Genomic DNA, 57671 nt, shown 5'->3' with positions numbered 1-57671 from the left:
GATTCCGACCCCGCCTCCGTTCGCGCGCAGGCTTTCGACTTCGTTCTCAACGGCGTTGAGCTGTCCTCCGGCTCTATGCGTATTACCGACTTTGAGCTTCAGCAGAAGATGTTTGAGGCGCTGGGCCTTACCGACGAAGAGATAGCCGCGAAATTCGGCTTCTTGGTAGACGCTTACCGCTACGCCGCGCCCCCTCACGGCGGCATGGGCTTCGGTCTTGACAGACTCGCTATGATGCTCTGCGGCGCAGATTCGCTGAGAGATGTAGTAGCTTTCCCGAAGGTTCAGAACGCCAGCGAGCTTATGAGCGCCTGCCCCGCGCAGGTAGACCCCGAGCAGCTCGCCGAGCTGGGCATAGAGGTTTCGCAGACCGCGCAGGCTGATGATGAATAATTGAACTTTGGTTTAAACTATTGAACAAAAATAAGACCGTCCCTTTGTGCAAAGGGGCGGTTTTTTGTACAAATTGTTAGCAAAGCGTTGACGAAACCGTCATAATTATGCTATAATAAAATATGGTATTGTGTAACTTTTGGAGAGAAGAACTAAATCCCAAATATGATTAGAATTACAGAGATATAGATAAAAGCCTAACACAGAACTAAAAACGGAGGTCACCGATGAGTCAGACAGAAAAAACAATCGACTATTCTACCTATTCTTCGTACAAAGATACGGTAGCTTCGCTAACTGAGAGCTTGAAAGAGCTGCTTTCGCTGAGCGAGGAGATCTCGCTGAGCCATACGGCGGATTCTATCCGCGAAACCATCGAAAAATCAGCCGACGAGCATTTTGAAGTTGCCATAGTCGGCGAATTCAAGCGCGGAAAATCTACGCTTATAAACGCTATGCTCGGCGAGGACGTACTGCCCGCAGACGTGCTGCCCGCTACCGCTACGCTCAACCGCGTAACTTACAGCGAAGAGCCTTTCGTGCAGGTGGAGTATAAAGACGGCAGAAGCGAGCGCATAGATATAGACCAGCTGGAAAACTATGTTACAAAGCTTACGCTGGAATCAGAAGAAGTGGCTGAGACCGTAAAGGAAGCTACCGTTTATTACGATACCAATTTCTGCAAGAATAACGTTGACATCATCGACACTCCCGGTCTGAACGACGACGAGCAGATGACCAACGTTACCCTTTCCATACTGCCGAAGATCGACGCGGCGGTCTTCGTTATCAGCGCGAACTCGCCTTTCTCGCAGTTTGAAAAAGATTTCCTTGAAAAGAAAATGCTTACTTCCGACGTGGGCAAGATAATTTTCGTAGTAAACTGCTTCGGCACATTCTCGCCTGAGGACGAAAACAAGATAGTAGAAACAGTACGCACCAGAATAACAAAGTATGTAATGGACAAGGCGAAGATGGTAATGGGCGAGGACTCCCGCGAATTTGCCGTTTACAAGCGCAAGATAGGCACGCCCAGAGTAATAGGCCTGTACGCAAAGCGCGCGCTGACCGCTAAGAAAATAGAAGATCAGGGCTTGCTCGAGGAATCGAACTTCCCCGAATTTGAGCGTGCGCTGGAAACTATGCTGACCAAAGACCGCGGTACTATCACCCTCCAAATACTGGCTAACAAGATAACCAACTCGGGTACTGAGATACTGCGCTCGGTAGTAATGCAGGAAAACGCCCTCATGATGGCGAACGACGAATTTATGGAGCGCTACGAAGCCGCCATAGGCGAGATCGACGATATACGCAACAAAAAGCGCGCCGAGTTTGTAAAGATAAACAAGGCAGCTAATCAGGTGTTCTCCGACCTGCAGCCCGTGCTCGACAGCTATTGGGAAAACATCGAGGAAGCCGCTATGCATGTCATCGACAGCTACAGCATGACCTCCGACGACTTCAAGCGCGACAAGCTGAAGATAGTTACCAGCAAGATGACCGAAAAGATAAAAGAGAGCATAGAGGACAGAGCGCAGCTTATCTGCGAGCAGATACAGAACAACATCAACGTTGCCGTAAGCTGCGAGGCGGAAAGACTGCAAAGCTTTGAGGACGAATTCTTCGAGTCCGTCACCAAAATACAGGAAATGTTCGTTATGCCCGATAAGATCTCGAAAAACGGCACGGCTGCCGATAAGGGCATAGGCGCGGCGCTCGGCTCGTTCGGTGTAGGCGCGGCGTTCTTAGGCTTCCGCGAAGCGGGCGTAAAGGGCGCGCTGCTGGGCGGAGTTACGGGCTTAGTAAGCTTTTCTTCGATATTCTTCACCACCGTGCTGGCGCTCTCGCCCGCATGGCCCATCGCCCTCTGCCTTATGGCGGTAGCGGGTCTGGCAGGCACGTTCACAGCGGGCTTCGCGATAGATAAGCTGCTGGTGAACGAGAGAATAGATAAATACAAGAACAACTTCAAGACGCAGGTGAAAAAACAGTTTCACGAAATGCGCCTGAACAACGACTTTACCGAAACCGTCCGCCGTCAGGTATTCTCTGCATTTGAAGGACTGAAAGGCAAGATAGAGACCGAGACCGAGATCATACTGCGCGACACGCAGGAAACACTCGACAACCTCAATTCGCTCAAGACTGAGAAGAACAATATATCCGAGCGCGAGATGGACAGACTGCACAGCATAGCCGAAAAGGCGAGCGCGATAGTTTCCGACGCATACGCTGTAAGAAAGGTAATATCCGACTCGCTGGATAACGCGGCTGAAAATAACGAAGCCGTATAAGCGATACTGACCAAGAAATTACAGGAGGAAAGCAAACATGAGTGATACCGTTTCATCGGTAAACCCGCTTTTGTCGATAGATACAGATTTCCGCAGCTATCTGAACGCTTATACACGCTCTTTTCAGAACCACGTTATAGACGGTCAGCTCGATTACGCCATCGACTCAGACTTCGCCGTAAGGCAGAAGCTGATAGGTCTTTCGGGCTGGGGAAAACTTTCTAAGGCAATAAACGGCACGGATATTTCCGCCGAGGCCAAGCACCTTTTCTTGAAGTGCGAGCAGGCGGGCGCGCTGAAATATCCCGAGATATACGACGTACTAAAGCAGTGCAGCGAGCGCTTAGAGCTCAACCTGCCGATAGTGCTGCTGCGCAAGGACTACGAAAAGCCGCTGATATACTCGATAGCCAGCGACCTTATCGAGCCGAGCATAGTGATTACAAAAACGCTTTTTGATATGTGCAGCAAGGAGGAGCTTGAGCTGCTTATAGGCAGCGAATGCGGCAGGATACAGAATAACCACTGCGTCTACAACTGGGCTTTCACATATCTAAATTACAATAAGGACGCCTACAAGCCCTCTGAACGCTCGTATAAGGGCGCGGTAAACAGCCAGATAGTCGGCGCGCTGATAGACTGGATACGCTTTGCCGACGTAACGGCGAACCGCGCGGCTATGATCTGCATGACTAATCCCGGCAGATATATAGACGTATCATGCGGGCTGCTGAAAAAGGGCTACACTGATTTTTACGGCAGAAAGCAGGAAAATACCGACGCCGAAAAACTTATGCAGCTCTCGGCGGCGAACCACACTACCGCGGCGCGCAGCCTAAGACCCGCGGCTTCTCTTACCGACTTAGAGCGCAAGATAGTCGCTTCGGCTGAGTACCTCACCTGCGATTCGCTGTTTACATGGCGCACCGACCTCGAGGCTGCCGATTCGCACACCTGCACGGGACAGATATGCGATGTGCGAAGCAATATAATTTTGGCGGGAGGGCAGTGATATGAGCGAGATAAACGAATACTCAAACGTAAACGCCCACGCCGATATAGAAAAGATCCGCGCGATAACCGACAGCATTGCCGAGGACAAAGAGCTTGCCTCAATACTGGGACATGATTTTACCGAGAGCCTGAGCGACTGGAAAACGCTTATCGGCAAGCGCAGCTCCGAGCCTTTCACGCTGGTGATACTCGGCGACTTCAAGCGCGGCAAGAGCACTATAATCAACGCGCTGCTGGGCAGAGAGATAGCCCCCTCGAACGTTTCGCCCGAAACGTACACGATAAACGAGATCTCTTACGGCGAAGAGCGGGAAGTTACCGCCGTACTGGAAAACGGTCAGCGCGTGCCGCTGCAAATGGGCGATATTACGCGCGACAGACTTGAAATTTTGATGAAAATGTTCCCCGCTAAGGTGGAATATTTGGATATACGCGACAACGCGCCGATACTCAAAGAGATACGCATAGTCGACACGCCGGGTCTTTCAGACCTCGACGACCTCGACAGGCAGGTAACGGAATATCTGGTGAATGCCGACGCTATAATGTACGCGGCTTCAAGCCTGCTGCCGTTCTCTGAGTCGGAGCAGATGTATCTGGCTTCGCACGTTCAGCCCCGCCGCTTCGGTATGCTGTATGTGCTGGTAAATATGATCGACGCGCTCAATTCGCAGAGCGACGTGGACAAGATAATGCGCAGATTTAAAATGCTCTGCGAAAAGATAGTGCCGAACGCTTTCGTTTACGGCATAAGCGGCGCGGACGAGCTTCGCCGCAAGACCGGCGCTGCGCGGCTTCCCGATAAGGGCACTAAGGAATTTTACGAAACGCAGTTCATGCAGTTTGAAATGTCGCTGCAGCGCGATATTATCCTCAAAAAGGATATTATCCGCACCGAGCGCGTGCTCACCATGCTTGACGATATGGTGAGCGAAACCAGCGCGAAGCTGCATATGTTCTCGGAAATGGCTGAGATGGACTATAAAAAGCTGGAGGATAAAGAGCGCGGCTTCGACGAGCAGTGCAGCCAACTTTCGGCGGCGCTGGAAGAGTGCAAGCCGGTATTGCATCTCAGCATGACGGAAATGCAGCAGGAAGCGGAAAGCTGGATGTACGAATTTTTCGCCAAGCTGCGCAAGAGCATACTCGAATGCCGCAACAAGGACGCGGCGGGCAACGACATTTATTCATCAGAGGACATCGAGAAATACTTCTACTCCTACCTGATGGAAAAGGTGGGCGAGGCTTACCGCACCTGTATAGAGTATCACCGCGACAAGATGAAGGAAACGGTGGACAAGCTGAGCCGCCAGCTCGCGAAAAAGCTGGGTCTGGAAGACCTCTCGCAGGTAACGCAGGTCACCTCGGTAGACCGCATAATGCGCTCGCTGGGCAAAAACGTTATGCGGCAGGTAATGGGCGTGAAGCTCTTCGGTACGTCTGAAACGTTCCCGCCCGCTACCATGACGGCTTTCAGCAAGATACTCGGTAAGAAGAAGCAGACCGACATCATAGATATAGCGCTGGAGAATTACGACGATATACGCCTTAACATCGTAAACGACATTAAGAACGTATATCAGGATCTGGAAGTGAAGGCGCTTCAGCAGCTCGATGGTATCTACCAGTATCAGGCAGAGCTGGGCAAGGAAGCGCTGGGTCACGCAAAGCAGATAATGGAAAGCTACGACAGCGCGCAGATAGGCGGCACGCTCAAAGCGGCTATCGACAAGCTTTCAAAAGCTTCGGAAATTCTGAAAAAATACAAGCAGGCGTAAAGCCCTGCGCAAGTGCGAATATAGAAAGAGCCGAGCTGTCGGGAAATGGCAGATAGGCTCTTTTGCGTGCATTGTGCATATGTGCATAAAAATAAGGCGAGCAGTTTTTAGCTGTTCGCCTTTTGCATTTAAAAATATCAGTCGGCAGCGCTTTCGGTCATGTCAGCTGCGGGGGTGTTTGCTGCGAGAGCCGCGGTAGCCTGATCGTGCCATGAGGGCTCCTGCTCAGGTATCTCGGCAAGCTCGTAATTTCCGGTAAGTTCATTGAGAATGTAAATATCAGCCGACTTTAAGTCCTTAGCTATGGTAGCTACTTTGTTGTAAAGCTTTGACTTATATGTATAGAACTCGAAGATGTAGCATTTCTTTTTGCCATCGGCAGTCTTTATTCTTTCAAGACCGGTGTAGCCGTACATTTTCTTTCCGCTGGTATCGGGGAAAAGCTCGGAAGAAGCCTCGGTAACGTAATCGAAATCAGCCTCAGCCTCATCGGGAAGCTCGGTAAACTCGGTATCGGGCAGCGACTCAGTACCCTGCGTAGTGGTCTCGGCAACGGTTTCAGCAACTTTCTGCGGAGCTGCTGCCTTTTTGGAAGATGTATCAGAGCAGGAACAAAGCGCCATCGCTGCGGAAAGCGAAACGGCTGCTGCGACTATTAAAGCTTTCAGTTTCATTTTATATACTCCTTGTTAATTAAGTACCTATGTGGTACAACGTCATAACATAACTACAATTTTTCAACGTATAAGAGTATATCACAAAACTTTTTCATTGTAAAGGTGGGTAAAAGTTTTTTTACAAAAAAATTCCGATTACAACAAAAACGCTATAATCGGAATTGTGTTTTTATGCAATTTCACAAGCAATTGTTACATTCTGTAACATATCGCCAGCCGTTCCCGCATTAGACCGGCAGGCAATGAAAAGCTGCTTTTTAGTCGTACTCTACAACGTCGAGCCAGCGCATGAGGAACTCCTTCTCGCTTTCGATGCCCCTGTCAAGCTGGGCGGCAGCTACGATAGGAAGCCACTGCTGAACGTATTTCTTTGAGGTTCCGGTCTTCTGGCAATATTTCTGGAGGTACATATCAGCGTACTGCGGGCGTTTCAGCGAGAGCAGCAGGTAAGTCTTGGCTACGTCGGCGGAAGCGTTGCCCTGACGAGCCGAACCCCAGTTGAGAACGTAAGTGCCTTCGTCGTTAAGGATAACGCAGTCGGGGCTGAAATTGTTGTGACAGAGCTTTATGTGCTTCGGCATAGAGTCGAGTCTGGTGAGCAGCTCGTACTTCTTTATCTCGTCGATCTGGCCGAGCGACTTTATCTGGCGAGCCAGCTTGTCTTTCAGCTTCGAGAGCAGCGGCATATACTGCGCGTGGATCTCGCACTGTATGTCTACCAGTTTGTCGATGTACATTTCAGCCTTGTCGGGGTTCTCGTCGATGAGCTGACCCAGCGTTTTGCCGTTTATCCAGTCCATAGAGATAGCCCATTTGCCGTCTATCAGCGAAACCTCGTGCAGTACAGGCATCTTTATACTTGAAAGACCTAGGGTAGTTTCTACTCTGGCGTGGGTAAGCGCTGCGTACAGGCACTTTTCCTTGTATTTTTCATCTTTGTAAACTCTTATAGCAAGTCCGTCTGATTCGTAAACGTCGTAAATATCTCCTGAGGCTACAAAATTTTTCAGTTCCATAAGTCATATCTCCTTTTCATGACGAATTAAATTTATCAGGCAAAGCGTAAATGTTAGATTTAGTTGTGTAATCTGACGATTTATGTTCGCTTGATTTATCATGTCTATATTATACTACACTTTTTCCGATTTGTCTAGTCTTTTTTGTGCAAAATGATATTGTTTACATAATGTTAAGCAGGTATATAATGAAAATACATATTTAGAGTAAGAGTGAAAACTGCGTGAAAAGAGCAAGTGATAAATTTGTAAAGATTCATTGTGCATAATGACGAATGATTTTTGTCTAAGTTTTATAATTCCTGCGAGCTTATTTGTGAATAATAGATATAATTCGGGGCAAAATGACTTAAAAAGCTGTGAGTTTGACAGATTGACAAAAAAATAACAATCTGCTATAATAGTATCATGGGATATGAAAATATCCGACACCGTAAAAGAATAAAACGGTTATTTGGAAGCAGACTTCATTAGAAAGTCACGCCGCGCGCTGAGAAGCGGCAAATGGCGCTTTGAAAACGCCAAGAAAGGAATGGTTAGATTTATGGCTAAGGAAATTAAGCTCGTAGACAGCGTTGAAACGCTCGAAGCCAAGATTGCGGAAGTTAGAGCCGCACAGGCTGTTTTCTCGACCTACACTCAGGAACAGGTCGACAAGATCTTCAAGGCTGCTGCTATCGCTGCAAACAAGGCAAGAATACCCCTCGCAAAGATGGCTGTTGAAGAAACAGGCATGGGCATCGTAGAAGATAAGGTAATCAAGAACAACTACGCTGCTGAGCATATTTACAACGCTTACAAGAACACCCAGACCTGCGGTGTATTTGAGGAAAACAAGGCATACGGCACCACCAGAATCTATGAGCCTATCGGACTCATCGGCGCTGTTATCCCTACCACCAACCCGACTTCTACCGCTATCTTCAAGACCCTTATTTGTCTGAAGACCAGAAACGGTATCATCATCTCCCCGCACCCCCGTGCAAAGAAGTGCACCATCGAGGCTGCTAAGATCGTTTACGAAGCAGCAGTTGCGGCAGGCGCACCTAAGGGCATCATCGGCTGGATCGACGTTCCTTCGCTCGACCTCACCAACATGATCATGAGAGAGTCTGACACCATCCTCGCTACCGGCGGCCCCGGAATGGTAAAGGCTGCTTACTCCTCGGGTACTCCCGCTCTCGGCGTAGGCGCAGGCAACGCTTCCGCTATCATCGACTCTTCGGCTGACATCGTAAACGCTGTAAACTCGATCATCCACTCCAAGACTTTCGACAACGGTATGATCTGCGCTACTGAGCAGACCGTTATCGCTGACAAGACTATATACAACGACGTTAAGAAAGAGTTCATCAAGAGAGGCTGCTACTTCCTTAATAACGAAGAAGCTGACAAGATCAGAAGCACCATGCTTATCAACGGCGCTCTGAATGCTAAGATTGTTGGTCAGCGCCCTGTTACCATCGCTAAGATGGCAGGATTTGAAGTTCCCGAAGATACTAAGGTACTCATCGGCGAAGCTACCAGCACTGATCCTGATGAAGCTTTCGGCCACGAAAAGCTCACCACCATCCTCGGTATGTACAAGTCGAAGAATTTCGACGATTCGCTCAATATCGCTGAAACTCTGCTTGAGAATAACGGCGGTCTGGGTCATACCTCGGTACTGTGGATCGACAACGTAAACGAGAGAGAGAAGCTCAATAAGTTCGCTGCAAGAATGAAGACCTGCCGTCTTATCGTAAATACTCCTTCCTCGCTCGGCGGTATCGGCGACCTCTACAACTTCGATTTCGCTCCTTCTCTTACACTTGGCTGCGGCTCTTGGGGCGGCAACTCCGTATCTGAGAACGTAGGCATCAAGCATCTTTTGAACATCAAGACCGTTGCTGAGAGGAGAGAGAACATGCTTTGGTTCAGAACACCTGAAAAGGTTTATTTCAAGAAGGGCTGCCTGCCCGTAGCTCTCGACGAGCTGAAAAACGTAATGGGCAAGAAGAAGGCCTTCATCGTTACCGACCAGTTCCTTTACAAGAACGGTTATACTAAGGCTATCACCGATAAGCTCGACGCTATGGGCATTATCCACGAAACATTCTTCGACGTAGCTCCCGACCCGACACTTGCTTGCGCACTCGAAGGCGTAAAGGCTATCAGAGCTTTTGAGCCTGACACCATCATCGCTATCGGCGGCGGTTCTGCAATGGACGCCGGCAAGATCATGTGGGTTCTTTACGAGCATCCCGACGCTGACTTCTTCGACATGGCTATGCGCTTCATTGATATTCGTAAGCGTGTATACACCTTCCCGAAGATGGGCGAAAAGGCTTACTTCATCGCTATCCCGACTTCTTCCGGTACCGGTTCTGAGGTTACTCCTTTCGCAGTTATCACTGACGAAAAGACCGGAACCAAGTATCCTCTTGCCGACTATCAGCTGATGCCTAACATGGCTATCGTTGATACCGACATGATGATGAGCGCACCCCGCGGCCTGACTTCCGCTTCCGGTATCGACGCTCTGACTCACGCTCTCGAAGCTTACGCTTCCATCATGGCTACCGACTACACTGACGGTCTTGCACTGAGAGCTATCAAGCTGATATTCACCTACCTGCCCGACTGCTACGACAACGGCCAGACCGCTGTTAAGGCTCGTGAGGAAATGGCTAACGCTTCCACTATGGCAGGTATGGCATTCGCTAACGCATTCCTGGGTGTTTGCCACTCTATGGCTCACAAGCTCGGCGCTTATCACCACCTGCCTCACGGTATTGCTAACGCTCTGCTCATCACCCTCGTTATGAGATTCAACGCTAACGCTTGCCCCAGAAAGATGGGTACCTTCTCGCAGTACCAGTATCCTCATACTCTTGAGAGATACGCTGACTGCGCTGCTGCGATCGGCATCAAGGGCAAGGACGACGCTGATACTCTGAACAAGTTCATCGACGCTATCGAGCAGCTCAAGGCTAGAGTCGGCATCAAGAAGACCATTGCTGAGTACGGCATCGACGAGCAGGACTTCCTCGACAGACTTGATAACATGGTTGAGGACGCATTCGACGACCAGTGCACCGGCGCTAACCCGAGATACCCGCTGATGAGCGAGATCAAGGAAATGTACCTGGCTGCATACTATGGCACCGAGTACAAGGGCTGATCTTACAACTAGATTTCAAGCATCGCCGCGCCGCATAGCGTGACGAAAGCTTCCAAATAACAAAAGAGGCTGTCGCAGTACAAAAGCTGCGGCAGCCTTTTTATATGCAAAAAAACAGCATGGCGCGAAAACCATGCCGTTTTTCTTAGTTGTTGTAATACGCTTCCAGCTCGTCAACGTTCTTTTTCCTGCCCGCGTTCCCGCCCACGATGAGCATTATCACGCCGATAAGTGCGAAAAGCCCGCCGACTCCGCCGAATATGTAGTAGATCAAGTTGAAAGATCTCAACCCCTCGCCGATGTAATAATTCTTTCGCGGCGAATCAGGGTCGTAGTGGATCTCCACCTCGTCACCCTCAAAAAGGTCGGCAAACTCGCTGCTGTAAATGTTATTCTGCGCAGTGACCTGCCTGCCGTCATCGGTCGTAAATTCCACGACAGGGGAGTATGAGCCGCCCTCGTCGCTCTCTTTCACCCGCACCACAGTCGCCTGCGTTTCGGCGGTGCATCTGTTCTCCATGCCTCTGATGTGGCTTCGCGAGATCATGCAGATGCCGAGAAAGATAATGCCGATGAAAAGAAATATCCCGCCCATCACGACGAACACCATCCGCGCGGCTTTAGCCCCGTCGGCAGAAGAGATGTGGCGGCTGTAAAGAGTTTTTGAAGTGCCGAAATTATCCATAAAATTTGCTCCTTAGATTGTATTATATTAAAGTATATCACAAAATTCGGCGCGGTGCAAGTTTGATTTTGAAATCACGCCGACTTAACAGAATTTTTACAATCGAAAAGCGTTTTCAACCGTATTTTTCGCCAATAATGCTTTCTGAAAGTACGTTTCAACGTACAGTGTTGAAAATAAATTGTTGCAAATCAAGGGAAAATGAGCAGAGTTATTAACACTATCAACAGGGTTTTCAACAAAAATGCTCACGAAAACCGCTTTTCAACATAGTTTTAAACACATTGTTGAAAAAGCAGCTGATATTTGCACTATATTTCCTACACTGCAAGAAAACCTGTAAAGAAAGGCAAGGCAGAAAAAATGATCAAAGGTATCAATAAACAAATAATCGAGATTAAATGCACAAATGATGAATATTTTGATAAAGTTTTGTTATTTGTTCGCGCTGATAAAGCTGACACCCCGCAGGGGCTGCTAAAGAAAAACGCCGAAAATTTCTGCGGACGAATAATGCCCTCCTACTTTTCCCGAGCCCTCAGCCGCCGCCGCACGGCGATAAAGCTTGCGCTGCTTTCGATAACTCTCGCGGGCAGCATGGCGGCGCTGATATGGCTCGCGGGACGCGTTTTTATGTAAAATATCGCAGGGCGCAAAAGGCTGATATTTGTGCAAAATGTTAAAAGAACCCGAAAAATCTTCAAAGGCTATTGGCTTTTGAAGATTTTTGTGTTATAATAAAAAGTGTGTAAAATGCTGCCGAAAGTCGGCAGAAATTCGCATATCCATAACATAACAGGAAAGGAAAACATTTTCCTATGGCATATTCAAAAGATAACGAGAGAAAAAGACCTCCCCGCCGCGGCGGACGTTCCGAACGCTATGAGCGTGCAGAGCGTGCTGACCGTTACGAGCGTACAGACCGCAGCGACCGCGCGGACGAAAGCGCCGAGCAGCAGCTTATTTTCGGCAGAAACGCCGTTACCGAAGCGCTGAAAGCGGGTAGGCTGATAGACGTGCTTTTCGTCAACAAAAACGCGGGCGGCTCGATAAACCGCATATGCGCGCTGGCGAACGAAAAGGGCATAATGATAAAGCAGGTGGACGACCGCAAGCTCGATTCGCTCTGCGAAGGGGCGGCTCACCAGGGCTGCGCCGCGATGATGGGCTGCGCCGAGTACTGCTCTATAGAGGACATTCTGCAAAGCGCGCGCGATAAGGGCGAAGACCCATTTATCATGATCTGCGACGAGATAGAAGATCCGCATAACTTGGGCGCGATAATCAGAACGGCTGAGGCTGCCGGCGTGCACGGCGTTATAATCCCGAAAAGGCGCAGCGCTTCGCTAAACCACACGGTCTTTAAGACCTCTGCGGGCGCGGCGAGCTGGGTGAAAACGGCGCGCGTGGCGAACCTTGCGGCGGCGGTGAAAGAGTTGAAAGACGCGGGCGTTTGGATATACGGCACCGACGCGGCGGGCGAGAGCATATACAAATGCGACCTAAAAGGCGGCATAGCTTTCGTGATAGGCTCTGAGGGCTTCGGCATGGGCAGACTGATGCGCGAAAACTGCGACTTTCTCGTAAGCCTGCCGATGTACGGCGAGGTAAATTCGCTCAACGCTTCCGTGGCGGCGGGAATTTGTATGTACGAAGCCGTAAGACAGCGTTTGAAGTAAATAATTAGCAAATATAGAGTTAGGAGTGGGCTGATGTCTGAAAATAATAAAGATAAATTTTCGCTTGACGAGATCCTTAGCGAATATACTCCGAAAACTGCGAAAAGTTCAGGCGAAATGGACGTAGAAGATATAATAAACGAAACAAATCTGCATACGGCTATGGCGGCTTCGGCTGAGATCGCTGACCGCGGGCAGGAGAGTGCTGAAACGGCGTCTTCTGAAAATCCCGAAAGTACAGTCGCCGCCGCGGAAGCTGACGAGAGCGCTGCTCACGAAGCGAACGCCGATACCGCCGAAGCCGATAAAAAGCACGAGGGCTTTTTTGATTCTCACCTGCGCCCCATCGGCGAAAAGGTGATAAACAAGCTCGAGGAACAGGCTGAGGAATTTGACGAAGCCGTTGCGGGCGAGGAAGCAGACGATGTTCCCGAAGATGAGCCGGGCGATGAATTTGAAGGCTCGGCGGACGAGTTTTACGATAACGCTTTCGGCAGCGTTGTAGACGAAAACGCTGAGGAAGCTGCTGAAGATGAGGAAGAGTACGCCGAAGATACCGAGCCTGTTATAAATAATGAAGAGGCTCAGCCCGAAGAGGAAGAGTCTGACGAGGCTTGCGAGGACGATACATACGGCGACGATGATGACGGCGAGAACGAAGCAGAGTCCGAACCGCTGAAAAATACCCGCGGCACGCGCTTTATGTTCCGCACCGAGGAGTACGTTGACGAGGACAAGCGCCCCTCTTCTCAGAGCGAATACACCAAAAAAGAGGACGCGCCGAAGATAAAGGAGCAGATACAGCGCCTGCGCTCAAACCTCACGGTGCGCGCGGCGGTGCTGCTTTTCGCGGCGCTTTTCAGCCTTTTCATCACCGTGGCGAACGACCTCTCGCTGCCGCTGGCGGCGGTTTTTGACCGCACGGTAAACCCCTCGGCGTTCATATTTACAAATACCATACTCGCGATAGTCGCGGTGGGCTTCTCCTACTCCGTCATCGTGAACGGCATAAAGAGCATTTTCAGCCGCCGCCCCGACAGCGACAGCGTTGCGGCTTTGAACATGATAGCGGCTATACTTGCAGGCCTTGTTACGCTTTTCGACCCCGAGTCGCTGAAGGCTTCTTTCTTCCATATCTACACATCTTCGGCGATACTGGGCATGCTCTGCAACACGCTCGGCAAGCTCTGCATAGTACGCCGCACTCAGCGCAACTTCGAGTTCGTGGCTGAGACCGAGAATTTCTCGGCGGTAGAGCTTGTGGACGACGACCAAACAGTCGCTTACCTCACTAACGGCTCTGCCGGCAAGCGCAAAGAGCTTGCAGTTATGCGCCGCACGGGCTTTATAAAAGACTTCATGAAAAACAGCTACTCCTCCGACCTCGCGGACAGCTACGCGGAAAAGACTACTCCGCTAATGCTGGCGGCGGCGCTGGCGGTGGGTCTGCTCTCGATAGTATTTGAGAAAAATTCATCGGGCGCGGCGGAAAAGCTCTTCGTATTCCTCGCTTCCGTTTCGGGCACGCTGGCGATAAGCTCTTCGGTAGGCTTGGCGCTGATAGTAAACCGCCCGATGGCTAAGGCGAGCAAGCGCCTTTCGGAATACTCGGGCGTGATACTCGGCTACTCTTCGGTAGAGGAATTTGCTGAGGTAAACAGCGTAGTCATCGACTCGGGCCACCTTTTCCCGACGGGCACTGTTGAATTTGTGAACCTGAAAATGCTCGGCTCTGTAATGATAGATCAGGCGATAATCTATGCGGCGAGCATGGCGCAGGCGGGAAGAAGCGTTACCATCCCCGCGTTCTACAAAATGCTGCGCGGCAAGAGCGATATGATACTCGGCGTAAAGGGCTGCGCCTCTGAGGACAACCTCGGCGTTTCGGGCTGGATAGAGAACAAGCGCGTGCTGCTTGGCAGCCGCAAACTCATGGAGCGCCACGGCGTAGAGGGTCTGCCCTCTGAGTCGGCGGAGGAGAATTTCGCCGACGGCAACGGCATCATGTACCTTGCCGTTTCGGGTCAGGCGGCTATGATGTTCGCCGTACAGCTCTCGGTAGGCCCTGCCGCCGAAAGATGGGTGCAGGAGATGGAGGACGAGTCGATAGATATTCACGTTCGCTGCTCCGACGGCTTCATCACCCGCGAGCTGCTCTCGCAGCTTTTCGACATCAGCGCTTCGTCTATACGCCTGCTGCCCTCTGCCTGCGACGGCGACTGTGAGCAGCTTATGGAGTATAAAGAGAGCGTTTCCGCCTCGATGTTCTGCTCGGGCCACCTGCCCAGCTTCTCGATGCTGCTGGTAGCGGCAAAGCGGCTGAAATTCGTGGCGAATATGGGCGTGGCGCTGCAATACGGCGCTATGGTGCTGGGCATAGTTATCTCGGTGATAATGATGCTTACAGGCTCTTTCGCGCAGATAACGCCTACGATAGTTGTTATCTACAACCTGGCGTTCCTGCTGCTGACTATGCTGATACAGGGCATGAAGAAAATATAGCTTATTACTCCGCAGAAGTGCTGAAAAAATGCGCTTCTGCGGATATTTTTTGCCATTTTTAAAATAGCGTTGCGCTGTTTTTTAATAATTTGCAAAATCACTTGACAATGCGCCCAAAAAGTGAGATAATATAATAGATTAGTTATGCTTAAAGGAAGGTAATTGAGATATGGCTATAAGAGTAGGAATGGTCTCGCTGGGATGTCCCAAAAATCAGGTGGACGCTGAGAAAATGATGTTTTCGCTGCGCAAATACGGCTTTGAACTTATACAAGACGCCGCCCTTGCCGACGTGGCTGTTATAAATACCTGCGGATTTATCCAGTCCGCTAAAGAAGAAGCTATAGAAACTATGCTCGAATTCATAGCTCTAAAAAAAGAGGGCAGGATAAAGGGTGTGGTATGCACAGGCTGTCTGGCAGAGCGCTATAAGCAGGATATTCTCGACGAGATGCCCGAGCTTGACGCGGTAGTTTCCCTAGGTAAAGACGCCGAGATAGCGCAGATAGTAAAGGATATAATGTCGGGCGAAAACGGCGAAAAGCTTTACGCGGGCGATAAATGCTCGCTGCCTTTAGAGGGCGGAAGAATCATCTCCACTCAGCCTTTTTACGCTTATCTGAAAATAGCCGAGGGCTGCTCTAACGGCTGCACCTACTGCGCTATACCCGCTATAAGAGGAAAATTCCGCAGCCGTACTATCGAGAATATTCTTGAAGAAGCGCGCTGGCTCGCCGATAACGGCGTTACCGAGCTGGTAGTAGTTGCGCAGGATACCACCCGCTACGGCGAGGATATTTACGGCGAGAGCCGCCTGCCCGAGCTGCTTACCGAGCTTTGCAAGATAGAGGGCTTCCACTGGATACGCACCCTTTACCTCTACCCCGAGCGCATCACCGATAAGCTGATAGATACCATAGCCGAGCAGGATAAGCTGGTAAAGTATTTCGATATACCTATACAGCACTGCAACGCCGATATATTAAAGCGCATGAATCGCTGCGGCAGCCGCGAAACGCTTACCGAGCTGATAGGCAAGATACGCGCCCGCATACCGAACGTTATCATAAGAACTACGCTGATAACCGGCTTTCCCGGCGAAACGCAGGAGCAGTTTGAAGAGCTGGCTGAATTTGCCAACGATATACGCTTTGAAAGACTGGGCTGCTTCGCCTACTCCGCCGAAGAGGGCACGCCCGCCGCTAAGTTTGAGGGTCAGCTTCCCGACGAGGAGAAAGAGCGCCGCAGCGACGTTATAATGGAACAGCAGATGTTCATAAACGACGTGCAAAATCAGGAAATGATAGGAAAAGTAGTAGAGGTAGTTACCGAGGGCTTCGACAGATACGCCGAGTGCTGCTTCGGCAGAAGCGCGGCAGACGCCCCCGAGATCGACGGAAAGATATTCTTCTCTTCCGAGCGCAAGCTCACCGTCGGCGAGTATGTGAAAGTTAAGATAGACGATACGCTGGACTGCGACCTGCTGGGCACGGTCTGTGAGTAATATAGCAAAAGAAAAATATTGGGAAAGGGCTGGGAAAGATATTATGAATCTTCCAAATAAGCTTACGGTGCTGCGCGTAGTGCTGGTACCGTTCTTTGTTGCGGCGCTGCTGATAAACTTTACAGGTCATATCTGGGTGGCGCTGGCTTTGTTCGCGATAGCTTCTATAACCGACTGGTTTGACGGAAAAATTGCCCGCCGTGACGGACTTGTTACTGACTTCGGCAAATTCCTCGACCCGCTGGCTGACAAAATGCTCGTCACCTCCGCGCTGATCTGCTTTGCAGCAGGCGGCTGGTGCGACGCGGCGGCTGTTATCATAATAATCGCAAGAGAATTTATGGTATCAGGCCTGCGCATGGTCACGGCGAACGAGGGAGTGGTAGTAGCCGCGGGTATTTGGGGCAAACTCAAGACCGCATTCACAATGATCGCGATAATCGCTATAATGTGTATAGAAGGCTTTGTCGGCCACAGCAGCACGGTATTCCTTATCTCTGAGATACTGATATGGATCTCGGTGCTCTTTACCGTTATCTCGGGCGGGATATACCTCAAAACTTACTGGGCGTACATCGACCCGAATAAGTAAGTTTCCGCTCGGTACAAAGCTCATTTTTAGGCAAGACTTGCAGTGCTGCCTTTACTGAAAGGAATGTACACAGTGTCATTTATTAACGATATAAAGGCTGATATACAGTCGATAAAAGAACGCGACCCCGCTGCCCACAGCGCGCTGGAGATCGTGATAACCTACTCGGGCGTGCACGCAGTGATAATGCACCGCGTAGCGCACTGGTTTTACGAGAAGGATATGATAGTGGCAGCCCGCATTATCTCGCAGGTGAGCAGATTTTTCACAGGCATAGAGATACACCCCGGCGCTAAGATAGGCAAGGGCCTGCTGATAGACCACGGCAGCGGCGTAGTTATAGGCGAAACGGCTGAGATAGGCGACTACTGCCTGCTTTATCAGGGCTGCACATTGGGCGGCACGGGCAAAGATCAGGGCAAGCGCCACCCCACTCTCGGCAATAACGTAATGGTCGGCTGCGGCGCGAAGATACTCGGGCCTTTTAAGGTCGGCGACGGCGCTAAGATAGCGGCGAATGCAGTTGTGCTGGAAGAAGTTCCGCCAAACGCTACGGCGGTGGGCGTGCCCGCGAGGATAGTACGCGTAAACGGAAAGACCCCGCCCTGCCCCGCTACGCAGGATATAGACCAGATACACATACCCGACCCCGTAGCTCAGGAGCTTTGCAAATATAAGGTAGAGCTGGAAAAGCTCAAAAAGGACGTAGAAGAGCTGAAAAAGGGAAACTAACGAAAGAGGCTTTGAATAATGCAGATATATAATTCACTTACAAGAAAAAAGGAAGAGCTTGTACCCCACGAACCCGGCAAGCTGAGTATGTACACCTGCGGACCTACCGTTTACCACTATGCGCATATAGGCAACCTGCGCAGCTATATAATGGAGGACGTTCTGGAAAAATACCTCAGATACACGGGTCTGGACGTTAAGCGCGTAATGAACATCACCGACGTAGGCCACCTTACTTCCGACGGCGATACGGGCGATGACAAAATGCTCAAGGGCGCTAAGCGCGAGCACAAGACGGTAATGGAGATAGCTAAGTTTTACACCGACGCTTTCTTTGCCGACTGCGCAAAGCTCAATATAAAGACCCCCGACGTGGTAGCCCCCGCTACTCAGTGCATCGACGATTTTATCAAGGTCATCTCGGCGCTGATAGAAAAAGGCTACGCTTACGAGGCGGGCGGAAACATCTATTTCGATACCTCTAAGCTCAAAGAATACTACGTTTTCGGCGATTTCAGCGAGGAAGACCTAGCGGTAGGCGTTCGCGAGGGCGTTGAGGAAGACGGCAACAAGCGCAATAAGGCGGACTTCGTGCTTTGGTTCACAAAGTCGAAATTCGACGATCAGGAGCTGAAGTGGGATTCGCCGTGGGGCGTTGGCTACCCCGGCTGGCACATAGAGTGCTCCTGCATTTCAATGAAAAACCTCGGCGAATACCTTGACCTCCACTGCGGCGGCATCGACAACCAGTTCCCACACCACACCAACGAGATCGCGCAGAGCGAAGCTTACCTCGGCCACAAGTGGTGCAGCTACTGGTTCCACGTTCACCATCTTAATACCAACAGCGGCAAGATGAGCAAGTCGAAGGGCGAGTTTCTCACCGTTTCGCTGCTCGAAAGCAAGGGCTACGACCCGCTGGTGTACAGATTTTTCTGCCTACAATCGCATTACAGAAAGTCGCTGGTATTCACCTATGAAAATCTCGATAACGCAAAGCGCGCATTTGAAAAGCTGGCAGCTTCGGTAGCGGCGGCTAAAAAGACCGCATCGGGCGAGCCTGACGCGGCTAAATTCGCCGAGCTGAAAGCGGGCTTTGACGCAGCGCTGGGCAACGACCTCAACACCTCGCTCGCGATAACCGCGCTTTACGACGTGCTGAAATCCGACGCGGACAGCGCTACCAAGATCGCGCTGATAAACGACTTTGACAAAGTGCTCTCGCTCGACCTCGTGAAAAAGGCTGACGCGCTGATAGAGGCCGAAAAGGCTGCCGAAAGCGACGTTCCCGCCGAGATACAGGCTCTTGTTGACCAGCGCCGCGAAGCGAGAAAGGCTAAAAACTTCGCCCTCGCCGACGAGCTTAGGGACAAGATTGCCGAGCTGGGCTGGGTGGTAGAAGAGACCAGACAGGGCACAAAGATCTACAAAAAGTGAGGAAATAAAGCGAAGTGAAAAAAGACCAGCCATATGTAGATAAGGACAGCAACACCTCGCGCGGAGTGCCTATGGCGCGCCGCAAGATGATGACCTACTTTCAGTTCTCGCTGATAGCGCTCATCTTCGTGGTGGTGTTCGCCGCGATATATTTCATCTCGAAAGCCATCGACGGCAAAAACAAGATAGATTACAACAGCGCCGAGCTTATACAGTACGAGCTGCCCGCGGACGACACAAAGGTAGCCGTTTTTGAAACCAACCTCGGCACATTCAAGGCGGTGCTTTACGAAGACCAAGCGCCCGAATACTGCAAGTATTTCGAGGGTCTGGCTGAGTCGGGCTACTACGACGGCACGCACGTTTTCGCCGTGCAGGACGGCGTTTACTTCATGGGCGGCTCAAAGACCTCAGACGGCACTGACGACAGCGATACCGATAAGACGGAAAAATCGCCCGAAAAGTCGAAAGACCTTTGGCCGTTTTACGGCGCGCTGGCGGCTTACGGCAACCAAAAATCGGCTTTCAATACGCAGATACAGGCGGGAAGCCGCGTGCTTTTCATCGGCAGCATAGAGTTTGACAAAGATACCTGCGAGCAGCTGGACTCCGCAAGCGACAACACCAAGCTCAACAACGCTTTTAAGACAAAGGGCGGCGTGCCAAATTTCTCGCAGCAGTACACGATATTCGCACAGGTGTACGACGGCCTTGAAGCTTACGAGGACGTACTGCGCGCGCAGGTGATAACCCCTTCTGACAGCAGCGGCAGCGATAAAGACGCCGACCTGCGCCCGAAGCAGGACATAACTTTTGAAAAAGTGTACATCTCGACCTACGGCGAAAACAAGAACGACGGATTTTTTTCGCTGAACGAAAACGCCGATACCGCTCAGACGGCAGACAGCGCCTTAGATGACTCGGCTGAAAAGTGATGAAACGCTGAAAAATCATGAAGTTTTGGCAAAATGCCTTGACTTAAAAGCGAAAAAATAGTATAATATCTATTGTGATATATAGCGATAACTTATCAAACGATGAAAGGATCGTAAAGTGAAATGAAGAAGATGAAAAGAGCTGCGGCAGCAGCAGTGGCTGCGGCGGTAACGGCGGGCACTATGGCGGGCTGTTCGAGCACTGATTACGCGCTTACGGCAGACGGCAAAAAGGTAAACGCCGGCGTATATATAAGCTATGCGTTAAGCGAAATGACCAGCCAGATGTACACTATGTACTACGGCGGCAAGGTAAAAGACCTCAGCGAATGTTTCGACAAGCAGATAGACGGCAAGGATTTTACAACGTATGTCAAGGACAGCGCGCTGGAAAATACCAAGGAATTTGCCACCGTAAACGCTAAGTTCGACGAGCTGGGTCTGAAGCTTTCAAAAGACGATAAAAACACTATCAGCGACAACGTATCCTCCTCGTGGGATTCCAACGGCGATTTTTACGAGTCTGAGGGCATCAGCCGCGAGTCGATAAAGCAGACCTACGAATTTTCCTTCAAGCGCTCGGCTATCTTTGATTACTATTACGCTGAGGGAGGCAAGGAAGAAGTTTCTGCCGACGACCTCCAGACATATACCAACGATAACTACATCAGATACAAGCTGGTAACTATACCTAAGAGCACCAGCACCGATGACGATACCAAAAAATCGGAAAACGCTGAGATAAAAGAGCTTGTAGAAGGCTATCTTGAAGAGGCTAAAGAACTCGATTTCGAGGGCTTTGACAAGATAATCGACGAGTACGACGCTTATAAGAAAGCTAAGGACGCCGAGGACAGCACCGACAGCTCAGCTGACGAGAGCGCGGTTACCGACCTAGATTCATCTTCGGCGGCGGACGAAAGCTCTGCTGCGGACGATACTTCTTCCGATGACTCGAGCGAAGCGGATACCGAGCTTAGCGCCGATACCGATACATCTTCCTCCGACGACAGCTCTGCCGACGGCGACAGCGAAGAAGAGGACAAGTACCCCAACGAAACAGTGGTAAACTACACCGACGGAACAAACAAGGACAGCGACAAGTACAACGAAAACAACGCCGAGCTGCTCAAGCAGATAAAAGAGGGCGAATACGGCGCGGCTGCCTCGTGGGACAACGATACGAATTACTACATCTTCATGTCGGCAGATATAGCCGAGCGCACCGACTACGTTGACGATAACAAGGAAACGCTTCTCCAGTCGATGAAGGGCGATGAATTCGACAGCAAGGTCGAGGGCTGGGTAAAGGAAATGAAGATAACTGTAAATAACAAGGCTGTAAAGAGATACACCGTAAAGGAGATCTACGACAGACAGACAGAGTATTACAACAAGAAAAAAGGCTGATCGAAGGTTTATCGGCTAACAAAAAACGATACTGACAAAGAGGGCGCTTACCGCCCTCTTGTTGTATATAAAAACGTGTGAAAACTGAGTGAAAAGAAAGGTCGAAAAAGGCAGATCTTATGAATAATTTCAGATACAGGATGCAGCGGTTCATGGCGGGTAGAAACGGCGCTGATAGGCTCTTTTATATCCTTACCATAGCGTATGTGGCGTTGATGTTTCTAAATGTGTTCCTGCACTCTATGATACTCTACTTTGTGGGCATAGGTGTCTTTGCGGCGGCGGCTTTCAGGTATTTTTCGCGCAACACGGCAAAGCGCCGGCGCGAGAACGCTAAGGCTGAGCAGGCGTATTACAGCGCGGCGGCTAAGGTGAACAAGATGAAAACGCGCCGCGAGCAGAGCAGAACGTATTTCTTCAAGCGCTGCCCTAACTGCGGAAAAACGCTGCGGCTGCCCCGCGTAAAAGGCAAGCACGGCACAAAGTGCCCCGCCTGCGGCTGCAAATTCAGCGTGCGCATAATCAAGGGTGCTAAGAAGTAACGATTTGAAATTATGAAGTAAAGAACAGATATGATGATATGATATTGGAGGAATAGTTTGGCTGAAAAGTCATTTCTTGCGGGCGCGGCCGAGCCGATACTGCGGGCGCGCGACGGCAAAAGAAAATTTACAGAAGCAGAAGCCTGCACCGCTTATATCTCGGCTATGGCGAAGCGCAATCAGCAGCCGTATAAGCTGCCCGCCGCGCTGAAAAACCGCGCCGATATTGCCGAGCACAGCTTTCGCGGTATGCAGTATTTCACCATCGGCGAAGAGAACGTAACGGGCGAGCCTGCAAAGACCCGCCTGCTTTATCTGCACGGCGGCTCGTATTTCGCTCCGCCAAATCTCTTTCACTGGGATATGCTGCGGCGCATAGCGGAGCTTACCGGCGCGCTGATATTCGTGCCGATCTACCCCCGCGCGCCTATACACACCTGCCTTGCGGCGTACTCGCTGCTGAACGATCTTTATGCGCAGGTGGTTACCGATACGGCTGAGGGCGGCTTTAAAAAGCTGGTAGTAATGGGCGACTCCGCGGGCGGCGGGCTGGCGCTGGGGCTTATACAGCAGCTGGGTGAGGGCGCGCGCTTGCCCGATAAGACGATACTGCTATCCCCGTGGCTCGATATTTCGATGGAAAATGCCGATATGCGCGCCTACGAGGACGCCGACCCGATACTGGGCATTTACGGGCTGCGGCGCATGGGCAGGCTTTGGGCGGGCAGCCTAGACCCCCGCGACCCGCGCGTCAGCCCGATATACGGCAGCCTTGCGCAGGCGGGCGAGCTTACCGTATTCGTCGGCACGCACGAGATCTTCTACCCCGAAGCGCTGCGGCTGGCAGACTCCGCCGCCGAGCAGGGAGTTCCGCTGCGGCTGGAGGTAGGTGAGGGGCTAGACCACGTTTGGGTGAGTTTCCCGATAAAAGAAGCGCGGGCGGCGGTCGAGAAGATAGCGCTCATCATAACAGAATAAAAATAAAAGATCGGCGGGAGCTTCATTTTGCGAAACTTCCGCCGATCTTCTTTTGAGAGGAATTTATTTCATTGTCAGAATGTCATAGATCAAAATCTGAAATCGCGCTTGCCCTCGTGGATATTCTCGATGTATTCGGTAGCTAAGCGGCGCGCTTTTTCGTTCGGTATGGTCTTCAGCTCTTCGGTTATTAGCTTTTCGCCGAGCGCTTTCGTTTCGGGCGAAGCGTAGTCCTCTAGGAACTCTTTCAGCGTCATGAGGGCGTTGGGGTGGCAGCAATTCTGTATCTGCCCCGTCTTGCAAAGGCTCATGAAGCGGTCGCCCGTTCTGCCCTCACGGTAGCAGGCGGTGCAGAACGAGGGTATGTAGCCCAGCTCCATCAGCCAGCGCACTACTTCGTCGAGCGAGCGCTGGTCGGAAACGTCGAACTGCTCGGTATCGTGCGGACGCTCTTCGGGGGTGTAGCCCGCGTATCCGCCTACCGATGTGCGCGAACCGCCCGAGATCTGCGAAATGCCCAGGCTGAGCACCTTATTGCGGCAAGCCTCGCTCTCGCGCGTGGAAACTATCATGCCGGTGTAGGGAACTGCTATGCGTATGCAGGCGATTATCTTAGCGAAAGTGTCGTCGTCGATGCCGTTGTCAAAAACGGTGGGGTCTATATCGTCGGCGCGCTTTATTCTCGGCACGCTTATAGTGTGCGGGCCTACGCCGTGTACGGCTTCGAGGTGCTCGGCGTGCATTAGCAGACCTGCAAACTCGTACTTGTAAAGCTCCAGACCGAAAAGCACGCCCAAGCCTACGTCATCTATGCCGCCGTCCATAGCTCTGTCCATAGCTTCGGTGTGGTAAGCGTAATTGTGCTTAGGGCCTGCGGGGTGGAGCGTTTCGTAGCTTTCTTTGTGGTAAGTTTCCTGAAAGAGTATGTATGTGCCTATGCCCGCTTCTTTCAGCTTGCGGTAATTCTCTACGGTGGTAGCCGCGATGTTTACGTTCACGCGGCGGATAGCGCCGTTTTTGTGTTTTATGGAGTATATCGTGTTTATGCACTCGAGAATGTACTCTATCGGGTTATTTACGGGGTCTTCGCCCGCTTCGATGGCAAGGCGCTTGTGACCCATGTCTTGCAGCGCGATAACTTCCTTAGCTACCTCTTCCAGCGTCAGCTTTTTGCGGGGAATGTGGTGGTTCTGATTGTGGTACGGGCAGTAAACGCACTTGTTTACGCAGTAGTTTGAGAGGTAGAGCGGTGCGAACATTACTATTCTGTTGCCGTAAAAAGCTTTCTTTATCTCCTCGGCGAGGGTGTACATCTTACAGATAAGCTCGGGGTCTTCGCAGGCGAGAAGTACTGAGGCTTCGCGGTGGCTAAGGCCCGCACATTCCGTGCCGCGCGCGGTCTTTCTCGGGCGGGCTTTTTCGAGTATCTGCTCTATAAGCTCTTTGTTGTTCTTGTTTTTCTCAGCGTAATCTAGCGTTTCGAGTATCTCGGCGTGGTCGATGAACTCTTCCGCTTTCAGCGATTTAGGATCGTACATTTTAAAAACTCCTTATATTTTAATATCATAAATTTGTATCAGTATTTTTGACCTTGCAGTCCCCGCGGGAAACTACCGAGCGGAAACCGATGCTTTCCAGCCGTCTTTCCATGCAGGCGCGGCACTGCGCCGATTCATCGCCCGTGCAGGCTTTGTTGTCGTACAGCAGATATTTCTTGCGCACCCCCATAGGCGAGAGGTTCGGCATACAGACGTTCGCGCCCGCTTTTATGCCCTTTTCCCTGCCGATGGGGTCGATGGTCGCAAGGGCGGTGGTAGCGGGGATAAGCGCGTAGGGCAGTGTAAGCCGTATCAGCGCTATCATGAAAATCGTCTGCTCAGCCGTGCCCGCGGGAAATTTCGCAAATGGCGTGTCGGCGTGCGGTATAAACGGACCTATGCCGACCATGTGCGGGCGAAGCTCTTTTAAAAACATCATATCTGCCGCTAGGTTCTCAGCCGTCTGGTACGGCGAGCCTACCATAAAGCCAGTGCCGACCTGATAGCCTATATCTTTCAGGTCGTATAGACATCGGCGGCGGTTCTCGGCAGAAAGCTCTGGCGGGTGGAGCTTGGCGTAGTGGAGAGGGTCGGCAGTTTCGTGGCGCAGAAGATACCGCTCCGCCCCCGCGCCGAAGTACGCCTGATAGCTTTCGCGGCTCTTTTCGCCGATCGAAAGCGTGACCGCGCAGTCGGGAAATTCCGTTTTTATCGCGGAAACTATGCGGCAGATCATATCATCGGTGAAGTGCATATCCTCGCCGCTTTGCAGTACGAATGTGCGGTAACCCAGCTCGTAACCGCCGCGGCAGCACTCCAGTATATCCTCCTGCGAAAGACGGTAGCGCTGGGCTTTTGTGTTCGAGCGGCGCAGACCGCAGTAAATGCAGTCGTTTTTGCAGTATGATGAAAATTCTATAAGCCCGCGCAGGTAAACGTCTTTGCCGTAATATTTATCGCGCAGAGCGTCGGCGTATGAGTATAGAAGCTGAGCCTCCTGCGGGGTGTGCGCGGCTATAAGCTGTTCGTATTCCTCGGCGCAAAGCCCGCCGCCGGCGTAAAGCTTTTCTATAAGCTCGGTGTTAGTGGTGTTATCCATGCGGCTCACTCCTTTGCGTAGATGGTCTTTGCGGTAACGCCTTCCAGCCTGCCCAGCGCGCCCGAGAGGGCGTTTATCTTATCGGCAGGGGCTTCCAGCACTACGCTTATTACCTGTATGCGCCCGCCCGCGTGCGGCACGCCCATTCTGCCCTTTATGTACTCGGCGCAGCCGTGAAGCAGGTCGTTTAGCCGCGGTATAGAGTCGGTGTTTTCCACCATTATTCCTATCAGCGCTATCCTGTTCATATTACCTCCTTATCCCGCCGCGAAAACGCCGCAAAAAAGCGCCCTCCGCCAGATCGGCAGAAAGCGCGTATGTATACGGGTATTCAGACCTCGCCCGCATATGCAGATGTGGTCTTTTCGGTATCATATCAGCGCTTTCGCGAAAGCGGCGCAGGCTTTATCACGTCAGGGCTTATATTTATGCGCTCTGCCAAAGGTCTGCCCGTTAGATAGTTCTTTCGGGAAACGCGGCAGGGTACATATTTATTATACAACTTTGTCACGCGATTGTCAATGCTTTTTGTTAGCTTTGGAAAACTTATTTATGGCAAAACTTTGCCGCGCGGTATTGCATTTTGTGAGCAAATGTGATATAATTATGATGTGTTTATGTAATAGGCAGCACCGCGCAAACACTCCGTGCGAGTGTGTCTGTACAAATGCCCTTATGGGCTGAAAGGTAAGGTTTACTGTATTATGAAAGAAAAGGGACTTCTCACACAAAGCGGTGAGAAAAAACAGCGAGAGAGATACCTGCTGCTTTTCGTAGTTTCGTTTTTCGGCATGATGATAGCATTTTTGCCGACTATGATACGAAACGGCGGTATTTTCCTCTATTACGGCGATTTCAATTCGCAGCAGATGATGTTTTACCAGCACGCCAACGAGATGGTGCGAAACGGCAACCTCGGTTGGGATTGGGGCACCGACCTCGGCGCGAACTTCATCGGCTCATATTCATTTTACCTGCTGGGCAGCCCGTTTTTCTGGCTGACTACGCTTTTCCCGCTCAGCGCGGTGAAATACCTTATGCCGTGGATGTTGGCGCTAAAGACTTCGGTGGCGGCTATCACCTCTTACGCTTACATACGCCGTTTCGTGAAGAACCGCGACGCCTGCTTTATCGGCGCTATGCTGTACGCGTTCTCGGGCTTCCAGCTCTACAATGTGTTCTTTAACCATTTCCACGACGTTACGGCGTTTTTCCCGCTGCTGCTGCTGACATTTGAGATGCTCACGCAGGACAAGCGGCGCGGCGTTTTCGCGCTGGCGGTAGCCCTCTGCGCTACTGTAAACTACTTCTTCTTCGTGTGCGAGGTAGTGTTCGTAGTTATCTACTTCTTCATCCGCTGCACTGAAAAAGATTTCAAGATGGATTTCAAGATCTTCGGCAGACTTTGCTTTGAGGCAGTGCTCGGCGTGGCTCTCGCCTGCTTCATCTTCCTTCCTGCCTGCATCGACACGCTCAATAACCCCCGCGTAGATTCGCGCCTGTACGGCATAGATATGATCTTCTACAACGAGAGCGTGAGAATACCCCGCATAATCCAAGGCTTCTTCATGATGAGTGATATGCCCGCGAGAGTGAACATACTGCGCTCTGACAACGCGCGCTGGGCCTCCATAGCAGGCTACCTGCCGCTGTTCTCTATGTGCGGCGTTATCGCATTCATGCGCAATAAGAAAAAACACTGGGCTACTAAACTCATCGCCGTCAGCGGCATAATGATGTGCGTGCCTTGGCTAAACTCGGTATTCGTAGCGCTCAACAGCAGCTACTACGCAAGATGGTTCTTTGCGCCGATACTGATAATGTGCCTTATGACCGCTAAAATGCTGGAAGAGGGCGCTGATACCCTAAAGAAGGGCTTCAAGCTCGTAGTTGTAATGGTAATTATCTTCCTCGGTATAGGTATGCTGCCTACTATGGAGGACGGCAAGGCGGTATTCGGCAAGCTGCCGCAGTATGTAGATATGTATTATATGCAGTTTGCGGTAACGGCTATACTCACCGCGGTACTGGGCATAATCATCTACTACCTGCCCAGAACCAAGAATTTCAGCCGCATAGTTTCCGGCGTCACGGCGGCTGCCTGCATCATCACGATGTTCGCGGGCGTAAACTACGGCGCTGTGCAGGACGGCGGACATGACGAGTATATCAAGTACGCTATAAACGGCAAAGATAACCTCGATATGGATAAGCTTGACAAAGCTTCTGAAGTCAACCATCTTTACGACGACAATACTTTCTACCGTATAGATACTTCGGAAAATGTTGATAACTGGTGTATGTTCTGGGGACTTTCCTCTATGCGTACATTCCACAGCGTAGTGCCCTCTTCGATAATGGATTTCTACACCACTATCGGTCAGACGCGCGACGTTGCTTCCAGAATGCCTACCAGCCTTTACGCGCTGAGAAGTATGTTCTCGGTAAGATATTATTTCGACCGTGCCGATAATAAGCCCGCCTCGGAAACGGTGAACGGTCTGAACGGTTTTGATTACATCGGCACTCAGAACGACTTCAACATCTACGAAAACCAGTACTGGATACCCATGGGCTTCACCTACGATTATTACACCGATACCGATACGGTGAATAACGTGCAGGATACCCGCCGCCCGAACGTGCTGCTGGAAGCAGTAGTGCTCGACGACGCGGCTAAGGGCAGATACATGGATATTCTCAAGAAGTACGAGTACAACTCCGCCGACGTGGCGCAGGACCACTTTGAGGAAGTTTGCGCCGAAAAGCGTGCTGCCTCCTGCTACTACTTCAAGGAATCTACCAACGGCTTCGACGCTAAGATAAACCTTGAGGATGACAAGCTGCTCTTCTTCTCAGTGCCTTACGAAGAGGGCTGGACGGCTACCGTGAACGGCGAAGAGGTACAGATCGACAAAGCGAACTACGGCTTTATGGCTATAAGATGCCCCGCGGGCGAGAGCGATATACACTTCGAGTATAAAACTGCGGGTCTTTCCGCAGGCAAGAAGATCTCGGCAGCGGGCGTAGGCGTTTTCATCGTGTACATGGCGGTAAGCTTTGTTTACGATAGAAAGAGAAAGCCCGCAAATGCGGCTGAGCTGCCCGAGGGCGAAAATACTGCGTCAGAGCCGGGCGAAGTGCCATCTGAAAAGGCTCTGGAGGACATCACGGCTGAAAATACCGAAGATAAGCAGGATACTGACGGCGCTGAAAACGGCGGCGAGCAGTAATGCAGCGATACAAATACCTGAAAGGGGAGTGCTTTTTAAGATGTACAGCGAAGAAAAAATGACATCGCGCCGCGAGATATACGACGGCAAGGTGGTAAAGCTCTATGTGGACGACGTGGAGCTGGATAACGGGCACAAGACCAAGCGCGAACTTATCCGCCACCCCGGCGGTGTATGCGTTCTGCCGTTCGACGAAGAGGGCAACGTTTATATGGTAAAGCAGTTCCGCTACCCGTTTCAAACGGCGCTTTACGAGCTGCCTGCGGGCAAGCTGGAGTTTGGCGAAAACCACCGCGAGTGCGGCATTAGGGAGCTGAAAGAGGAAACGGGCGCGACCGCCGATAGCTTTGAATACCTCGGCTGCATATACCCCACCGTGGCTTACGACACCGAGATAATACATATGTACCTCGCGCGCGGGCTGCATTTCGGCGAACAGCACCTTGACGAGGGCGAGTTTCTCGACGTGATAAAGCTGCCTTTCGAAAAAGTTTTCGATATGGCTATGAACGGCGGGCTGCCCGACGCGAAAACGCAGGCGGCCGTGCTGAAGACCAAGCTGCTCATGCTGCAAAATAAGGGCGAGTGAGCGGGTTACAAAAAATTTAAAAAATATACATTGACATATTGTCGAAAAAGGTGTATATTTTTAAGAATATAGTATGTATTTTTTTCAGACTGCCGAGCGCATCGGCAGCGGCAATTCAAAGAGAGGAAGGATTTTTTGTATGCTGAATACTAATTATGATGAAAAATTCGGAAAGCAGGGTCTTACCTTCGACGACGTTCTGCTTATCCCCGCAGAGTCTGACGTTACCCCTAACATGATCGACCTCAGAACTAAGCTTACGGCGAATATTACGCTCAACGCACCTATAATGACCTCGGCTATGGATACCGTTACCGAGTCGAAAATGGCGATCGCGGTAGCGCGCGAGGGCGGTATAGGAATCATTCACAAAAACATGACTATAGAGCAGCAGGCAGAAGAGGTAGACAAGGTAAAACGCAGCGAAAACGGAGTAATTGCAAATCCTTTCTCTCTTACTCCAGATAAGACCGTAGAAGAAGCCGACCAGCTTATGGGCAAGTACAAGATCTCCGGCGTGCCGATAGTAGACGCGACCGGCAAGCTGGTAGGTATACTTACTAACCGCGACCTGCGCTTTATCACCGATTTCAGCACCCGTATCGAGGACGTAATGACTAAAGAAGACCTCGTTACCGCTGAGGTAGGCACTACCATCGAGGACGCGCAGAAGATACTCATGAAGCACAAGATCGAGAAGTTGCCCATAGTTGACGACAAGGGTATGCTCAAGGGTCTTATCACCATAAAGGATATTGAAAAGGCTGTACAGTACCCCAATTCCGCTAGGGACGCTAAGGGCAGACTGCTCTGCGGCGCGGCTATCGGCGTTACCGACGACGTGCTCGACCGCGCAAAGGCGCTTATCGACGCGCAGGTCGATGTGCTGGTGCTCGACTCGGCTCACGGTCACTCCGCCAACATAATCAAGTGCATTAAGAAAGTAAAGGCTGCTTTCCCCAATACCCCGATAATCGCGGGAAACATCGCTACCGCTGAGGCTGCTGAGGCTCTCATTCAGGCGGGCGCTGACTGCATCAAGGTAGGTATCGGCCCCGGCTCTATCTGCACCACGAGAATAGTTGCAGGTATCGGCGTACCGCAGATAACCGCAGTTTACGACGTAGCTTGCGTGGCTCAGAAGTACGGCGTACCCGTTATCGCTGACGGCGGCATCAAATATTCGGGCGACATCGTAAAGGCACTGGCTGCCGGCGCTAACGTTGTAATGCTCGGCTCGCTGCTCGCAGGCTGCGAAGAGGCACCCGGCGACCTCGAGATCTATCAGGGCAGACAGTTCAAGACTTACAGAGGCATGGGCTCTATCGCTGCTATGCAGAAGGGCTCTAAGGACAGATATTTCCAGACAGGCAGCAAGAAGCTCGTTCCTGAGGGCGTAGAGGGAAGAGTTGCTTACAAGGGCTTTGTTTCCGATACTATTTTCCAGCTTTGCGGCGGTATCAGATCGGGCATGGGTTACTGCGGCGCTCCCACTATCGAGGATCTGCACGCTAAGTCCAGATTTGTACGCATCACCGGCGCAGGTCTGAAAGAATCTCACCCCCACGATATTTACATCACTAAGGAAGCACCGAACTACTCGGCGCAGTTCTAAGCTGATACAGATATTTCAAGCGGCATTGGCAGCAGTGCCGCTTTTTTGTATGCAAAAAAAGGGACGTTAGCATTTTCTGCAAACGTCCCTTTTGGTTTATGCTTATTCGTCAGATCTTGTCTGTGAGGTCGGCGCAGGCTTCGGCGGCTCGCCGCTGTGAGAAGCTCTCGTTACCAGTTTTAGAAGTATCTTGCCGTTTTTGTACTCAAAGAGGAATATCACTGCGATTATCAGCAGCCCCGCGAGCGAGATCATCTTCGCGCCCGTGTAGTAGCTGGGTTTGAACTCCATAGTTACAGTGTTTTCGCCGCGCTCGAGCGGTACGGTGATGAGCGTGCCCATAGAGGTGCTGTAACGCACCTGCTTGCCATTGACCTTTACCACCCAGCCCGGCTCGTCGGGAATGGTGGTGAAGAGGTACTGCCCTTCGCTTTCGGCGGTGCACTCGGCAGTGAGGGAGGTGTTGTCGAACTCGGTGACATTCATAGCCTTACCCGCCAGCGCTTCCGCGTCCGCGGCGAAAGTATCGTGGTCGAAGCTGTAAAACAGCTCGTCGCACCAGTAGGCTTCATCATCGTCATTGTCGATAGTGATGCGTATGCGCACCTCTTCGTTTTGCAGGAAGCTGCCGAGGTTCAGTATCGAGTAATTATCGCCGACGAAGAATTGTCCCGCGTAGTCCATAACGCCGTCGCCGTTGATGTATTTCTCCTCGTCAAGCACCCAAACGTTGCAGTTACGCTCGTATTTGGTGGGCAGGTACATATAAAGGTCGCTGTCGCGGTCCATCTCGATGATGTAGTCTATATGCGCTTCGCCCTTTGATTTGTCGATGGTGTAGTAGCCTCTGTGACCCATATCGTCGTTCAAATTGCTTTCGCGCAGGTTTTGCTTTTCCTCGCTTTTCGGCATTATGCGGCTGAAATAGTTCGTTATCTCCGCCTTGTCGCAAAGCGCGCTGTAAAGCACGTTCTGATTTTCAAAGGGGTTCACGTCGGTAAGCTCTATCGAGTTGATATTTTCACTGCAAACTGTGCCCAGACCCATAGCGTAGGGGTTGCGGTAGAATTTGTACTTCGCGTCCGTTTCGTCAATATGGGTAGCCAGCTTGTAGTCCTCGGGAACTTTCGTGCGGTCGTCCATGTAGCGCTTTTCGCCGTTGTATGCTTCCTTATCCATAAGGTAGCGTATGTCGAAAACGCTGTCGGTGATGTAGGTACTGCCCTCATATTTGGTGTAGTGGCCGCCGTATGCGTAGCCCAACTGTTTCAGCATAGTCAGCGCGGGGGCGTTCATTACCGAGCTGGAGTGGGATATTCCGCTGTAACCCGTGCCGATGGGGTCGTTCACCGTGCGGTGGAAGGTCGCTTCCATTCGGTAAAATTTATCGTCGTCAAAGCTTTTGATATGCTTCACCGCGTCGATGGTGTCCGACATATACGGCTCGTAGGAAGTGTAATCGCTGTAAACTACGTCGTCGTCTATCTTTTGCAGAGTGTCCATCGTGTTCGCCAGCAGCTCCAGACCCACCGCCGCGCAGGTTATCAGCGCGAGTATGCGCGAGGTCTTGTACTTGCGGTTTAGGTATATCAGCAGGAAGTATATCAGCAGCGCTATCAGCGAGAACCATATTCCGCCGATTATCGCGCTGGTGTCCTCGCCGTTGTCGCTTTTTACCGTGCGGAATATCTGGAAATGCTCGTAATTTTCGCGCTCGCACCAGAAGAGGAACACCGCCAGCCCGAAGAACACGCCGCCTATCTCTTTCGGCGTAATGCCGTCGAGGTTCTCAAAAGCCTTGAAAGCCATAGTCAGCAGCAGGAATGAAAAAGCGAAGGAATATCTGAAAGGCAGCCAGTTCGGCACCTGAAAACCGTGCCAAACTATGTCAACGGGGCGCAGGTACATGAATACCACTACCGAAGCCATAAGCAGGCCGTTTGAAACTTTCGTCTTTATGCCTATCCTGCGGTTCATGAAGAAGAGCGGAACAAGTATCAGTACCGCCGCGCCGCAGTAGATCATCGGCAGACCTTCGGGGTAAACGGTGTCGTAGCTGAACGGGAAAAGCTTTGTGAGGAACGTTAAAAAGTCGAACTGCGTAGCCATCGACCAATCGGGTGTGGAAAATTCCAGCTTGCCGAGTTTCAGCGCGTTGTATACCGGTATCAGCACGCAGCAGGCGGTGATGGCGGCGGTGAGGGAAGCGCCTATGAACTGGAAGATGCGCACCATAAAGTGCTTCGGCGCTATCCTGCCCTCCTCCCCGAAAAAGCAGGTTACAAAGTAGCAAAACGTGAAAAAGGCGATCATGTAGCCGATGTAGAAATGCGCTATGAACATCAGTGCGAGGGGGATAATGTAGGGCAGCATCTTGCCCTCTTTCAGCAGCCGCTTTACGCCTAAGCATATCAGCGGCAGGTAGATAAGCCCGTCGAGCCACATGGGGTCCATAAGCTGCACCACCATGTAAGCCATCAGCGCGTACATACTTGAGAACGCCACTACCGAGGTACGGCGGGGCTTTTTATCGGCGGTGCGCAGCAGGAAGTGCGCGAATGTCGCCCCCGCCGTGCCAATTTTGAGTATCTGCATAGTTTCGATAGCGCCGCACATAGCCGAGCGCGGGAATATGCAGGTTATCAGCATGAACGGGCTGGCGAGGTAGTAGGCGAATATGCCGAACATATTGCCCGAAAGATTTCGCGACCAGTTGTAAACAAGGCTGCCGTCGCCCATTATCGCGTCGCGGAAAGCTTCGTAGTAGTAAACGTACTGACCGTTAAGGTCGAGCACCAGCACCGAGCCGTCGCCGAAAGGGTGCACCTTAAAAAGCGCGTAGGCGAGGTACATTATGCCTGCGGGCAGTATAAAGCAAAGCAGGTACAGAAAAAAGGGCTTTGAGAAAAACCTCACAAAGCCTTCTGCCTGCTGCCGACTAAAGCGCGGCAGCCTTTTTCTTTTTGTATTTTCGTTGGGGAGGTTGGCGGAGTTCTCCGCCGCCGAGGGTGTGTTCATTTGCTATCTCCTTGTATTTTCTTCCATATTCAGCCTTTCGCTGATGATGTATCGCGGGCGCTGCTTTATCTCCTCATATATTTTGGCGAGGTAGTAGCCTATTATGCCCAGGCTGAACATTATTATCGCCGAGGTGATGAGCTGCAGCAGTATAACGGTGGAAAAGCCCTCTGCCGAAGTGCCCATTATCTTCTGCACCAGCGTGTTTATGCCGAAAATGACAGCTATTATAAAGGTGACCACGCCCGCCACCGTTACCATCTGCATAGGTGCGGAAGTGAACGAGGTTATAGAGGTCACGGCGTACTTCACCAGTGAGGTAAAGCCGAATTTGCTGCTGCCCGACTGCCGCTCTGCCACGTCGAAATAAACGCACTCGGTCTTAAAGCCCACCCAGCTAGACATCGCGCGGAAGAAGGTAAGGCGCTCGGGCATTCTCAGCAGCGCTTCCACGGCGCGGCGGTCTAGCAGCTTGAAGTCAGATGAATCCTCCATCTCCAGCCCCGAAACGCGCTGTATTATTTTGTAAAAAAGCTTCGCCATTCCGCGGTGCGCCGTGCTTTCATTGCCGCGCGTGCGCTTTTTGGCTTCTACTATATCCACGTCGCCCGTCTGCCAAAGCTTGTACATCTCGATAATAGTTTCGGGCGGGTGCTGTAAGTCGCAGTCGATTATCACGCAGGCGTCGCCCGCCGCGTTTTCAAGCCCTGCGAATATCGCCGACTCTTTGCCAAAATTGCGGCTAAAGCCGATCGCCTTTATGCGCTCGTCGCTAGCCGCCAGCTGCGAGAGCCGCTGCCATGTGCGGTCGGAAGAGCCGTCGTTTATAAAAATTATCTCGTAGTCTATACAGTGCGCCGAGAGCAGCTTGCTTATAGCCGAAGCGGCGCGCGGCACGTTGTCCTGCTCATTATAAGCGGGTATTATGACCGAAAGCACTTTTACTTACCTTCCTTCATTTCATACGTCATACGGGGTGCACGGCGTTGAAATCCATGCGGACTTTATTGAAAGCCGAAGCCGCGCAGAATATGTAGATTATCATAATTATCCTGGCGATTACGAGCACTACGCTGGCGTACACCTGCGCGTTGCCCACGGGCAGCAGACGGTTCAGCACATCGCCCGCCGCGCCGAGAGCTGTGAATATTGCGAGTTTTTTCCAAGTTTTTGCGAGGTTCACGAGCAGCGAGGGGTCGTTCACAAGCTCGTGGCGGGGCAGCATAAGCTTTATTATCTTGACATACTGCGTATAAAGCACCGCCGCAACTGTGCCCGCGCCGAGCACTATGCTTATAATATTGCCCGCCATGCCGTTTACTAAACCGAAATAGGTCAGCAGCGAGCCTGCCAGCCCCAGTGTTGAGAGGGCGCACACCGCCGCTATCAGCGGGCGCAGTCTGCTAAAGCCATCTGATACCGAGTCGATCTCTTTAACGCCGCCGTACATGAAGGATACGCCGGCGAGCTTCAGTGCGTAATTCAGCGGCATATCAAAATCAAGATTTATTGAGAGCAGGACAAAGCCTACTGTAAAAAAATTCATTGCCTAAAATACCTCTTAGCTGCGCGGCATCATGGCGAGTATGCGCGAAGCAAATTCGTTGAAGTTCTGGGTCTGTAAGATAACCTTGCCGGGACCTGTAAGCTTTGTGTTGAAAAGTCCTTCGCCGCCGAAGAAGATGTTCTTCACGCCCTTTATCATCTGTATCTCGTACTGTACGGTGGGGTCGAAAGCTACGAGGTTGCCGGTATCGACGTAAAGCACTTCGCCGGGGGCAAGCGTTTTCTCAACTCTGTCGCCGTCGATCTCGAGGAAAAGCAGACCGTTTCCGGCAGCCTGCTGGAGGATAAAGCCCTCGCCGCCGAAAAGACCCGCCGAGAATTTCTTCGTGAAAGTCATGTTCATCTGCACGCCGGGGGTAGCGCAGAGAAACGCGCCCTTTTGGCAGATAAGCCCCTGATGCTGAGCAAGGTCGATTGGCACTATCTCGCCCGCCACGGTAGATGCGAAAGCTACGGTGGCGTTGTCCATAACGGCGGTGTATGTTGCCATGAACATCGACTCGCCCGCGAACATCTTTCTGCCCAGACCCTTTAGCACGCCGCCCTTAGTAGAGGTAGTCATCTCTACGCCCTGACTCATCCAGGCCATTCCGCCAGACTGTGTGTACATACTTTCGCCGCGGTTCAGTATAGTTTCGACCGCGGGCATGGTGCTGCCGATAATTCGGTACTGCATAAATAATTCCTCTTTTCTGTTGTTCTGTATTGTTAATAATTGTATGCGTTTTTGCGGCTAAAATTCCACGCCGCGCCTTGCCGCCGCACCTTTATCGAAAGGGTGGGCGAGCTTTTTCATTTCGGTGATGTAATCTGCCTGCTGAAAGAAGATCTCATCGGGCTTGTGACCCGTGATTACAAGTTCGCAGGGCGGCGCTTTCAGCAGATCATCGACTAGCGCACGTTCTGCCGTGTCAGAAGAATAAGCGTCGCAAAGCTCGTCGAGCATGAGCATTTCGGGGCGCAGAGCCAACGCTTTTTCAAGCATTTCGGTCTGCTGCGCTTTAAGCTCTTGCTTTTCCTGCTCAGTCATATCCCAAAGAAATTTCAGTCCCTCGCGGCAGCGGAACACGGCAACGCCCAGCTTTTCGAGCGACTTGACTTCGCCGCTGGGCGAGCCTTTTAAAAACTGCACGGCGGCGCAGGGAATATCCCAGCCGCGCGCGCGTATCAGCAGACCTACGGCGGCAGAGGTCTTGCCCTTTCCGTCGCCGCAGTATAAATGTATCATATTTTTTTTCATCAGAACCACACGCCGATAGTCAGCTTAACGATAAATACCATCATCATCATTATGAAAGCCGTGCCCTGAAGCAGGCTGTTTGCGAGGGTGATGTCGGCAGGCTCGGGGTCTTTAAGCTGTTCACCGATAGTGTATGTGCGCAGGAACTGTTCGCTGTAGACCTCTTCGGGCAGCAGCGAGATACCCATTATGCCCGCCATTACCGCGCGGCAGCCCGCGAAGCATGAGCGTGTGCATTTTATATCGCTTTTCATAACGCGCTCGGCGGCGCGGGTGTTCAGCTTGAGGAAGAGGGCGTCTACCAGCATCATGAGGTAGGCGAATTTGCCGGGAATAAAGCAGAGCGCGCGGCGCAGCTTTTCGGCGGGTGCGGTGAAGTCTTCGCCCTCGTCCGATATCTCGGCGGCGCAGTCGGCAGCGGTGAAGAAAACGCCGCCCGCTGCGGAAAGCAGGAACATACATAGCATTGGCGCGGCAGTGGAATCTACCGTGCGGTCGGCAACGCCCTGTACCGCGGCGCGAACAAGACCCTTTTCGTCAAGCTCGCTGCAATCGGTGCGGCTGAGATCAGAAGCTATGCGCTGTGCCTTTGCGTAATTTTTGCCCCTCATAGCGCGGGCAACGCCTGTAGAAGCGGTGGTAACGCCCTTAATGTCCAGTACCGACCAACAGATCAGCGCGTCGAGCACCAGCGCGAGGGCGGGGATAAAGCAGTAGAGCAATATCAGCACTACCAGCACGGGCAGCACGGTGACAGCTATCAGCGAGAGCAGGAAAACTATGCCCGCGGTGCGCCTGCCGCCCTCGTTATCCTGATATTTTGCGCTTATCTTTGGCGCGAGCGCCGCGGCTATCCTGCTAACGATATCCTGCGCTCTAAATTTTTTTGGAGTACCAAAGACCATGCTGAGCACATAGCCTGCCGCCATAGCGGCGAGAGTGTTTATTATCATAAGTATTCTCCTTAGTTTTAATTGCGGCGCGCCAAAAATCGGGCGCACTTGCCGTATTATACTATATTATATCATGTATCGCCGCAAAAATCAATAGGGGCGGGGGAAGTTTTTGCACTTTATAGCGGCAACGCAGCATTGCAGTGCTGCGCCCGCCAACAAATATTAACATTTGCCCTCTTGACACAGCGCGCACGGCGTGTTACAATATAATAGAATAGATTTGCAGGGGAACTGCTTTTGCGGTTGAGAAGGCGCTGCCTGACCCTTTGAACCTGTCGGTCAATACCGTGGTAGGAAGCAAAGTCGGCTGTTTTTTTACACAGTAATTTTACAGACTTTACAGGCTTTTCGCTTACCGCGGAGGGCCTTTTTTGCGGAGGTGTAAATTATGGTGAAAAATTGTCTTTCGATAGCCGGCTCTGACTGCTCGGGCGGGGCGGGCATACAGGCTGACCTGAAAGCTTTTTCGGCTCTCGGCACATTCGGCATGAGCGCCGTTACGTCCGTCGTTGCGGAAAACACTCAGCGCGTCATCTCGATACAAAATGTGGATACCGCCGTCATCGCCGACCAGATAGACGCTGTTTTTGAAGACGTCGAGGTCGCCGCCGTCAAGCTGGGTATGCTGCCGAGCGTTGAGATAATCAAGCTTGTCAGCGAAAAGCTGCGGCAGTATCAGCCGAAATTCGTAGTCTGCGACCCCGTTATGGTGGCTACCAGCGGCGACTCGCTAAGCGGCGAGGGCACGGCTGCCGCGCTGAGGGACTGTATTTTCCCGCTCGCGGACGTTGTAACGCCGAATATGCCCGAGGCTTCCGCGCTTTCGGGTCTGCGGGTAGAGAGCATCACGGATTTCGACGCCGCCGCTGAGGTGATAATGCGCAGCGGGGCTAAGGCGCTGCTGATAAAAGGCGGCCATGCCGACGGCGCCGCGGTAGACGTGCTGTATAACGAGAACGGCAGGCAGGAATTTACCGCGCCGCGCGTGGATACCAAAAACACCCACGGCACGGGTTGTACGCTGTCCTCCGCGATAGCCGCTTGTTTGGCAAAGGGCGCTGACACGCCGACAGCAGTCGCGCAGGCAAAAGAGTATATCTCGGGCGCGATCGCGAACGCCGACAAGCTGAACGTCGGCAAGGGTCACGGTCCTACAAACCACTTTTTTGATTACTATATTATAAAAGGTATAATTTGATAAACGAAAGGAATTTTTAGCTATGAGAAATTATAAGACGCAGATGGAAGCAGCCAAGAAAGGCATGATCACTCCCGAAATGGAAACTGTAGCCAAGAAAGAGTACCGTACCCCCGAAGAGATACGCGCGCTGGTGGCTACCGGCGAGGTCTGCATTCCCGCAAACGTGAACCACACCGCGCTTTCGGCTGAGGGCATAGGCAAGGGTATGCGCACCAAGATAAACGTAAACCTCGGCATCTCGGGCGACGCTAAGGACTACGACCTCGAAATGAGAAAAGTAGATATGGCTATCAGCTTCGGCGCTGAGGCGATAATGGATCTTTCCAACTACGGCAAGACCAACAAGTTCCGCACCGAGCTTATCGCGAAATCGCCCGCTATGATCGGCACTGTTCCGATGTACGACGCTATCGGCTATCTCGATAAAGATCTGCTCGAGATCACGGCTGAGGACTTTCTGCGAGTAGTACGCGCGCACGCGGAAGAGGGCGTTGACTTCATGACCATACATGCGGGCATCAACCGCCGCGCAGTAGAGGCTTTCCGCCGCGAGGGCAGAAAAATGAACATCGTTTCCCGCGGAGGCTCGCTGCTTTTTGCATGGATGATGATGACGGGCAACGAAAACCCCTTCTTTGAGCATTACGACGAGGTTCTTGAGATACTGCGCGAGTACGACGTTACCATCTCGCTCGGCGACGCTCTGCGCCCCGGCTGTCTTGCTGACGCGAGCGACGCGGGTCAGATCTCTGAGCTTATCGAGCTGGGCAACCTTACCAAGCGCGCATGGGAAAAGGACGTTCAGGTAATGGTAGAAGGCCCGGGACATATGCCTATGGATCAGATCGCGGCGAACATGAAGATACAGAAGACCATCTGCCACAACGCGCCTTTCTACGTTCTCGGTCCTCTGGTTACCGACATTGCGCCCGGCTACGACCACATCACATCGGCTATCGGCGGAGCTATCGCGGCGGCAAGCGGAGCGGACTTCCTCTGCTACGTTACTCCCGCTGAGCACCTGCGCCTGCCCGACGCTGACGACGTTAAGGAGGGCATCATCGCGAGCCGCATAGCCGCGCACGCTGCCGACATCGCAAAGGGTATCCCCCACGCTATGGACAGGGACAACGAAATGGCTGAGGCGCGCCACGTTATGGACTGGGACAAGATGTTTGAGGTAGCGCTGGACGGCGAAAAGGCTAAGCGCTTCTTTGAGCAGACCCCTCCCGCTGACCGCCACACCTGCTCGATGTGCGGAAAAATGTGCGCGGTAAGAACTACCAATATGATACTCGAGGGCAAGGAAGTTAAATTCTGCTCTGAAAAGTAATATCTGCTAAAAGAAGGAATTACAAATGAACGGCGTTAAAAGCATAAATCTGAAAAAGCTATGCACGGCGGCGATGCTGGTGGCGGTTGGGGTAGCGGCTTCGGCTGTGAATTTCCCCATCGGCGCTTCGCGCTGCTGCCCCGCGCAGGCTTTTGTGAACGTGGTGAGCGGCGTGCTGCTCGGGCCATGGTACGCGGCGGGCGTGGGCTTTTGCTGTGCGCTGATACGAAATCTGCTCGGCACGGGCACGCTGCTGGCTTTCCCAGGCTCGATATTCGGCGCACTGCTGGCGGGTCTGCTTTACAAAAAGGTGAAGCCGCTGACGGTGCTTGCCGCGCTGGGCGAGCTTTTCGGCACATCTATACTCGGTGCGCTGACCGCCTACCCAATTGCGAAATTTGTAATGGGCAAGCAAGCGGCGGTCTTTGGGCTGGTACTGCCGTTTTTCATCTCGAGTCTGGGCGGCGCGGTGATAGCTTTCGTGCTTATGGCGGCGCTTGAAAAAAGCGGCGTACTGCGGCGTTTTGCTGCCACGCTGGAGGGCGCTGACGGACGTGGAGCATGATATGATAAGCCGAATAATGCAAACATTGGAAGTAACTCGCAAGTCCGGAGCGATAGTGCACTGCATTACGAATTACGTCGCGGCGACGGACTCGGCAAACGCACTGCTCGCGGTGGGCGCAACGCCTGTGATGGCTGACTGCCCGAATGAGTGCGGAGATATAACAAGACGATCGCGGGCATTGCTGCTTAATATGGGAACTTTTTCCGAGGAACATTACGAGGCTTTCAAGAACTCCGCCGAAGCTGCGCTGGAGATCGGCATACCGTTCGTGCTCGATCCGGTCGGGCTGAGCGCGAGCGGTTATCGTCAGAAGTGCTTTCAGGAGATCGTGCCCAGCCGCTGTCCGTCTGTGATAAAATGCAATCTTTCGGAAGCGTACACGGTGGCGTGTCTGGCAAAAGTCAAAGCCGGATCGCCCCTCGAGATGTGCCAAAAGATCGCCTGCAAGCTTGACTCTGCTGTGATGATAACGGGCAGTGATGACTACATTTCGGACGGGTTTAACAGCTGCATTCTGCACGGCGGCACGGCGAAGCTGACGAAGGTCACGGGCACGGGGTGCGTTACAGGCGCGCTGACGGCGGCGTTTCTCTCGGCCGCCGATCGGCTGACGGCGTGTATCACGGCGGCGGCGCTCATGAAGACCTGCGGCGTGATCGCGGAAGAGAAGAGCGGAAATGCTCTGCAAACCTTCCGCACAAAGCTGTACGATGGGCTTTCGGAAGTCGGCGAGAACGAGATACGCAGATGTATAGAGATCGAAAGTGTGAAATAAATGGCAAAAATGGATATTGACTATACCTTATATATATGTACCGACAGCGGGCTGATGTCCAGCAAAACGGTAGAGCAGTCGGTGGAGGCGGTGCTTCGCGGCGGCGCGACGGTGATTCAGCTTCGCGAGAAGAACGCGGGTTCGCGAGAACTTTACGAGCTGGCAAAGCGTGTTAAAACTGTTACAGACAGGTACAATGCTCCGCTAATAATCGACGACAGGCTCGACATCGCGCTTGCGGTAGACGCGGCGGGCGTGCATCTGGGTCAGAGCGACCTGCCATGCGCAGTGGCGCGAAAGCTGCTCGGCGATGACAAGATCATCGGCATTACCGCCCCGACGGTGGAGCTTGCGCAAGCCGCCGAGCGCGATGGCGCGGACTACATCGGCGTTGGCGCGATGTTCGCAACGTCTACAAAAATGGGCGCGCCTGCCAATACTAAGGAAAATCTTGCCGCGATACGCGCGGCGGTGGAAATACCTATCGTGATTATCGGCGGCGTGAAGCGCGCGAATGTGCTTGAATTTGCGGGCATGGGCGTGAACGGCGCGGCAGTGATCTCAGACATCATCGCCGACCCCGACCCCGAGGGCGCGGCGGCTGAAATGCGCGAGATCATGAAGAAATTCTGAGTGTGCGAGATTACTTTAATTTGCAAAAAAGTAAAAATAAGTAAATTCACCACGAAAAATATCGGACAGGGTTCGCTGAAAGCCCTGTCCGTTTTTGTATCAGTTTGCGGCTTCCGATGGTCATGATGAACAGCTCGATGAAGTACATGGGCACTCTTACTTTCATATTCTTCCTTTCTTTCCTAACTCTTCTTTTAAAAACTCTTTGATTCATCGCTATTTTTAATTATACGCCTATTTTTGGCGTTTGTTAAGTATAGACGTTGGTTTAATATATTTATATTGACAAGCAATGAAATATATGGTATAATGAAAAAAATATAAGATTAGGAGGGCTACATCATGAACAAAAGAAACATCTTAGCATTTCTAGCCGCAACAGCCCTTGCGCTGACAGCTTGCGGAAGCGTTGACGAATCCGCCGACCAACTCGCCGCCGATAGCTCGGTCGTTTCGGACGAGAGCAGTGATGAAACGCAGGCGGACTCTTCGGAAGCGGAGAGCACGGCAGACAGTTCCGAAGCGGAAGAAAGCACGGCTGATGAAAGTTCGGAATCGGCAGACAGTTCAGAAGCCGCAGACAGCGCGGAAAGCGCCGCGGACGAAAGCGCCGCCGAAGTGGAAACCTCTGACAACCCGCACATGAGCGCCGAAAAGACAAACGAAAACGCGCTCGAGGTCGATGAGGGCGGCTGTAAAAATCCCGACCTGCCGCCTTGCGTGCACTATGTGAACGACGATGCGGACATTCAGACGGTCGCGAATATCGTGAAAGCGGCGGTCGACGGCGGCGAAACTATCGACCCCGAAACCTTTGAGTTTTACAAGGGCGGCGTCCACCCGAATTTCACCATGACCATCGATGGCGCGGAGTACAGCGTGTACCTCAAACCCGGCACGGCAAGCAACATTAAGATAAACGATCAGTATTACAACCTCAGCGGCGACGATTTCGCGACTATTTCCGAGATACTTTACTGGTAAAAACAAGGGACAGACCCGCAAGTCTGTCCCATTTTTTATCTGAAATATCCGCCGTTTTGATTTTGGTTCGTGTATTTTGCGGAGTCGCTGAAATCAAACCCCGCGCCGTTCATGCCGCTTGTGTTCGTGCCGTTCATACCATTCACAGCGCCCATGCCGTTCATGCCGTTCGGCGGGGGAGTAAATTCGTGCGGCTTTATCGGCGCGCCGCAGTGCGGGCATTTTATGCAGGTGCCGATGACGTACACGCCGCCGCAGTATTCGCAGGTGTCCTCTTTCGCGGTCTGCGGTATCTCTGTCGCCTTGCGGTACTTGCGCGCTTTCGGCGTCAGTCCCAGCATTATGCACATGTGCAGGGCAATAAATGCCAGCATGCCCAGCCCCATGAATATCTCTCCCCAAATTATCTCAGTGTCCATGATGGACGGGGTGATGTCGTTGAAAGCCGTGTTGACCGCCATGCCGACGCTGTATCGGCTGCGTGCAGTGAGGTATTTATGCAGATTATTGGTAAAAACGTCCGCTTTTTTCTCGGTTATGATATTGTCGGTGTCGTCGCCCTGCATACCCTCCCAGTACCAGTCGACGAAATCATCTGACCTGCCGACAGCCGCCGTGCCCGCGGGCTGTGAATAAACTATCAGCCAGTGCTTCTCATCGTCAAAGAGGTTGACGTATTTGTCATATGCAAAGTTTTCCAGATCGTCATATTTACCAATCCACTCGTCATTAGTAACGGTGACAACGGCGGGCGTAACGCCTGTTTTATGGTAAAACTGTCCGAGCGTTTCCTGAAGCATCGCTTTGTTGTCGATAACGCCCAGCTCGTCTTGAATGACAATGCTTGTGTCATAATTATCCGCAAGCTTTTTCGGGTGGTGCACCGCGCTGCCAAACATCGAGAATATCCCTATGAAAAAGGGGATGTAAAAGAGAATCATTATCAGATTTGCGGGCGTGAAAGGTTTAGTTATATCGTGGTCGGCGTAGACGTAGACCGGTCGGTGATGGCTGTAATAGCAAAATCTGCGTGCGCCGGGGAAGTATGAACTGCGCACCCTGCGCGGAGATCCGCCGCGCGAGCCGCTCGAATGGTGCGAACCGCCGTGAGAGCCTCCTCCGTGCGAGCCGCCGCCTGATGAATGTGGCATAATTTTCTCCTTTCAAAATACAAGGGTAATTGTATTTATACCATTGGTTCATATTTACAGTAAGTTTATTTCATATATCACAGTATAATTATATCATACTATATTAAAAAAATCAACACAAAATGTGCGATAAAATGAAAAAAGCTCTGCGGAAAATCGCCTGACCGCAAAGCTTTTTTCTATATTATGGGTATCACGTTAGCATTATTTGCCCGTTAGGGACTTTTTTATGTGTTTGAAAAACGGCGTTATCCAGTACATATATAGTCTTACAACGAATATGACTGCCGTTGTTCCAATATCTACATAAAATGGCAGTTTGAAGAAGAATTCGTTGCTCATTTTAGTATCCAGCCCGAACCGCATATACGCCAGTATGCCCAGCAGGACTATGTATACGCCGACGAACAGCGTTATGTACGTTAGAATGATGTACAGCGGATTTCTTTGCTCTTTATTCATTTTTTGCGCTCCCTCTTGATTTCATTTTTCTATATTGTATCATATTCTTTGTGAAAAGTCAAGAGGGATGAGGAGGGAATGCGCAAAAATTAGATTACGCGCTGACTATCATTCCGTCTGAGATCTCTATTATTCGGTCGCACTTTTCGGCGACTTTGGGGTCGTGGGTAACTATTATCACCGTTCTGCCCTGCTCGTTGAGCGATTTGAAAAGCGCCATTACTTCGGCAGAAGTTTTGGTGTCGAGCGCGCCCGTCGGTTCGTCGGCGAGTATCATGCTCGGCTCGTTTACTATCGCGCGGGCGATGGCAACGCGCTGCTTCTGACCGCCCGAGAGTTTGTTGCAAGGCTTTTTCGCGTACTCTTCCATGCCTACCGCTTTCAGCGCGGCGAGGGCTTTTTCTTTCTTGCCCTTCACCTTTTTCTTTGAGAAATTCAGCGGTATCAGCACGTTTTCCAGCGCGGTGAAATCTTCTACCAGCGCGAAATCCTGCATCACCATACCGATCTTTTCGTTGCGGATACGCGCATATTTGCGCTCGGAAAGGTCTTTTACCAGCGTATCGTCTATGATGTACTCGCCGCTCTGATAATTATCTATGCAGGCTAAAATATGCAGCAGGGTAGATTTGCCTGCGCCTGATTTGCCGATTATCGCTATCATTTCGCCGTCGGCTATCTCGCAGGAAACGCCGTGCAGCGCTTCAAATTCGTTGGCTTTTTTCGGATTATATATCTTTACAATGTTGTTCAGCTTTATCATTTCTCATTCTCCTCTCAGTTTCTGAATTCGGTTTTCAGCACGTCGCGCGGCTGCTTGTTTCTTACTACCAGCAGCGGTACTATCAGCGAGAGCAGCAGGAAGAGCGCGAGTATTATCGCGCATACGCCTATGTTGTCCCAGCCGACCTTTATTACCGTGCCTTTCAAGATGGTGTTTTTGCCCGCGATGAAGAATATCGCGTCGGCCACTATCGTAACGCCTACTATCGAGAGGTAGTTTAGGAAATTGAGCACCGAGCAGCGCCGCCATGTTGCTCCGCAGAGATACAGTATCGCGTAATTGCGCAGATTGCGGAGGGTGGTTATCATAGTGGTGATAACGGCGGTGAAGAGAGTGATTATCAGTATGCTTATCGCGATGGGCGAGAGGGTGTAAAGCTCTTTGTGGACGAAGCTTTCGCTGGCTTTGTAGTATTTGTTCGTGTAGCCGTAGATCTGGAAGCCTACCTGCGGGGCGAGGTCTTCTATCTCTTTGATGGTGTAAGCGCCCTCGGGGTAATTTATTATCAGCTTGCTGTTGAAAGCGTAGCTGCCCTTTGAACCGACCTTTGCCATCTGACCCTCGGTAGTTACGAAAAATTCCTCGCCGCGGCCCTGCTCGTTATACATATAATAGAAATCGCGGTAATCATCATCGTAATTATAAAATACATTATATCCGCCCGTGCCGTAAAGACGCTGGTTGTTCTCCAGTATACCGCATATCTCTATCTCAAAATCTACGCCGTCCCAGTCGGTGGCTTTTAGTTTATCGCCGACCTTATAGCCGAAATTATCGCTTACGAGAACCTGCGGTATCTTGCTCTTGGGGTCGGGAAGGCTGCCTTCTTTGAGGTAGGGGGGAAGCTCTTTCATCTTATCATCGGGGAAGTAAGACATATACGTCCATTGGTCGCCGGACTTTTTGTGAACGCCTATCATGTTTGCTTTGCCGCCGGTAACGTCGGTAGCTTTATCGAGATTTTTCAGTATGTCTTCCTTGTACCGCATATTGGGATTGTCAGCTTCGGATATAACTATCACGCCGTTTTTCGAGAGCGGCTCTTTAAACTGCGAATAGTAAACAGTGCGGTCTTTTATAGCCGACATCATTATTATCACCAGCGCGAAAACTACGGCCAGCTGCAGGGATATCAGCAAATTCATAAGTCCCGCTTTTTTGCCGAGCTTTAGCGAAGAGCTGCGCGACTGGGTGAAATTGAGCTTTGCGCTGATATTTTTCAGCAGCATAAAGAAGAGCACCGCCGCCGAAACAAGCGTGTAAGCCACGAAAATTGCGGCGTAGCGCTGAATGTTAAGGCAATCTATAGCGTTCGGGAAAATCTGTACCATGCGCTGATACAGCAATTTATGGAAAGCAAAAAGCGAAAGGGCGAAAACGGGCGAGATCACCGCGAGGGCTTCACCGAGGAAGAGCGAAACGCACCTGCCGCGGCAGGCACCGCAAACGCGGAAGACCGTTATCCTGCGCTTATTGCACTCGATAACGTACTTATGCAGTACCGCGAGGTTTACTGCGAAAAGCAGCGCTACCGCGGCAGTAATGTAAATTATGGTCTTGTAATACGCCAGATCTGAGGCGGCGGAAAGGTCCATATCGGCAACGTGTGCGTCTTGAGAAATACTGCCGTCTACTATATTTTTTATGGTGGTGTACTGCGAGTATGTTACGGGGCTTTTGAATACGATATAGAATTCGCTTCTCATATATGTATCATCAGGCAAAGCGGTAAGCGGTATGCTGTACCAACATTCTTTTGGTATTATCTGAGTTACTTCAAAATCTACTCCTGCGATCTTAACCGTATCTCCCAAGCCTTTAAGAGTTCTTGCCATTTCCCCATCATAGGACAAGGTCCCTGTGGAAACACCGATATTTTCGTCAAAAAAATCTTCGGTAAGTACGATATGTCTGTCGCCATCGTTATATTCTTTATCAGATATTCCGTATGCTGTATCTTCATTCAAAGTGTTTACGAATCCGTCTTTCGTCAATCTGAAATAAAAATCAAAAAAAGCAAGCCCCGTCAGATCATTTTCTAATGTAGCCTCACATTGTATCTGATCAATATCATCATACATATCTTCTGGAATTTGCTCTACTACTTTCATTATATCGCCCTTAGTAAGGGTGCTGAAGTTATTGTAACGAAAAAGCCGGTTAAGGTTTTCGTCACCGGTATCATATGTCAGCAGGTCTTTGCGTGAAGTCATCCAGCCGCTCCAGTCATTTGCTTCAATTGTTACCGTGGTGGATTCATTTGTTCCCTCAAGCAAATTTATACGGTAATTTTCATAAACGCCGTAAATAAAACAGCCTACCAGCGCAGTCATACATGATGTTAATATCATAAAAATCGTGAGCATCTTATTTTCTTTAAACAAGTTGCGCATGATCTTGAAAAGCATATTTGTTTTCTCCTTTCTGTGAAAAAGTATTATAAATGCGCACACTTATAAAGCGTGCGCATTTAAAGTCGATTAGAATGCAATTGGTCTGGTTTTTCTTATTTCACCCCTATTATCGCCATTTTCATCTCTTACAAATGAACGGTAATAAGCGCGGTACTCGCTGGGCTTGCCGCTTCTTGAAGTTTCTGCTACTGCGATAGTACCTTTGTCTGCCTCAGGCTTGAAGTCTGCTCCGTTAACGTATGTAAGGCCGTTTGGATTTCTAATTTCGCAGGCTGAAAAAATTGCAGTGTAATTATTTTTTCTACAAATAGTAAGGTTTCTGACCGTAACCTTATTATTTGTGGAGTCGTAATAGTAACTCTGCAAAGAATTAAGATAATCATTTGTTACTTGATACGATTTCTCTTGCGTTACAGCGCTGGCGCTCATGGTTGTGCCTGCGGCGAGCATAACAGCGGCTGCACCGAAGGCGGCTAGTTTTCTTTTAATAGATCTCATAATGAAATCCCTCCTATTGATTTTTTAATGCATATAAATGACACTCGTGAAACCACATGCCTTTTTTGTATGTAGCAGGGAAAGTATTGAATAATTTTCCTCTGCTACTATATTTGATTATAACACGAACATAAAGCTTTGTCAATAATATTCTATAAATTAGACCATAATTTTGTAACAATGCACAACTTTACTCATACATTTTCTACAAAAAAAGCCGCTGATACCCTCAGCGGCTAAATGCTATATTTTGCAGTGTTTTTGCCCTGTTTTAAATGCCCAGACTATCCGCCCAAGCCTTTATCTCGGCGGCGCTCATGCCGTTGAGCAGCTTGCCCTGGACAATTTCAGCGGCGGGGGCGCTCTTTTTCAGAGCGGCTGCCGTCTTGCCAAATCCGCTGCCGCCCGAGGTCGCGAAAAGTATTATCTTCTTGCCCGAAAAGTCATAAGCTTCCAAAAAACGATTTATGATAGTCGGCGCAACGTACCACCATATCGGGAAGCCCACGAAAACGGTGTCGTATGCGGAAAAATCCGCCGCGGTGTCGGCAAGCTCGGGGTGATCCGCGCCGCCCTTCATCTCCAAACTGGAGCGCGACTTGGAATTCATCCAGTTGAGATCCTCATCGGTGTAGGGCACTTTCGGCACGATCTCGTAAACGCCGCAGCCCAGCGCGTCGGCAAGCTGCATTGCCGCCTTAGCCGTAACTCCGCTTGCGGAAAAATATGTAACGATCGCTTTGCTCATTGCTGTTACCTCCTGTAATTATTTTAAAATGTTGTAAACTTCATCGGATACAGGCTCGCACCATTCGTTGCTGCAATTTTCGCCCGGAACTTCTACCGCAATGTGGCTGAACCAGCTGTCAGACTTCGCTCCGTGCCAATGCTTGACATTTGAAGGTATCATTACCACACTGCCCGGCGTAAGGCTGACCGCGGGCTTGCCCTCTTCCTGATACCAGCCCTCGCCCGCCGTGCAGAGCAGAAGCTGTCCGCCGCCCTTGTCAGAATGGTGGATATGCCAATTGTTGCGGCAGCCGGGTTCAAACGTTACGTTCGCCGCGAAAAGCACGCCCTTGGGGTCGGTCAGTGGGTTGAGGAACGAATCGCCCACGAAAAATTTGGCGTAAGCGGTGTTTGGCTCGCCCGTACCGAACATATTTGCATCTTCAAAATCTCTCCTCTTCTGGTATTTCATCTGAAATCACCTCCTTAATTTATTCTCTGAATATATTATACAACTTGGAGCGTGCTGCAAGTCAAGAGGGCAATCTGCACGAAAATCAAGTACATGATTTGTATGATCTGCCGACAACTATTGACAACTTTTCGCCGACGTATTATAATAAGCATATATATTATAAAGGTATAGGGGGAAAACAAAATGGCAAAAACCAAGCGCCGCAGATACCAAACGGCAGTGCAGAGCATTTGTCTTATGCTCGACGGAGCGTACATGGTGCTTGCGGCAACGCTTATGCAGATGTTTTTTGAAAACAAAATGTACAAGGCAGAGGATATAGGCGCGGGTTCGGTGCTCGTCTGCCACTCCATAACTCTTGCTGCGGTAGATCTGATGATATGGCGCTGGTGCAATAAGGGAAAGCGCAGACCGATAGCTATTGGCTTTATGATCAAGACATCGCTTTTCTGCATATTTTTTGGCGGGCTGTATGTTACATGGGATATACCTCAGGCGGCGGTCTGCTTTTGGTCGCTCGGCGCGCTGCTGATGTTGCTCGCGGTGTGGCTTTTCAAAAGCACAAACAGTATGAAAAGCGCTTTTTCGGGCGGCACGGCGGGCTTTGGCTTCATCGGCGACAGCGCGGCAGGCTATTTCCCTATGGCAGAGCGCGAATATTTCAAACTGAACGGCATCTCGCCAAACAGCAAGCCGCGCGAGGGTCAGCACACGCAGATAATGCGTTACGCCGCCATGCCGATTGTCTATTTTATGGTGTGGCTGGCTGAAAAAGGCGGTTACAGCGAGCATTTTATGGTTGACGAGGGCAACGCCAAGCTTGTAGAAAATGTCAAAAATCGCACCGCCGACCCCGCTGAACTGCTGCTTTCTCAGCCGAATAAGCAGCTTAACGCCGCCGATCTGAACGACGAAATGCTTAATTTTGCTGCTTTTTATTACGACTGCCGCATTTCAAACAACTCGCAGGGCTACGAAAGCCGCGGCTGGTTCAGCGACTTTTTCACCGACGCAGACCTGCACGGCGAGCCGATCTTTTGCGCTGAATTCTCGTGGGCGCGCTACGAACGTCTGAAAAAACAGCTCGACAGCGAATTTGACGAGTACAAAAAGAAGGCGGAGATGATCTGTCTTTGGAACGAATTTGAGCCTATGCCGAATTTTTACTGGCAAACGTTTGATGCGAACGTCACTATCTTTGCCGGTGAGGGCGTTTCGGCGGAATATGTGAAGCGCTGTGTGGAGGAGATCCGCGATTCGGAAAAGCTGGCGCGGATGGCGGCGGATACGGCGGTCTTTGGCGAACCTCCGAAGCCGCGAGGTCTCTGCATTTACACGCCATACGGGGACGAAACGGCTTACGTCATCGAGGGCGAAGATGCGCGTGTGGCGGTTCGCGGCGGTGAAATAATTTACTTTTCTAAGCTTGATGATCCGGAAATGTCGCCGTGGGCGCGGCGGACTGATCTGAAATACCGCACGATAAAACAGCTTAGCGGCATCGACCCCGACGAGATCGACACGCCCGAAAAGGCGCTGGCGGCGGGGCTTGTGGCGGTCGAACAGCTTCCCGCGCGGTATGGCGGCGACCCGAATTCGCCCGAAAATATCATGTATCTGCCGCCCTGCATCGCGGGATTCAAGCTGAAATGCGACGAAGTCGTGGCAGCGGCGGTCTGCTACGGGGCGGCTGACCGCTACTTTTGCGGGCCGTTCATCATGGGCGAGGGCATTGTGCCGAAGACCTTTTACGTTTCCGCGAACTTGGGTCCGCAGCGCATTTTTCACCAGCGTATAGATGTTTACAGCAGGCGAGATGTGCACAAAACATCAACAGTACAGACCGCCGAAGATGTGCGGCGATCGGATATATGATCAACAAAGGAGTGCTTAAAAATGGAATTTCAAAAGCTGATAGAAAGCAGAAGAAGCGTGAGAAAATACACCGCTGAGGGCAGACCGACAAGGGAGCAGATAGGTGAGCTGATAGCCGCGGCGCAGGAAGCACCTTCGTGGAAAAATTCGCAGACGGCGCGCTTTTACTGCCTTGTGAGCGAGGACATTTGCAACAAGCTGCGCGAGGAGTGCCTGCCGGGGTTTAACCGCGAACGTGCTGAAAATGCAGTACTTATTGTGACTACGTTCGTGCACACACGCGCGGGTTTTGACAAAGAGGGCAACCCCGACAACGAGGTCGGCAACGGCTGGGGCTTTTACGATCTGGGTCTGAACAACGAGATACTTGTGCTCAAAGCGGCGGAGCTTGGGCTTGGCACGCTGATAATGGGCATTCGTGACGGCGAGAAAATTCGCGGTCTGCTGGACATTCCCGAGAGCGAAACTGTCGTATCGGTAATAGCCGTAGGCGCGCCTGATGAGCAGCCGATAAGACCTAAAAGAAGAGCGCTGGAGGACGTGGCAAAGTTCTTCTAAGCTGCACAAAATGTCAATAGCTTAGCCGACGGGGAGTGCCGAGGATTTGCGGTCTGCCTGCCGGCTTTTTGTGTTCGGATATGCCGCATACGCGGTATGTGATTAAGAAATGTGATATGTAAATATCCATATACCGCATGAAAAATACAGCATACAGTATAAAATAATCGGTTATTTTCAAATTCTTTTCTTGAAACGGCGGGATTATTGTGATATAATGATGATATATGAAAACGTTTACCGCTTTCAATTTTTATGTAATGGAGGGCTTTTATGTCAGATACTTGCAATATTTCTCCTGAACTTCTGGAGAAAATGGACGCCTACTGGCGCGCTGCAAACTACCTTTCCGCAGGTCAGCTTTACCTGCTGGATAACCCCCTGCTCCGCGAACCCCTCACCACTGACCACATCAAGAAAAAGATAGTAGGTCACTGGGGTACTGTTCCCGGACAGAACTTTATCTACGTTCACCTCAACAGAGTTATCAAGAAGTATGATCTTGATATGATCTACATCTCCGGCCCCGGCCACGGAGGAAACTTCATGGTGGCCAACACCTACCTCGAAGGCTCTTACTCCGAAGTTTACCCAAACATCTCACGCGATGCAGAGGGTATGAAGAAGCTTTTCAAGCAGTTCTCTTTCCCGGGCGGAATATCTTCTCACGTTGCGCCTGAAACTCCCGGCTCTATCAATGAGGGCGGCGAGCTCGGTTATTCGCTGGCGCACGCTTTCGGCTCGGTTTTCGATAACCCCGGAATGATAACCACCTGCGTAGTAGGCGACGGCGAGGCTGAAACAGGCCCTCTCGCTACCGCATGGCACTCTAACAAATTCCTGAACCCCGCCACCGACGGTGCTGTTCTGCCCATACTCCACCTCAACGGCTACAAGATCTCCAACCCCACCATCTTCTCGAGAATTTCGCATGACGAGATCCGGAAATTCTTCGAGGGCTGCGGCTGGAAGCCTTATTTCGTAGAGGGCGACGACCCCAAGACCATGCACAAGCTGATGGCTGAAACTCTCGATACCGTTATCGAAGAGATCAAGGCTATACAGAAAGCTGCGCGCGAGGACGGCGTTAAGGAAAGACCTATGTGGCCTATGATCGTCTTCCGTTCTCCTAAGGGCTGGACAGGCCCTAAGGTCGTAGACGGCAAGCAGATAGAAAACAGCTTCCGCGCACATCAGGTGCCCATCACCATGGAGCAGCCCGATCACCTTGAGCTGCTGGAAAAATGGCTCAAGAGCTACAAGCCCGAAGAGCTGTTTGACGAAAACGGCAGACTTATCCCCGAGCTGGAAGAGCTGGCACCCGTTGGCGACCACAGAATGGGCGCTAACCCCCACGCGAACGGCGGCAAGCTGCTGCGCGACCTCAGACTTCCCGACTTTAAGAACTACGCGATAGATGTTCCCGTTCCCGGCAGCGTTGAAGCGCAGGATATGATAGAGCTTGGCGGATTTGTACGCGATATTTTCAAGCTCAATAAGGAGCAGAGAAACTTCCGTATATTCGGACCTGACGAAACTATGTCCAACAGACTGGGCAAGGTTTTTGAGGAAACCAACCGCGACTGGAACGCCGAAGCTTACGACAGCGACGAATTCCTCGCTAACGACGGAAGAGTTATGGACTCTATGCTTTCCGAGCATATGTGCGAAGGCTGGCTCGAGGGCTACCTGCTCACAGGCCGCCACGGCTTCTTCGCAAGCTACGAAGCATTCATCAGAATAGTAGACTCTATGTTCTCGCAGCACGCTAAGTGGCTGAAAGTAACTTCTGAGCTGCCTTGGCGTCAGAAGATCGCTTCGCTCAACTACATACTTTCCTCTAACGTATGGCAGCAGGACCACAACGGCTTTACTCATCAGGACCCCGGCTTCCTCGACCACGTTGCCAACAAGAAGGCAGACGTTGTAAGAATGTATCTGCCGCCTGATACTAACTGCCTGCTCTCCTGCTTCGACCACTGCATACGTTCTAAGAACTATGTAAACGTAATGGTAACTTCTAAGCACCCCCGTCCCCAGTGGCTGACTATGGAGCAGGCTGTAAAGCACTGCACACAGGGTATAGGCATATGGGAGTGGGCTTCCAACGACCAGGGCGAAGAGCCTGACGTTGTACTCGCCTGCTGCGGCGATACTCCTACTCTGGAGTGCCTGGCGGCTGTTACCATCATGCGCGAGCACCTGCCGCAGGTAAAGATCAGATTTATAAACGTAGTAGACCTCTTTAAGCTTCAGCCGCAGAGCGCTCACCCGCACGGTCTGAGCGACGCTGATTTCAACGCGCTGTTCACCAAGGACAAGCCGATAATCTTCGCGTTCCACGGCTATCCAACGCTGATACACGAGCTGCTGTATCACCGCGAGAACCGCAACCTCTTTGTTTGCGGCTACAACGAAGAGGGAACTATCACCACTCCGTTCGACATGAGAGTACAGAACGAGATCGACAGATTCCACCTCGTTCTCGACATGATAAAGGCTCTGCCCGAGCTGGGCAACAAGGGCTCGTACCTCTATCAGAAGATGATGGATACGCTGGTAGCTCACAAGCAGTACATCAGCGAGTACGGTCAGGATCTGCCCGAAGTACGCGACTGGAAGTGGAGCAAGTAAGCTGGATTTTTGGCTGAACGCTTGATATAGCTGACAATATTTCACGCCGTCTGTTTGATCGCAGGCGGCGTGAATTTTTGTATATAAAAACCGCCCCTCCCAATTCATTTCGGGAGGGGCGGCGCTGTATGTTGTATGTTCGCTAAAATTTACTTGAACGGATTTTCATTCTTGTAGAGCATACCTGCGGGGCGGTTGAAGGCTCTGTCCTCAACGCCGAGGTATTTCAGCACGTCGAAGAGCGCTTTGCCGTGGTGGCCAAAAACTACCGCGCCGTGGTGCGGATAGCCCTTCTCAATGAGGACGTATCTGTAAAAACGCGCCATCTCGCTGATACCGAATATGCCGATAGTGCCGAACGAGCGGGTGCGGACGGGGAGTATCTCACCCTGAGCGGCGTACGCCTGAAGCTTGGTGTCGGCGGAAGAATGCAGACGGAAGAATGTGATGTCGCCCGCCTTGATGTCGCCCTCGAGAGTGCCGCGGGTGATGTCCGGCTCTTTATCCGGCTCGAGTCCGCGGTGCATTATCTTCTGATATTTCATCACGGGGCTGTTGAGTATGCAGTGCGAGCCGTTGCCGCAGTGGAAGCCCATGAAGGTGTCGCGCTGGGTGTAGCCGAACTTGCCCTCGATGTCCTCGCGGTAGATGTCGGCGGGAACGGTGTTGTTGATGTCGAGCAGGGTAACGATCTCGTCGGAAACGCACTGGCCAACGTACTCGCTGAGCGCGCCGTAAATATCAACTTCGCAGGAAACGGGAATGCCGCGTGCGCCGAGTCTGCCGTTTACATAGCAGGGCACGAAGCCGAACTGCGTCTGGAAAGAGGGCCAGCATTTGTTGGCGAAAGCGACATATTTGCGGTCGCCCTTGTGCTGTTCCGCCCAGTCGAGCAGGGTGATCTCGTACTGCGCGAGCTTGGGGAGAATGCCAGCCATCTTGTTGCCCTCGCCAAGCTCAGCGGTCATTTCGGCGACAACGGCAGGTATGCGCTCGTCGCCCGCGTGCTCGTTGTAAGCGGCGAAAAGGTCAAGCTCAGAGTTTTCCTCGATCTCAACGCCGAGGTCGTAAAGGCGTGCTATAGGCGCGTTGCAGGCAAGAAAATCCTGAGGGCGAGGGCCGAAAGTGATGAGTTTCAGATTTCTCAGACCCGCGACAGCGCGCGCAACGGGGATAAATCCGGCGATCATATCGGCGACCTCGGGGGCAGTGCCTACGGGGTACTCGGGAATATAAGCGCGAACGCCGCGAAGTTTGAGGTTGTAGGAAGCGTTGAGCATACCGCAGAAAGCATCGCCGCGGTTGTCAGAAAGCTCAGCGCCGCATTCGTCCTCAGCGGCGGCGGCGAACATCACGGGGCCGTCAAAGTACTTAGCGAGCAGCGTTTCGGGCGTTTCAGGACCAAAGTTGCCGAGGTAAACGGCGAGAGCGCTGCACTCAGCGGCGTTGATGTCGTCGAGCGCCCTGCGCATATCCTTTTCGTTTTCAATGACAACGGGACATTCGTAGAGCTGAGCGGCGTCGTACTTTTCGCGGAAAGCGGCGGCAACGGCGCGGCGGCGGTTTTCAGAGAGCGACATAGGGAAGCAGTCGCGGGAAACTGCCACGAGCGCGATCTTTATCTCTGGCATATTTGACAATTTATTCATTTTAGAACCTCCTAAAAAATTTATCAATGTCATTATACCACATAATCAGCCATATTTCAATATAAAAAAGTCAGCATATGCGAAAATTTGCGTATAAAAAGTGCTGATTTTTGTGGAATTCGTGCATATGTACATTTATAGCGGCTGCATTTTGTGCAAGTATACAAAAGTGCGAAAAAACACGCAAAAGGTGTTGACATATGCGATTTTGTGTGGTATAATAATTAAGCTGTCAGACGAGAGAGCTTGAACGGCTAAAGAAAATTTAAAAAACCTCTTGACAAGCCATGCAAAATATGATATAATAAATCATGTTGTCAGCGATACGCTGGTGTAGCTCAGTTGGTAGAGCAGCTGATTTGTAATCAGCAGGTCGGGGGTTCAAGTCCGTCCACCAGCTCCAATTTTAATATGGGAGAATTCCCGAGCGGCCAAAGGGGGCAGACTGTAAATCTGTTGCTTCGGCTTCGATGGTTCGAATCCATCTTCTCCCACCATACTTGTGCAATAAAATAGATGCACACCTCGAAAAGCTCGTATTTACGAGCTTTTTTTGCGTTTTGAGAGCGAAAATTTCAGGTGTAAAACCGTAGATGCTTTTTCGTAAAAAAGGATCTGAACCCTCAACAATTAAACATCGTCAAACAAAACGGCAGACTTTGAGCAGATTTTGCTCTGAGCCTGCCGTTTTGTTATGAAAAAAATTCACAAAGTTTTAAAGGCTGTTTTGTCTATTGTCACGAATTTAAGTGACGATGAT

At 51.3% G+C, this 57671-nt stretch carries 49 protein-coding genes, 2 tRNA genes and 1 riboswitch (1 of these 52 running past the window's edge); of the genes, 31 read left to right on the top strand and 20 right to left on the bottom strand.

All coding sequences use genetic code 11. The annotated features are described in order from the left end of the window. From aspS to LI114_RS07520, 4 genes are all read left to right on the top strand, one after another. A protein-coding gene (aspS, locus tag LI114_RS07535; protein ID WP_227220148.1) for an aspartate--tRNA ligase crosses the window boundary here: on the top strand, positions 1 to 393 show its end. It extends 1401 nt beyond the left edge of the window; only the last 393 of its 1794 coding nucleotides appear in the window; the start codon falls outside the window, past its left edge; it ends in the stop codon at positions 391 to 393. A gap of 227 nt (positions 394 to 620) precedes the next feature. After that, on the top strand, positions 621 to 2690 hold the full coding sequence (locus LI114_RS07530) for a dynamin family protein (RefSeq protein WP_227220147.1): 2070 nt from the start codon (positions 621 to 623) through the stop codon (positions 2688 to 2690). 37 nt (positions 2691 to 2727) lie between these two features. Then, positions 2728 to 3702 carry a M48 family metalloprotease gene (locus LI114_RS07525; protein ID WP_022126612.1) on the top strand — a complete coding sequence of 325 codons (975 nt, stop codon included), beginning with the start codon at positions 2728 to 2730 and terminating at the stop codon, positions 3700 to 3702. Between the two features lies 1 nt (position 3703). Further along, the gene (locus tag LI114_RS07520) at positions 3704 to 5482 is read left to right on the top strand and encodes a dynamin family protein (protein WP_227220146.1); all 1779 of its coding nucleotides are present in this window, start codon (positions 3704 to 3706) and stop codon (positions 5480 to 5482) included. Positions 5483 to 5619: 137 nt separating this feature from the next. On the opposite strand, the gene LI114_RS07515 is transcribed toward LI114_RS07520, so the two are convergent. After that, on the bottom strand, positions 5620 to 6156 hold the full coding sequence (locus LI114_RS07515) for a hypothetical protein (protein WP_227220145.1): 537 nt from the start codon (positions 6154 to 6156) through the stop codon (positions 5620 to 5622). 260 nt (positions 6157 to 6416) lie between these two features. Continuing rightward, on the bottom strand, positions 6417 to 7175 hold the full coding sequence (locus LI114_RS07510) for a phosphotransferase (protein WP_227220144.1): 759 nt from the start codon (positions 7173 to 7175) through the stop codon (positions 6417 to 6419). Between the two features lie 532 nt (positions 7176 to 7707). Between LI114_RS07510 and adhE the strand changes: the two genes are divergently transcribed. Further along, complete coding sequence (gene adhE / locus LI114_RS07505) at positions 7708 to 10338, top strand: bifunctional acetaldehyde-CoA/alcohol dehydrogenase (RefSeq protein ID WP_227220185.1); 2631 nt, start codon at positions 7708 to 7710, stop codon at positions 10336 to 10338. Positions 10339 to 10483: 145 nt separating this feature from the next. Here adhE and LI114_RS07500 read toward each other — a convergent pair whose 3' ends face one another. Further along, positions 10484 to 11023: a DUF3592 domain-containing protein gene (locus tag LI114_RS07500; protein ID WP_022128017.1), complete on the bottom strand. Its 540-nt coding sequence runs from the start codon at positions 11021 to 11023 to the stop codon at positions 10484 to 10486. Between the two features lie 363 nt (positions 11024 to 11386). Here LI114_RS07500 and LI114_RS07495 point away from each other — a divergent pair, with 363 nt between their 5' ends. The 11 genes from LI114_RS07495 (at position 11387) to LI114_RS07445 (ending at position 23334) form a co-directional block, all read left to right on the top strand. After that, positions 11387 to 11662 carry a hypothetical protein gene (locus LI114_RS07495; protein WP_227220143.1) on the top strand — a complete coding sequence of 92 codons (276 nt, stop codon included), beginning with the start codon at positions 11387 to 11389 and terminating at the stop codon, positions 11660 to 11662. A 179-nt stretch (positions 11663 to 11841) separates the two neighbouring features. Beyond that, the gene (gene rlmB / locus LI114_RS07490) at positions 11842 to 12702 is read left to right on the top strand and encodes a 23S rRNA (guanosine(2251)-2'-O)-methyltransferase RlmB (protein WP_227220142.1); all 861 of its coding nucleotides are present in this window, start codon (positions 11842 to 11844) and stop codon (positions 12700 to 12702) included. Between the two features lie 33 nt (positions 12703 to 12735). Then, on the top strand, positions 12736 to 15204 hold the full coding sequence (locus LI114_RS07485) for a hypothetical protein (RefSeq protein ID WP_227220141.1): 2469 nt from the start codon (positions 12736 to 12738) through the stop codon (positions 15202 to 15204). A 169-nt stretch (positions 15205 to 15373) separates the two neighbouring features. After that, positions 15374 to 16708 (top strand): 30S ribosomal protein S12 methylthiotransferase RimO, encoded by a 1335-nt coding sequence (gene rimO / locus LI114_RS07480; protein WP_227220140.1) that lies wholly within the window; start codon positions 15374 to 15376, stop codon positions 16706 to 16708. 43 nt (positions 16709 to 16751) lie between these two features. Further along, positions 16752 to 17300, top strand: coding sequence for a CDP-diacylglycerol--glycerol-3-phosphate 3-phosphatidyltransferase (gene pgsA / locus LI114_RS07475; protein ID WP_227220139.1), 549 nt, complete (start codon positions 16752 to 16754; stop codon positions 17298 to 17300). Positions 17301 to 17372: 72 nt separating this feature from the next. Then, the gene (gene epsC, locus LI114_RS07470; RefSeq protein WP_022128024.1) at positions 17373 to 18032 is read left to right on the top strand and encodes a serine O-acetyltransferase EpsC; all 660 of its coding nucleotides are present in this window, start codon (positions 17373 to 17375) and stop codon (positions 18030 to 18032) included. 18 nt (positions 18033 to 18050) lie between these two features. Beyond that, positions 18051 to 19469, top strand: a complete 1419-nt coding sequence (gene cysS, locus LI114_RS07465; RefSeq protein WP_227220138.1) for a cysteine--tRNA ligase — start codon at positions 18051 to 18053, stop codon at positions 19467 to 19469. Between the two features lie 14 nt (positions 19470 to 19483). Next, entirely contained in the window at positions 19484 to 20404 is a 921-nt protein-coding gene (locus LI114_RS07460; RefSeq protein ID WP_227220137.1) for a peptidylprolyl isomerase, read from the top strand. A gap of 123 nt (positions 20405 to 20527) precedes the next feature. After that, positions 20528 to 21814 carry a hypothetical protein gene (locus tag LI114_RS07455; RefSeq protein WP_227220136.1) on the top strand — a complete coding sequence of 429 codons (1287 nt, stop codon included), beginning with the start codon at positions 20528 to 20530 and terminating at the stop codon, positions 21812 to 21814. A 119-nt stretch (positions 21815 to 21933) separates the two neighbouring features. Continuing rightward, on the top strand, positions 21934 to 22356 hold the full coding sequence (locus LI114_RS07450) for a hypothetical protein (RefSeq protein WP_227220135.1): 423 nt from the start codon (positions 21934 to 21936) through the stop codon (positions 22354 to 22356). A gap of 57 nt (positions 22357 to 22413) precedes the next feature. Next, positions 22414 to 23334, top strand: a complete 921-nt coding sequence (locus tag LI114_RS07445; RefSeq protein WP_022128029.1) for an alpha/beta hydrolase fold domain-containing protein — start codon at positions 22414 to 22416, stop codon at positions 23332 to 23334. Between the two features lie 89 nt (positions 23335 to 23423). On the opposite strand, the gene hydG is transcribed toward LI114_RS07445, so the two are convergent. The 3 genes from hydG to LI114_RS07430 are packed head-to-tail and all read right to left on the bottom strand — an operon-like array spanning position 23424 to position 26219. After that, a complete protein-coding gene (gene hydG / locus LI114_RS07440) occupies positions 23424 to 24872 on the bottom strand; it encodes a [FeFe] hydrogenase H-cluster radical SAM maturase HydG (protein ID WP_227220134.1) in 1449 nt (482 codons plus the stop codon). Between the two features lie 25 nt (positions 24873 to 24897). Then, positions 24898 to 25971 (bottom strand): [FeFe] hydrogenase H-cluster radical SAM maturase HydE, encoded by a 1074-nt coding sequence (gene hydE, locus LI114_RS07435; RefSeq protein WP_227220133.1) that lies wholly within the window; start codon positions 25969 to 25971, stop codon positions 24898 to 24900. 5 nt (positions 25972 to 25976) lie between these two features. Continuing rightward, a complete protein-coding gene (locus LI114_RS07430) occupies positions 25977 to 26219 on the bottom strand; it encodes a TM1266 family iron-only hydrogenase system putative regulator (protein WP_022128032.1) in 243 nt (80 codons plus the stop codon). Between the two features lie 69 nt (positions 26220 to 26288). Here LI114_RS07430 and LI114_RS07425 point away from each other — a divergent pair, with 69 nt between their 5' ends. From LI114_RS07425 to guaB, 4 genes are all read left to right on the top strand, one after another. After that, the gene (locus LI114_RS07425) at positions 26289 to 26432 is read left to right on the top strand and encodes a hypothetical protein (RefSeq protein ID WP_227220132.1); all 144 of its coding nucleotides are present in this window, start codon (positions 26289 to 26291) and stop codon (positions 26430 to 26432) included. Positions 26433 to 26675: 243 nt separating this feature from the next. Continuing rightward, the gene (locus LI114_RS07420; protein WP_227220131.1) at positions 26676 to 29204 is read left to right on the top strand and encodes a YfhO family protein; all 2529 of its coding nucleotides are present in this window, start codon (positions 26676 to 26678) and stop codon (positions 29202 to 29204) included. Positions 29205 to 29244: 40 nt separating this feature from the next. After that, positions 29245 to 29793: an NUDIX domain-containing protein gene (locus LI114_RS07415; RefSeq protein ID WP_227220130.1), complete on the top strand. Its 549-nt coding sequence runs from the start codon at positions 29245 to 29247 to the stop codon at positions 29791 to 29793. 139 nt (positions 29794 to 29932) lie between these two features. Then, a complete protein-coding gene (gene guaB, locus LI114_RS07410) occupies positions 29933 to 31408 on the top strand; it encodes an IMP dehydrogenase (RefSeq protein ID WP_227220129.1) in 1476 nt (491 codons plus the stop codon). Between the two features lie 102 nt (positions 31409 to 31510). On the opposite strand, the gene LI114_RS07405 is transcribed toward guaB, so the two are convergent. Genes LI114_RS07405 through LI114_RS07380 form a run of 6 tightly spaced genes read right to left on the bottom strand, consistent with a single transcriptional unit; the run spans position 31511 to position 38185 of the window. Next, the gene (locus tag LI114_RS07405) at positions 31511 to 34426 is read right to left on the bottom strand and encodes a YfhO family protein (RefSeq protein WP_227220128.1); all 2916 of its coding nucleotides are present in this window, start codon (positions 34424 to 34426) and stop codon (positions 31511 to 31513) included. A 3-nt stretch (positions 34427 to 34429) separates the two neighbouring features. Continuing rightward, positions 34430 to 35365 carry a glycosyltransferase family 2 protein gene (locus LI114_RS07400; protein WP_227220127.1) on the bottom strand — a complete coding sequence of 312 codons (936 nt, stop codon included), beginning with the start codon at positions 35363 to 35365 and terminating at the stop codon, positions 34430 to 34432. 28 nt (positions 35366 to 35393) lie between these two features. Beyond that, positions 35394 to 35972 (bottom strand): hypothetical protein, encoded by a 579-nt coding sequence (locus LI114_RS07395; RefSeq protein ID WP_227220126.1) that lies wholly within the window; start codon positions 35970 to 35972, stop codon positions 35394 to 35396. 15 nt (positions 35973 to 35987) lie between these two features. After that, a complete protein-coding gene (locus LI114_RS07390; protein ID WP_227220125.1) occupies positions 35988 to 36668 on the bottom strand; it encodes a TIGR00266 family protein in 681 nt (226 codons plus the stop codon). A 57-nt stretch (positions 36669 to 36725) separates the two neighbouring features. Then, positions 36726 to 37232: a cob(I)yrinic acid a,c-diamide adenosyltransferase gene (locus LI114_RS07385; RefSeq protein WP_227220124.1), complete on the bottom strand. Its 507-nt coding sequence runs from the start codon at positions 37230 to 37232 to the stop codon at positions 36726 to 36728. After that, entirely contained in the window at positions 37232 to 38185 is a 954-nt protein-coding gene (locus tag LI114_RS07380; protein ID WP_227220123.1) for a cobalamin biosynthesis protein, read from the bottom strand. Before LI114_RS07380 ends, LI114_RS07385 begins: the two co-directional genes overlap by 1 nt. Before the next feature lie 217 nt (positions 38186 to 38402). Then, positions 38403 to 38502: riboswitch (TPP riboswitch) on the top strand. 77 nt (positions 38503 to 38579) lie between these two features. Between LI114_RS07380 and thiD the strand changes: the two genes are divergently transcribed. The 6 genes from thiD to LI114_RS07350 all read left to right on the top strand — a co-directional run bounded on the left by thiD (position 38580) and on the right by LI114_RS07350 (position 43682). Continuing rightward, positions 38580 to 39386, top strand: a complete 807-nt coding sequence (gene thiD, locus LI114_RS07375) for a bifunctional hydroxymethylpyrimidine kinase/phosphomethylpyrimidine kinase (RefSeq protein ID WP_227220184.1) — start codon at positions 38580 to 38582, stop codon at positions 39384 to 39386. A gap of 22 nt (positions 39387 to 39408) precedes the next feature. After that, positions 39409 to 40722 (top strand): phosphomethylpyrimidine synthase ThiC, encoded by a 1314-nt coding sequence (gene thiC / locus LI114_RS07370; RefSeq protein ID WP_227220122.1) that lies wholly within the window; start codon positions 39409 to 39411, stop codon positions 40720 to 40722. Positions 40723 to 40747: 25 nt separating this feature from the next. Further along, complete coding sequence (thiW, locus tag LI114_RS07365; RefSeq protein WP_022128044.1) at positions 40748 to 41287, top strand: energy coupling factor transporter S component ThiW; 540 nt, start codon at positions 40748 to 40750, stop codon at positions 41285 to 41287. 1 nt (position 41288) lies between these two features. Beyond that, positions 41289 to 42065 (top strand): hydroxyethylthiazole kinase, encoded by a 777-nt coding sequence (gene thiM, locus LI114_RS07360; protein WP_227220121.1) that lies wholly within the window; start codon positions 41289 to 41291, stop codon positions 42063 to 42065. Next, the gene (thiE, locus tag LI114_RS07355) at positions 42066 to 42698 is read left to right on the top strand and encodes a thiamine phosphate synthase (protein ID WP_227220120.1); all 633 of its coding nucleotides are present in this window, start codon (positions 42066 to 42068) and stop codon (positions 42696 to 42698) included. 342 nt (positions 42699 to 43040) lie between these two features. Then, entirely contained in the window at positions 43041 to 43682 is a 642-nt protein-coding gene (locus LI114_RS07350) for a hypothetical protein (protein WP_227220119.1), read from the top strand. Positions 43683 to 43717: 35 nt separating this feature from the next. On the opposite strand, the gene LI114_RS07345 is transcribed toward LI114_RS07350, so the two are convergent. From LI114_RS07345 to LI114_RS07315, 7 genes are all read right to left on the bottom strand, one after another. Next, positions 43718 to 44833 (bottom strand): hypothetical protein, encoded by a 1116-nt coding sequence (locus tag LI114_RS07345; protein WP_227220118.1) that lies wholly within the window; start codon positions 44831 to 44833, stop codon positions 43718 to 43720. 204 nt (positions 44834 to 45037) lie between these two features. Next, positions 45038 to 45295 carry a hypothetical protein gene (locus LI114_RS07340; RefSeq protein ID WP_227220117.1) on the bottom strand — a complete coding sequence of 86 codons (258 nt, stop codon included), beginning with the start codon at positions 45293 to 45295 and terminating at the stop codon, positions 45038 to 45040. Positions 45296 to 45389: 94 nt separating this feature from the next. Further along, entirely contained in the window at positions 45390 to 46058 is a 669-nt protein-coding gene (locus LI114_RS07335) for an ABC transporter ATP-binding protein (RefSeq protein WP_022128052.1), read from the bottom strand. A 14-nt stretch (positions 46059 to 46072) separates the two neighbouring features. Continuing rightward, a complete protein-coding gene (locus LI114_RS07330) occupies positions 46073 to 48487 on the bottom strand; it encodes a hypothetical protein (RefSeq protein ID WP_227220116.1) in 2415 nt (804 codons plus the stop codon). A 72-nt stretch (positions 48488 to 48559) separates the two neighbouring features. Then, positions 48560 to 48991 carry a hypothetical protein gene (locus LI114_RS07325; protein WP_227220115.1) on the bottom strand — a complete coding sequence of 144 codons (432 nt, stop codon included), beginning with the start codon at positions 48989 to 48991 and terminating at the stop codon, positions 48560 to 48562. Between the two features lie 271 nt (positions 48992 to 49262). Next, positions 49263 to 49739 (bottom strand): flavodoxin, encoded by a 477-nt coding sequence (locus LI114_RS07320; protein WP_227220114.1) that lies wholly within the window; start codon positions 49737 to 49739, stop codon positions 49263 to 49265. A gap of 18 nt (positions 49740 to 49757) precedes the next feature. Then, positions 49758 to 50192 (bottom strand): cupin domain-containing protein, encoded by a 435-nt coding sequence (locus tag LI114_RS07315; RefSeq protein ID WP_227220113.1) that lies wholly within the window; start codon positions 50190 to 50192, stop codon positions 49758 to 49760. 186 nt (positions 50193 to 50378) lie between these two features. Here LI114_RS07315 and LI114_RS07310 point away from each other — a divergent pair, with 186 nt between their 5' ends. From LI114_RS07310 to LI114_RS07300, 3 genes are all read left to right on the top strand, one after another. Then, positions 50379 to 52070 (top strand): hypothetical protein, encoded by a 1692-nt coding sequence (locus LI114_RS07310; RefSeq protein WP_227220112.1) that lies wholly within the window; start codon positions 50379 to 50381, stop codon positions 52068 to 52070. A gap of 21 nt (positions 52071 to 52091) precedes the next feature. Next, entirely contained in the window at positions 52092 to 52628 is a 537-nt protein-coding gene (locus tag LI114_RS07305; protein ID WP_227220111.1) for a nitroreductase family protein, read from the top strand. A gap of 273 nt (positions 52629 to 52901) precedes the next feature. Further along, positions 52902 to 55262, top strand: a complete 2361-nt coding sequence (locus LI114_RS07300) for a phosphoketolase (RefSeq protein WP_022128058.1) — start codon at positions 52902 to 52904, stop codon at positions 55260 to 55262. A 149-nt stretch (positions 55263 to 55411) separates the two neighbouring features. Here the strand turns inward: LI114_RS07300 and LI114_RS07295 are convergent, their stop codons facing one another. Then, entirely contained in the window at positions 55412 to 56902 is a 1491-nt protein-coding gene (locus LI114_RS07295; RefSeq protein ID WP_227220183.1) for an L-fucose/L-arabinose isomerase family protein, read from the bottom strand. Between the two features lie 336 nt (positions 56903 to 57238). On the opposite strand from LI114_RS07295, the gene LI114_RS07290 reads away from it, so the two are divergent. Beyond that, positions 57239 to 57314, top strand: a tRNA-Thr gene (locus tag LI114_RS07290). A 10-nt stretch (positions 57315 to 57324) separates the two neighbouring features. After that, a tRNA-Tyr gene (locus LI114_RS07285) sits at positions 57325 to 57408 on the top strand. Positions 57409 to 57671: the final 263 nt, after the last annotated feature.

The sequence above is a fragment of the Ruminococcus sp. 210702-SL.1.03 genome (assembly GCF_020559915.1).
GTDB lineage: Bacteria > Bacillota > Clostridia > Oscillospirales > Ruminococcaceae > YE71.
The sequence above is the reverse complement of the archived record's forward strand: the minus strand, read 5'-3'. Positions and strand labels throughout refer to the sequence as shown.

Coding starts and splice junctions, on each gene's coding strand:
- LI114_RS07530 (WP_227220147.1), top strand. CDS start 621: ATGAGTCAGACAGAAAAAACAATCGACTATTCTACCTATTCTTCGTAC.
- LI114_RS07525 (WP_022126612.1), top strand. CDS start 2,728: ATGAGTGATACCGTTTCATCGGTAAACCCGCTTTTGTCGATAGATACA.
- LI114_RS07520 (WP_227220146.1), top strand. CDS start 3,704: ATGAGCGAGATAAACGAATACTCAAACGTAAACGCCCACGCCGATATA.
- LI114_RS07515 (WP_227220145.1), bottom strand. CDS start 6,156: ATGAAACTGAAAGCTTTAATAGTCGCAGCAGCCGTTTCGCTTTCCGCA.
- LI114_RS07510 (WP_227220144.1), bottom strand. CDS start 7,175: ATGGAACTGAAAAATTTTGTAGCCTCAGGAGATATTTACGACGTTTAC.
- adhE (WP_227220185.1), top strand. CDS start 7,708: ATGGTTAGATTTATGGCTAAGGAAATTAAGCTCGTAGACAGCGTTGAA.
- LI114_RS07500 (WP_022128017.1), bottom strand. CDS start 11,023: ATGGATAATTTCGGCACTTCAAAAACTCTTTACAGCCGCCACATCTCT.
- LI114_RS07495 (WP_227220143.1), top strand. CDS start 11,387: ATGATCAAAGGTATCAATAAACAAATAATCGAGATTAAATGCACAAAT.
- rlmB (WP_227220142.1), top strand. CDS start 11,842: ATGGCATATTCAAAAGATAACGAGAGAAAAAGACCTCCCCGCCGCGGC.
- LI114_RS07485 (WP_227220141.1), top strand. CDS start 12,736: ATGTCTGAAAATAATAAAGATAAATTTTCGCTTGACGAGATCCTTAGC.
- rimO (WP_227220140.1), top strand. CDS start 15,374: ATGGCTATAAGAGTAGGAATGGTCTCGCTGGGATGTCCCAAAAATCAG.
- pgsA (WP_227220139.1), top strand. CDS start 16,752: ATGAATCTTCCAAATAAGCTTACGGTGCTGCGCGTAGTGCTGGTACCG.
- cysS (WP_227220138.1), top strand. CDS start 18,051: ATGCAGATATATAATTCACTTACAAGAAAAAAGGAAGAGCTTGTACCC.
- LI114_RS07455 (WP_227220136.1), top strand. CDS start 20,528: ATGAAGAAGATGAAAAGAGCTGCGGCAGCAGCAGTGGCTGCGGCGGTA.
- LI114_RS07450 (WP_227220135.1), top strand. CDS start 21,934: ATGAATAATTTCAGATACAGGATGCAGCGGTTCATGGCGGGTAGAAAC.
- hydG (WP_227220134.1), bottom strand. CDS start 24,872: ATGTACGATCCTAAATCGCTGAAAGCGGAAGAGTTCATCGACCACGCC.
- hydE (WP_227220133.1), bottom strand. CDS start 25,971: ATGGATAACACCACTAACACCGAGCTTATAGAAAAGCTTTACGCCGGC.
- LI114_RS07430 (WP_022128032.1), bottom strand. CDS start 26,219: ATGAACAGGATAGCGCTGATAGGAATAATGGTGGAAAACACCGACTCT.
- LI114_RS07425 (WP_227220132.1), top strand. CDS start 26,289: ATGTATACGGGTATTCAGACCTCGCCCGCATATGCAGATGTGGTCTTT.
- LI114_RS07420 (WP_227220131.1), top strand. CDS start 26,676: ATGAAAGAAAAGGGACTTCTCACACAAAGCGGTGAGAAAAAACAGCGA.
- LI114_RS07415 (WP_227220130.1), top strand. CDS start 29,245: ATGTACAGCGAAGAAAAAATGACATCGCGCCGCGAGATATACGACGGC.
- guaB (WP_227220129.1), top strand. CDS start 29,933: ATGCTGAATACTAATTATGATGAAAAATTCGGAAAGCAGGGTCTTACC.
- LI114_RS07405 (WP_227220128.1), bottom strand. CDS start 34,426: ATGAACACACCCTCGGCGGCGGAGAACTCCGCCAACCTCCCCAACGAA.
- LI114_RS07395 (WP_227220126.1), bottom strand. CDS start 35,972: ATGAATTTTTTTACAGTAGGCTTTGTCCTGCTCTCAATAAATCTTGAT.
- LI114_RS07390 (WP_227220125.1), bottom strand. CDS start 36,668: ATGCAGTACCGAATTATCGGCAGCACCATGCCCGCGGTCGAAACTATA.
- LI114_RS07385 (WP_227220124.1), bottom strand. CDS start 37,232: ATGAAAAAAAATATGATACATTTATACTGCGGCGACGGAAAGGGCAAG.
- LI114_RS07380 (WP_227220123.1), bottom strand. CDS start 38,185: ATGATAATAAACACTCTCGCCGCTATGGCGGCAGGCTATGTGCTCAGC.
- thiC (WP_227220122.1), top strand. CDS start 39,409: ATGAGAAATTATAAGACGCAGATGGAAGCAGCCAAGAAAGGCATGATC.
- thiW (WP_022128044.1), top strand. CDS start 40,748: ATGAACGGCGTTAAAAGCATAAATCTGAAAAAGCTATGCACGGCGGCG.
- thiM (WP_227220121.1), top strand. CDS start 41,289: ATGATAAGCCGAATAATGCAAACATTGGAAGTAACTCGCAAGTCCGGA.
- thiE (WP_227220120.1), top strand. CDS start 42,066: ATGGCAAAAATGGATATTGACTATACCTTATATATATGTACCGACAGC.
- LI114_RS07350 (WP_227220119.1), top strand. CDS start 43,041: ATGAACAAAAGAAACATCTTAGCATTTCTAGCCGCAACAGCCCTTGCG.
- LI114_RS07345 (WP_227220118.1), bottom strand. CDS start 44,833: ATGCCACATTCATCAGGCGGCGGCTCGCACGGAGGAGGCTCTCACGGC.
- LI114_RS07340 (WP_227220117.1), bottom strand. CDS start 45,295: ATGAATAAAGAGCAAAGAAATCCGCTGTACATCATTCTAACGTACATA.
- LI114_RS07335 (WP_022128052.1), bottom strand. CDS start 46,058: ATGATAAAGCTGAACAACATTGTAAAGATATATAATCCGAAAAAAGCC.
- LI114_RS07330 (WP_227220116.1), bottom strand. CDS start 48,487: ATGCTTTTCAAGATCATGCGCAACTTGTTTAAAGAAAATAAGATGCTC.
- LI114_RS07325 (WP_227220115.1), bottom strand. CDS start 48,991: ATGAGATCTATTAAAAGAAAACTAGCCGCCTTCGGTGCAGCCGCTGTT.
- LI114_RS07320 (WP_227220114.1), bottom strand. CDS start 49,739: ATGAGCAAAGCGATCGTTACATATTTTTCCGCAAGCGGAGTTACGGCT.
- LI114_RS07315 (WP_227220113.1), bottom strand. CDS start 50,192: ATGAAATACCAGAAGAGGAGAGATTTTGAAGATGCAAATATGTTCGGT.
- LI114_RS07310 (WP_227220112.1), top strand. CDS start 50,379: ATGGCAAAAACCAAGCGCCGCAGATACCAAACGGCAGTGCAGAGCATT.
- LI114_RS07305 (WP_227220111.1), top strand. CDS start 52,092: ATGGAATTTCAAAAGCTGATAGAAAGCAGAAGAAGCGTGAGAAAATAC.
- LI114_RS07300 (WP_022128058.1), top strand. CDS start 52,902: ATGTCAGATACTTGCAATATTTCTCCTGAACTTCTGGAGAAAATGGAC.